Genomic DNA, 55448 nt, shown 5'->3' with positions numbered 1-55448 from the left:
GAACATCCCCAGTACGCTGACGACGTACTTGAGCGCGCCGCCGCCGGTGAACACCGGCGCGGAGATGGAGCGAAGACCGATCTTATACTCACCGTTTTCCACGGCGAAGCCCGCCTTGCGGCAGGCGGGGAGCGATGCGAGCAGCGCGTTTGCGTCCGTCTCCGTGTGGGGCGTGTAGGGCGTGAGCGGCACACGGGCAAGGAGAGTCGCCGCCTCGCTCTCACTCATGCAGGCAAGGACGATCTTGCCCTGCGAGGTGCAGTGCAGCGGCAGCCGCGCCCCCGGCGCGGAGACGATGCGAAGGCTGTCGCGCCCCTCGGCCTGGTCGAGGGCGACGATGTGCCCGTTTTCATAGGTGGAGAGCATGGCGGAGGCGCCGGTCGCTTCTGCCAGATGCTCGAGGTAAGGCCGCGCGAGGGACGAGATGTTCCAGAACGCGCTGGCGCGGCAGCCGTATTCAAAAAGGCGCAGGCCAAGGGCGTATTTGCCGTCTGCGTGCTGTGTGATGACGTCATAGTCGCGCATGGTGGTCAAAAGGCCGAACACTGTGCTCTTGGGCAGCCCTGCGCGCTCGCTGATGGCCGTGAGCGACATCGCCTCGCCCGCGTCGCTGAGGAACTGCAAAAGCTCCATCGCCTTCGCCACGGAGCGGATGGTGTTGCCGTCAGTCATAAATCGGCCCTCCCGGTCAAAAATCGTTGCTTGTATTCTAAAAAATACTGCGGAAAAAGTCAAGATTACGATAATATAAAAATACAGTTCGACATTATCGGACAACTGTGTTGCGTAAGAGCGTGATATTTGCTAAAATATCATGCTGTACCATGGAAGAAAGAGGCGTTTCAGATGCTGGACGGCTTTGCAAGATCAATTACATACCTGCGCATCAGCATCACGGACCGCTGCAATTATCGCTGCCGCTACTGCATGCCGGACGGTGGCATTGAAAAGTGCGCGCACGAGGACATCTGTTCTTTGGAAGAGCTGCGCGACATGGCCGCAGCGGCGGTCAGGTGCGGCGTCAAAAAGATCCGCGTCACCGGTGGCGAGCCGCTCGTGCGCCGCGGTGCGGTGGACTTCTGCCGCATGTTATCAGAAATTCCCGGCGTTGAAGAGCTCTGCGTCACGACGAATGGCAGCCTGCTCAAGGAGGTTGCCCAGCCGCTGCGCGATGCGGGCGTCACGCACCTCAACATCAGCCTCGACACGCTGAACGAGGAGCGCTTTCGCACCATCACGCGCCTTGGCACGCTGCAGGATACCTTGGACGGCATCAAGGCGGCGGAGCGCGCGGGCTTTGCGAAGATCAAGCTCAACTGTGTGCTGCTCGGCGGCGTCAACGACGACGAGATCGCCGATTTTGTGGACTTAACGCGCGAACATCCGTGGCAGGTGCGCTTCATTGAGCGCATGCCGATGGGCTGCGGAAAGAATTTCGGTACATACCTCCCCTCGCAGGCGGTTTTGGACCGCTGTCCGGAGTTGGAGGCCGTTTCGCACGACGGCGTGGCCGCATGCTACCGGCTGCCGGATGCAAAGGGGACCGTCGGCCTCATCGCGCCGATGAGTCATGCGTTCTGCGCAGAGTGCAGCCGCATCCGCATCACGGCGGACGGGAAATTGAAGCCGTGCCTGCATTCGGACGCAGAGATCACGCTGCGGGGCTTGTCCGGTGAGGAATTGGAGCAGGCCATCCGCCGCGGCATTCTGATGAAGCCGGAGCGCCACCACATGGACGAGACTGGCGTCACGGAGACGCACCGCGGCATGTTTGCGATCGGAGGCTGAGGATGGAACTGACGCATTTTAACGAACAGGGTCGCGCCCGCATGGTGGACGTGAGCGAAAAGGTGCAGACCTATCGCGTGGCGCGCGCCGCCGCGACGGTCTGCATGGCGAAAACGACGATGGACAAGATCAAAGAGGGCTCCATCGGCAAGGGCGATGTGCTGGCGGTCGCGCAGGTCGCGGGCATCATGGCCGCGAAGAAAAACAGTGAACTGATCCCGATGTGCCACCCGCTGCTGCTCACGAAGGTGGACATCTCATTTGAAATCGAAGAAACCGCCCTGCACATCCGCAGCGAGGTCCGCTGCCACGGCGAAACGGGCGTTGAAATGGAAGCGCTGACAGCCGTCAGCGTCGCCGCGCTCACGGTGTACGATATGTGCAAGGCCGTGCAGCGCGATATGCGCATCGACGGCATCCACCTTCTCTATAAAGAGGGCGGCAAGAGCGGCGTTTATGAAGCGGAGGAATGAAGAAATGGCACGGGTGACCGCTGTGAACATCAGCGAAAAAAAGGGCGTGCGCAAGCACGAGGTGCCCTATATCGACGTAAAATACCGCCACGGCATTGTGGGCGACGCCCACGCGGGTGACTGGCACCGCCAGATCAGCCTGCTGGCCGACGAGAGCGTGGACACGATGCGCGCTATTTGCCCGCTTGAGCTGGATGCGGGCATCTTTGCCGAAAACATCAACACCCGAGGCATCGAGCTCAAGACGCTCCCCGTCGGCACGCGCCTGCGCGTGGGCGAGACGGAGCTTGAGGTCACGCAGATCGGCAAGCAGTGCCACAACGACTGCGAGATCAAGCGCACGACGGGCAAATGCGTGATGCCGACCGAAGGCATCTTTGCCATTGTGATCAAAGAGGGCCGCATTCAGGCTGGAGACGAGATCGAGGTGCTGAAGAAATGAGACTTATCAAAACCGAGGACGCGGTGGGCCATGTGCTCTGCCACGACATGACGCAGATCATCAAGGACCAGTATAAGGACGCGCGCTTCCGCAAGGGCCATGTCGTGACGGAGGAGGACATCCCCGTGCTGCTCAGCATGGGCAAGGAGCACCTCTACGTCTGGGAGATGACGCCCGGCATGGTGCACGAAAACGACGCGGCGGAGCGGCTTCTGGCCCTCTGCGGGCAGGAGAATATGATCCGCAGCGGCGTGAAAGAGGGCAAGATCGAGCTCAAGGCCGCCTGTGACGGCGTGTTTCTGGTCGATTCCGCGCGCCTTGTCGCCGTGAATAGCCAGGACGAGGTGATGATCGCCACGCGCAAGGGCGGCACCGCCGTGCGCGAGGGCGACAAGCTTGCGGGCATGCGCGTCATTCCGCTGATCATCGAGGAAGAAAAGCTCCAAAAGGCCGAGCAGGCCGCGGGCGATAAGCCGCTGCTGTCTCTCAAGCCCTATGTTCGTAAGACCGCCTGCATTGTGGCCACCGGCGGCGAGGTCAAAAAGGGCCTCATCAAGGATACGTTCACGCCGGTCGTCATCGACAAGCTCAAGACCTACGGAATCGAAACGCTCGAGGTCGTCTACTCCGGCGACGGGGTGGAGAATGTGCGCGACGCGGTGCTCGCGATGCGCGAAAAGAAGCCCGACATGATCCTCTGTACCGGCGGCATGAGCGTCGACCCCGACGACAACACGCCGGGCGGCATCAAGGCCGCGGGCGCGAATATCATCGCCTACGGCGCGCCGGTCCTGCCGGGGGCTATGTTCCTGCTCGGCTATTTTGACGACGGTATGCCCGTCATGGGCCTGCCCGGCTGCGTGATGTACGCGGGCGCGACGGTCTTTGATCTGATGCTGCCGAAGATCGCGGCGGACGTGCCCGTGACGCGCGCGGATATCGCGGCGCTCGGTGAGGGCGGGCTGTGCCTTGGGTGCAAGCCGTGCCACTATCCGATCTGCCCGTTTGGAAAATAAAACTTTAAAACGATGGCGGAGCCATCGTTTTGAGGGGGTACAGCCTGCTGCGCGCACTCGCTTGCGCTCGCACACTTGCAGGCTGAGAGGTGTTTTTTGCCACGCGCATGGAAATTGGCGAAGCGCCGCCAGCGGCGGATGAAGTGAGCCAGTTTCGAGGAAGCGGCACGATTGGCACGTCCAACGGGCGCAGGAATCGTAATGCCGCGACGGTGACCGCGGCAAAAAACGGATCAAGATTATTTGCCGTCTGCGGACGGCTTGGGCAGCCGTTAGCGGCTTTGCCGCTTTACGGATGCCGCATCCCCCTTGCGGGGAAAAGTCTGCGACGCTTGTTTCGCGCCCAAGGAGCGCGGAGTTAGGGGGGGCAGGACTGATAGATTTTTGAACCGAATGAGTCGGTACTTTTTGACAACTTTAACGCTTCGCGCCTGCGGGCGCGAAATGTTGGGGGTGCGTTATCTATTTTGAGGATAGCGAAGTGATTTTGTCCAAGTTCCTCGCTGGGGATTGGAAATAAATTGCGTGCGGCGTGTTCTTGCCCGTTCCTGTATCGCCGCGCTTTTCAATGAATGCGCGAAAAAGAAAAAATTTGTAAGGAAGTATCCAAACATGAAAAAGCTTTTGTCTCTGCTCCTTGCGCTTGCGCTCGTGTTCTCTCTGGCCGCCTGCGGCAGCAAGACTGACGACACAACCACCGACGACACCCAAGGCGATGCGAACGCCGAGAGCGTTGATCTCGTCGTCTTCACCGCCGCCTCCATGACCGAAACTCTGACGGAGATCGCCGAGATGTACAAGGAAGTTGCCCCCAACGTCAACATCACCTACAACTTTGACTCCTCGGGCAAGCTCCTCACCCAGATCAGCGAGGGTGCTGACTGCGACCTGTTCATCTCCGCCGCCCCCAAGCAGATGAACGCCATGGACGGCAGCCTCATTGACGACAATGACAAGAACCCCGACGGTCTTGACCTCATCGTGACCGACAGCCGCATCAACCTGCTCGAGAACAAGGTCACGCTCGCCGTTCCCGAGGGCAACCCCAAGGACATCGAGAGCTTCGACCAGCTCGCTGAGCTCCTCAAGAGCGGCGACGTTATGCTCGCCATCGGCAACAGCGACGTGCCCGTCGGCCAGTACACCCAGAAGATCTTCGCCTACTATGGCCTTGACGAAGCGGCTCTCGCCGACTCTCTGACCTACGGCAACAACGTCAAGGAAGTTACCACTCAGGTGAGCGAGGCCAGCGCTGACTGCGGCATCATCTACGCCACCGACGCTTACTCCGCCAGCCTCACGGTCGTCGACAGCGCCACCGCCGAGATGTGCGGCCAGGTCATCTATCCCGCCGCCGTCCTGAAGGGCGAGAAGGAAGAAGCCGCCCAGGCCTTCCTCGACTACCTCCAGGCCGCTGACGCCATGTCCGTGTTCGAGAGCGTCGGCTTCAGCGCCGCTAACTAATTGCAAATAGTCTCGTAACACTATTGCAGGAGCGACGAGTACTCGTAGAGAGTATGCCGCGTCCGTAAGGCAGCAAGCTGCCAACGGCTGCGCAACGGAAATAGAAGAACGTCAAGTCGTTCAGAAGTAAAACGCTTACATATCGTTCCATCGATGTAGTTTGACCCTTGCAGTACGAGAGGTCAAGGGGCAGCGCCCCTTGCGCTTCTCTGGGGATTCCAAAAGGGGATATCTCTTTCGGAAGAGATATCCCCTTTTGTCCCGTTTCCTGCCGCAGGATGCGGCACGAACTTTCCGCCGCCACTGGCGGAAAACCCGCTTGTCTTGTGGCAAACTTTTTTCGCCGCATTTGCGGCGGCGTGGAGATCGCCTGAATCTCCCAAACTCCAGAAAATCGGAGGTCACTTATGGATTGGTACCCCTTATGGAACTCGCTGCGCATTGCGGCGATCTCCACGGTCGTTATTTTCTTTGTCGGCATTTTTGCCGCCTATTATATCGCAAAGCTTCCGCGCCTGGTCAAAGGTGTGCTCGATGTGCTTCTGACGCTGCCGCTCGTGCTGCCGCCGACGGTCGTGGGCTATCTGCTGCTGCGCGTGTTCGGCCCCAAGCGCGTCATCGGCGCGTGGGTGCTCGAAACGTTCGGCGTCAAGATGGTCATGACCTGGTGGTCGGCCATCTTTGCCACGGTGGTCGTCATCTTCCCGCTGATGTACCGCACGGTGCGCGGCGCGTTCGAGTCTTTTGACGAGACGCTGGCCTATTCGGGGCAGACGCTGGGCCTGTCGAATACCTACATTTTCTGGCGGATCCGCATGCCGTACTGCCGTCAGGGCGTGCTGGCCGGCACGGTGCTGGCCTTTGCACGCGCGCTCGGCGAATACGGCGCGACGAGCATGATCGCGGGCTATACGCCCGGCAAGACCGCGACGATCTCCACCACGGTCTATCAGCTCTGGCAGACGAACAACGACGCGCTCGCGATGAAGTGGGTCTTGGTCAATATTGCGATCTCCGCCGTCGTGCTGCTGGCGGTCAATATGCTCGAGCGGCGTGACTTCCTCACGGATGCGAGCAAGGCGAGGAGGGCGAGAAAATGAGTTTGTTCGTCGATATTGAAAAAAAGCTTGGCGTGTTTCATCTGCGCTCACAGTTTGAAGCGCCGGACGAGACGATAGCGCTGCTCGGCGCCTCGGGCTGCGGCAAGAGCATGACGCTAAAGTGCATCGCGGGCATCGTGACGCCCGACCGCGGGCGAATTGTGCTCGGCGACCGCGTGCTCTTTGACAGCGAAAAGAAGATCAACCTGCCGCCGCAGCAGCGCAAGGTCGGGTATCTTTTCCAGCAGTACGCGCTGTTCCCGAACATGAGCGTGGAGCAGAATATCCTCTGCGGCATCCGCAGCGGAGATAAGGCGGAAAAGCGGCGCGTGCTGGCGGAAAAAATTCGCATGTTCCGCCTTGAGGGCCTTGAGAAAAAGCACCCCGCGCAGCTCTCCGGCGGTCAGCAGCAGCGCGTGGCGCTCGCGCGCATTTTGTGTTCTGAGCCGGAGGCGATTTTGCTCGACGAGCCGTTCTCCGCGCTGGACAGCTACTTAAAGTGGAATCTTGAGATCGAGCTTGCCGACCTGCTCGCGACGTTCAACGGCCCCATCCTCTGGGTCAGCCACGACCGCGACGAGTGTTACCGCAACTGCCGCAGCGTTTGTGTGATGGAAAACGGACGGACCAGCGAGGTCACGCCGATGGACGAAATGATCCGCCACCCGGGCAGCGTCAGCGCGGCGCGCCTCGCGGGCTGCAAGAACTTCTTCGCCGCCGAGGCGAAAGACGGCAAAGTCTACCTGCCCGAGTGGAACGTGGCACTGCCGCTTGCCGTCACGGAAAAGCCCTTTACAATGCTTGGCATTCCGGACAATGCCGTTACCCTGAGTGAAAGCGGCGGAATGGCCTGCACCGTCTGCCGCATGATCCCCGGCGTGGAAGAGAACATCCTCTTGCTGCGTCCGGAGGGCAGCGCCGAAGGCGCGCCGATGCTGCGCATCACTGTTGCACATGAAAGTGATCTGCAAGCGGGCGCAGCCGTCCGCGTTGCACTGGACTACAGCAAACTGTTACTCCTGTGAATTAAAAAAGTGAGAGCAGGGCAATGCCCAGCTCTCTTTTTCTGTCAAAATATAAATACAATTCGTAATATTCTGCCAAAATATAACGAAACACGGCGGTTTTGGGCGTATGCCCAAAACCGCCGTGCCATATTTTCATTACAGGCGCCCGTAGATGCGGGTCGTCTCGTGGATGGACTTTGCGAGCTTTTTGCTCGCCTCGCCGCTCAGCATGCGCCACTGCCAGTTGCCGCTGCTCGTGCCGGGGGTGTTCATGCGGCAGCCCTTGCCAAGGCCCAGATAGTCCTGCATCTGTGCGACAAACAACCTGCTCTGGCAGCTCATGCCGCCGCGGATGATGCCGGCGTTGAAGCCCTCCTCGTCATTGAGACCGAGGTACTTCTTCGCGAACGCGATGTCCGCCTTATCCGCCTCCGTGCGCCAGAGGGCGAGGGGCGCGTTGTCGTGCGTGCCGGTGTAGCAAATGCTGTTGAAGTTGCAGCTATGCGGCAGGTAGTCGCTCGGGTCGCGCGAGTCGAACGCAAACTCGAGGACCTTCATGCCGGGAAGACCGGAATCGGAGAGCAGCTGCACGACCTCGGGCGAGGGATAGCCGAGGTCCTCGGCGATGAAATCGAGGTCGCGGAACCAGCCGGTCAGCACGCCGACGAGCGACATGCCGGGGCCCTTGACCCAACGGCCGTTTTTGGCGGTCGTCTCGCCGTAGGGAATGGCCCAGTAGCTCTCGAAGCCGCGGAAATGGTCGATGCGGATGACGTCGTAGAGCTTCTGCGCGCCGCCGATGCGGCGGATCCACCAGCCGAAGCCGTCCTTCGCCATGGCCTCGTAGTTGTAGAGCGGGTTGCCCCAGAGCTGCCCGTCCTCGCTGAAGCAGTCAGGCGGGACGCCGGAGACCTCGGTGGGCACGTTGTGCTCGTCGAGCTGGAACATTTCGGGTTCTGCCCACACGTCGGCGGAGTCCATCGCTACATAGATGGGCAGGTCGCCGATGATGCGGATGCCGAGCGAGTGGATGTACGCCTTGAGTGCCTCCCACTGGCGGAAGAAGAGAAACTGAATGTAAGTGAAAAGCTCCACATCCTCGCGCAGCTCGGCGCGGTAGCGCTCGATGACCTCGCTGCTTGTGCGGCAGCGGATGTCCTCGTCGTCCCATTCCGTCCAAGACTTCATGCCGAAGTGGCGCTTGAGCGCCATGAAGAGGGCGTAGTTCGGCAGCCAGCGCTCATTTTCGCGCTCAAATGCCGCGACGGCCTCGCGGTCGCGCGTAAAGCCGCGCGTCTTGGCCTTTTCGAGCAGCGTGAAGCGGCTCGCGTAGATTTTGCCGTAGTCGACATAGCGGGGATCGTCGCCCCAGTCGCAGGCGTTGACCTCCGCGCGCGTCAGAAGCTTATCTTTGACGAGCAAGTCCAAGTCGATGAAATACGGGTTACCCGCAAAGGACGAAAAGCTCTGATACGGCGAGTCGCCGTAGCTCGTCGGGCCGAGCGGCAAGAGCTGCCAGTATTTCTGCCCCGCGGCGGCGAGAAAGTCGGCAAAGTCATAGGCGGCCTTGCCCATCGTGCCGATGCCGTGGGGCGAGGGAAGGGACGAGATCGGCATCAGAATGCCGGAGGAACGTTCGATCAATGGAACCACTTCTTTCTGGAAAATGAAGGATGAAAGGCGTTAACCCTTTACCGCGCCTGCGGCCACGCCCTTGATGATGTACTTCTGGCACAGCAGGTAGAACACGATGACAGGGATGATGCTCAGCAGGATCAGCGCCATCGTCGCGCCGAGGTCGACGGTGCCGTAGCTGCCCTTGAGGTACTGGATGTGGATGGGGATGGTCAAGTACTTCGTGCGGTCGAGCACGAGATAGGGCAGCAGATAGTCGTTCCACACCCACATAATCTCGAGAATGCCGACAGAGATCATCGTGGGCCGCAGCATCGGCAGCACGACGGAGAAGTACGTGCGCAGCGGGCCGCAGCCGTCGATGGCGGCCGCCTCCTCAATTTCAAGCGGGATGGATTTGACAAAGCCGACGAACATGAAAATCGCAAGCCCCGCGCCAAAGCCGAGGTAGATGATGGGGATGGTCCAGGGGGTATTGAGCTTGAGGGTATCGGCCGTCTTCGACAGTGTGAACATCACCATCTGGAACGGCACGACCATCGAAAAGACGCAGAGATAATAGACCATGCGGCAGAATTTGCTGTCCACACGCGCGATGTACCACGCGGCCATCGACGTGCAGAGCAAAATCAGCGCGGTCGAGACGATGGTGATAAATAAGCTGTAGCCGGCGGATTTTAAGAACGGGTAGTTGCCGAACGTCAGGCCCTTGATGAAGTTCGCCCAGCCGGCAAAGCTCTCCGCGTTCGGGAGGGCGAACGTGTCGGTCTTGACATAGGTGTTGAGCTTGAAGGAGTTGATGACCACCGTGAGGACCGGCAGCACATAGATGACGCAGATGACGCCGAGCACGATGGAGAGGATCGTCTTGCGGCGGGCTTCTGCGGAAAGAGAGTGCTTGTTCATTACTGCTGCACCTCCTTTTTGCGGTTGGCACTGAGCTGGAGAAGACCGATGGTCGCGACGAGGATGAAGAACAGCACGGCCTTGGCCTGCGCGGTGCCGCGCGAGTTGGCATTCTGCCCGTAGAACGTGTTGAGAATGTTCAGCGCGAGCATTTCGGTCGTCTTGATCGAGCTGCCGTCGGACAGGATGGTATAGGGCTGGCCGCCCGTGAGGGCGAGGTTCTGGTCGAAGAGCTTGAAGCCATTCGTAAGAGAGAGGAACGTGCAGATGGTGATGGAGGGCATCACATTCGGGATCGTGACTTTCCAAAGCGTCTGCCAGCGGCTCGCGCCGTCGATCTTCGCGGCCTCGAGCATGTCCTCGGGCACGGCCTGCAGGCCCGCGATGTAAATGATCATCATGTAGCCGATCTGCTGCCAGCACATCAGGATGATGAGACCCCAGAAGCCGAGCTTCGTGTTGAGCAGGATCGACGTGCCGTAGCGCGAGAGGATGCCGTCGAAGATCATCGACCAAATGTAGCCGAGCACAATGCCGCCGATGAGGTTCGGCATGAAGAACACCGTGCGGTACAGGTTGCTGCCCTTGATGCCCTGCGTGAGCGCGTAGGCCACCGCAAAGGCCAGCACGTTGATGAGCACGAGCGATATGACGGCAAACAGCGCCGTGAACCAGAACGAATGCACAAAGCTCGCATCCTGGAACGCGCGGCGGTAGTTTTCAAGGCCGACAAAATGCGCGTCGCTCGTGACCTTGAATTTGCAGAAGGAGAGATAGATGCCCTTGCAGAACGGATAGACAAAGCCGATGATGAACGCGCAGACCATCGGCCCCATAAAGAGCGGGAACCAGCGGCGGATCGGGCGGCGGATCATCGAGCTGTTGACCGCAGCGTTGCTGTGCTTATGTTTCAATTCGATCAACTCCCAGCCAAAGATAGAATATTGCTTTTGTTTCTGCACGGCGGGCGCTTCATGCGGCGCTCGCCGTGATATGCAGGGAGGGACGGGCGAAATCGCCCGCCCCTCTCATTTGTGCTTTTCAGATGCGCTTGCTTTTTTAAAAGCGGCTTAGCCGTTGGCGGCAGCGTACTGCGTGGCCCAGCCGTCGACAAACGCGGTCTTGACGAGCTCCCAGTTGGCATCGCTCTGGTCGGCGTCGTACTGGTTCATCGCGGAGACGAGCGCAGCGCGGTAAGCATCAACGTTCGGCTGGAAGTTGGTGACCCAGGGCATGATGTAGTTGCCGTTGGTGGTGTAGTCGTTGGCGTCGGCGAGGAAGCCGTTGGTGGATTCGGCAGCCTGCTTATAGGGCATGGCGGCGAATTCATCGACCAGCATACGGGAGACCTCGGGATCGGTGACCATCCAGTTCATGAATTCGAGCGTGGCCTGAATGTCTTCCTCGGAAGCCTTGGCGTTGACAGCCCAGCAGTTCTCGGTGCCGCAGTTGAGACCCGCGTTCTCTTCGCCCGCAACACCGCAGTAGAACGGGATCATGGACAGGTTGTCAAGACCGTACTGACCGTCGCCGGTACCGGTGAGCTTGGCCCACTCCCAGGAGCCGTTCTGATAGAACACGGCCTGCTCCTTGCCGAACTCATCCGCCGCGTCAAAGCCGCCGGCAGCGAGATCAGCAGGATTCACGGCGCTGTTGTTGATGTACAGATCCCACAGGTTCTTGTAGTTCTGCATGTAGGTACCCTTGATGGAAGACGGGCATTCCTTCCAGGCGTCGGGATCGTCCACGGACTCGTAGTAATACTCGAGGTTCGCGAGGTGGCCGGTGAAGCGCCAGCTGGAATCGTCGCTCATGGAAGAGGAGGTGAAGGCGTCGAAGCCGAGCTCGGAAGCACGAGCGTGGATGTCCTCAGCGACGGCCTTGAGAGTCTCAAAGTTCGTGATGTCGCCAAGCGTGTAGCCGGCCTTTTCGAGCAGATCTTCGTTGACGATGATGCCGTAGCACTCATAGCAGTAGCCGATGGAGCAGAGCTTGCCGTCGGCGTCATAGAGGTTGTAGGCGTCGGTGTTGAGCTCGTTGGCAACGGCGGTGCCGCTCAGGTCATAGCAGTAGTCGCCCCAGGTGCCGACAGCGGCCTGGTTGCCCACGACGAACAGCGTCGGGGGAGCGGACTTGTCCATCTCGGCAGTCAGGGTCTCGTTGTAGGTGCCGGAAGCGGCGGTCACGACGGTGACGGGCACGCCGGTCTTCTCGGTGTACATGGCGGCGACCTTCTGCAGGGTCTCGTCGGCTTCGGGCTTGAAGTTCAGCCAGTAGACGCGGCCGGAGGCGGTATCGCCGTCGCTGTTGTCAGCGGAGTCATCCTTCTTATCGCCGCAGGCGACGAGAGAAAGCGCCATGACAAGAGCAAGGATCATTGCAAGATACTTTTTCATTTCATCAATACTCCTTTTCAAATTTATTTTCACGCGGTTCCCGCGGGAAAATCAGTGCTTGAGCTGCCGCACGGACGCGCCCTCGCGCAGCGCGGTCGGCAGAGTGACGTGGCGATGAACGCCGCGTCCCTCGATGATGTCGAGCAGAATCTCGACGCTCGCCTTTCCCATGGCGGTCATGGGCTGGCAGAGGGTGGTGAGCATGGGATGAATGTATTCCGAGACGCTGATGCCGTCGATGGCGATGACGGAGCAGTCCTCAGGGATGGAGCGGCCGCTTTCGCGCAGGGCGCGCATCGCGCCGATGGCCATGTCGTCCGCGATGGCGAACACGGCGGTAAAATCGGCGGGGGAGCGCAGACGCTTTTGCATGGCGGCATAGGCGTTGGCAATGGTGAAGTCTTCGGCACAGATCAGGTCCTCCGGATGCTCCGTGAGACCAAAATCGCGCAGCGCGCGCTGATAGCCAAGGTAACGGAGCTGGGAGATAGAGCTGTCGTCGGGATCGGCGGTCAGCACGGCGATGCGGCGGTGACCGTTTTTGTAGAGCTCGCTGACCGCGCGGTAGGCCTCCTGCTCGTCGGCGATGGAGACGGAGGAGTACGATTCCGGCGGAAGCGTGCCGTAGGAGTTGGTGTAGGAGCAGCAGACATAGGGCACGCCGAGAAGCGAAACCTCTTCGGGCGAATAATCGCTGCGCCCGCCGAGGAAGATAATGCCGCGCAGGCGCTTTTCCTTTTCCATCACCGCACCGCACTGAATCTCGTCGTCGCCCGATGGGATCTGGCGCATGACCATCGTGTAGCCCGAGGCGTCGAGCTTCTGCTCGATGGCGTGGATGATGTCGGTGTAGAAGGGGTTCTGCACACCGCGCACCACAAGGCCGACCGCGTCAGAACGAATTTTGACGAGGTCGCGCGCGCTGTTGTTCGGCACATACCGGTGCGCCTCGATGACGGCGCGGACCCGTCTGCGGGAATCCTCACTCACGTCCGGACGGTCGTTGAGCACACGGGAGACGGTGCTGACGCTCACGTCTGCGAGCTTTGCAATATCCTTGATGGTCATGCCGACGCGCCCCCTGCGATGATTCCGGAAACCTTACCGGTAACGTTTCCAATCCATGCTTACAGCATAGCCCCCACAGCGGACAAAGTCAAATGAAACTTGCTGTTTGTGGTAAAAATGGGGGAAACGCACAAGAAATGTGCACCGATCATTGACAAAACAGCCAAAGGATCAGAGAATAGCTCTCTTAACGTTCAGCTTATGACGTGCCTGTACCGCTTTATGAGCGGCTTATAGCAAAATGTGGGCCAAAATCGGCGTTTCTGTGCAGAAACGAAAAAATTTCCCGTTTTCCGCCGCTATGCGGCAGAAAACGGGAAACGATCTGTGGTTAAAAAAGCCTTACTTGAGCAGCAGCTCCGCGATCTGGATGGTGTTGGTGGCAGCGCCCTTGCGGACCTGGTCGCCGCAGCACCAGAGGTTCAGACCGCGCTCGTCGGTCAGGTCCTCACGAATGCGGCCGACATAGACGATGTCCTGATCGGACGTGTCGAGCGGCATGGGGTAGACCTTGTTCTTGAGGTCGTCGACGAGCTTGCAGCCCGGGGCGTTTGCGATGAGCTCCTTGGCACGCTCGACGCTGATCTTCTCCTTCGTGCGCAGCACGACGGAAACGCTGTGGCTGCGGATGACGGGCACGCGCGCGCAGGTACAGCTGACCTTCATCTCGGGCAGGTGGAGGATCTTGCGGCCCTCGTTCTGCATCTTCATCTCCTCGCTGGTGTAGCCCTCGAAGGCCTCGCCGCCGATCTGGGGGATGATGTTGTACGCGATCTGATACTGGAAGACCTTGGGCTCAAGGTGCTTGCCCTCGGAAAGTGCCTTGACCTCATTGTTGAGCTCGTCGATGCCGCCCTTGCCCGCGCCGCTGACGGCCTGGTAGGAAGAGGCGATGATCGTCTCGATGGGGCTCTCCTTGGCGAGGGCGTTAATGGCCACGAGGGTCACGATGGTGGTGCAGTTGGGGTTCGAGATGATGCCCTTGTGCCACTTCACGTCCTCGGGGTTGATCTCGGGGATGACAAGGGGGACGTTCGGGTCGAGACGGAACGCGCTCGAATTGTCGACGAACACCGCGCCCGCCTTGACGATCGAAGGGGCAAAACGCTCGGCGATGTCGTTCTCGGCCGCGCCGAGGACGATATCAAGGCCCTCAAACGCGTCGTCAGACGCCTCGACGATGGTGCACTCCTGACCGCGGAACATGATTTTGCTGCCCGCGCTTCTGGCGCTTGCGATGGGACGAAGGGACGCAACGGGGAAGTTGCGCTCTTCGAGAATTTTGATCATTTCCTGACCGACGGCGCCGGTGGCGCCGAGAATACCGACATTGACCTGTTTCATACTACATTCTCCTTCACAAAACTATTGTACAGGACACGGATGGCCTGTTCGAAATCTTTTTCTTCCACGCCCACGATGATGTTGAGCTCTTCAGGGCCCTGCGTGATCATGCGGATGTTCACGCCGTTTTCGCCGAGCTTGGCGAAAATCTTACCGGAAACGCCGGGACGGTACGCCATCTTGCGGCCAACGGCGGCGACAATGGCGATGTGCTCCGTTACGGTTATCTTATTCGGCTGTACCTCTTTTTGCAGCTCGCCCAGCATTTCGTAGAGTGAGCGGGACACCTTGTCGGACGAGACGACGAGCGAGACGTTGTCGATGCCGGACGGCAGATACTCGACGTTGACCTCATGCTTGGCGAGCACGTTGAGAATTTTCAGGAGAGAGCCCGGTTCGCTCGACATGCCGGTCTTGGCGATGGTGATGATGGAAAAGCCCTTCTTGCCGGCGATGCCGGTGATGAAGCCGCCCTCCTCCATCTCGTCGCCGATGGATTCCATAATCATTGTGCCGGGATGGTCGGGCGCGTTGGTGTTGCGGATGTTGAGCGGGATGTTCTTCTCGCGCACGGGGAAGATCGTGCCCTCGTGCAGGACCTGCGCGCCGATGTAGCTCAGCTCGCGCAGCTCGCTGTAGGTCACGCGGCGGATGGGCTCGGGATCGTCGACGATGCGCGGGTCGGCCATCAGGATGCCGGAGACGTCCGTCCAGTTCTCATATACGTCCGCGCCGAGCGCCGCCGCCGCGAGCGCGCCGGTGATGTCACTGCCGCCGCGGGAGAATGTGCGGATGTGCCCGTCGGGCATCACGCCGTAGAAGCCCGGGATGACGACCCTGCGGTCCTCAGCGAGGGAACGCAGCGCCTCGTAGGACGCATCCTGATCGACGGTGCCGTCGAACTTGAACTTGATCCAGCGGGCCGCGTCGACGAACTCATAGCCGAGGTATTCGGCCATCAGCCGTGCGGAGAAGTATTCGCCGCGCGAGGCGAGCTCATCCTGGCTGATGCCATTTTTCATCTTGTCCCACAGCGCGTCGAACTCTTTGTCGAGGCTGATGTGCAGGCCACATTCGGCGATGATCTCGTTGTAGCGGTCACGAATCATGGCGAAGATGTCCTCGCACGAAACGCCGTATTTGATGTGCGCGGCGCAGAGATAGAGAAGATCGGTGATCTTATGGTCGCCGGAGAAGCGCTTACCCGGCGCGGAGACGATGACCACGCGGCGGGCGGGGTCGGCTTCCACGATGGACTTGACCTTGGCGAACTGGCGGGCGTCAGCGAGCGACGAACCGCCGAATTTCAAAACTTTGAGCATGGAGTTTATTCCTCTTCGGCCGCGTAGCGCGCAAGCAGCGCGTGCGGGTCGTCCTTTCGGTAAGATTCATAGGCGTCGAACGCCTCGCGGGCGCTGCACTCGCGGGTAAAGTATTCGCCCATGCAGCGGAACAGCCACTTGCACTGCGTGCCGGATAGGTTCACCGAGCAGGGGGTGAAAGAGTCAGCATAGAAGCTGCGGCAGCCGTCGGCGACGTCGAGACAGTCGCGCAGCACGTTCGAGCCGGTCGGGTAGCCGCCTGCGCCCGCGCCGGAAAAGCTCTGCTTGCCAAAGCGCGATGCGAACAGCGTGACGAGGTTGCCGGTGCCGTCGGTATGCGCCTCGGGCGCGGAGGAGGGGAAAAGCGTCGGGCAGACGAACGCGGCCACGGCACGGCCGTTTTTCTCCGCTCGGGCAATGAGCTTGTAGGTCAGGCCCTCGTCCTTCGCCTTGGCGATGTCGCCCGCGGTGATGGACGAGATACCGACACAGGGGATGTCCTCTTCCCTGATGTTCACGCCGAAGGCAAGGTCAGCGGAGAGGACGATCTTGCGGCGCGCGTCCAGACCCTCGACATCTGCGGTGGGGTCGGCCTCGGCGTAGCCGAGCTCCTGCGCCTTTTGCAGCGCGGGCGCATAATCCGCGCCGGAATTCGTCATGGCGGAAAGCATGTAATTCGTTGTGCCGTTCAGAATGCCCTCGACGGCCTTGATCTCATCGAGCTCGGACGCGCGGGAGAGGGAGGTGAGCCAGGGGATGCCGCCGCCCGCGGCGGCGGTGCAGCGCAGCGCCACGCCCTTTTCCCTAGCAAGGGAGGTGAGCTCTTCGAAGTGGGCGCACATGAGCTGCTTGTTCGCGGTGACGACGTGCTTGCCCGCACGCATGGCCGCGCAGAGGTAGCTGTACGCCGGCTCGATGCCGCCCATGACTTCCACCACAATATCAATCGAGGGATCGCGCACGATCTCGTCGTAATCGGCGGTCACGGTGCATGTGAGCTCCGGGCGGGGACGGCGGGAGAGAACAGCTGCAACATGCAGATCGGTTCGCCCCTCGCACAGCTTATAAAAATGGGAACCGACGGTGCCGAAGCCCAGTAGCGCAATATTCACGGGGAATGACCTTCTTTCTTTTTTGGATACTCCGTCAAGTGCGGACGAATTTGTGACTTACGCCGAAACTGTCCGCCGAAGAAAAACACTTGACTTTTTGATGGAAACAATATAACATAGCGTTTGTGAAAATACAATAGGGAAAACAAAAAACTTTTCCCGTGAGATACAGGAGGAAACATCCATGCAGTATCAGAGCACCCGTGACAAAAATTTAAAGGCCAGCAGCGCGCAGGCCATCTTAAACGGCCTTGCCCCCGACGGCGGCCTCTACACGATGCCGTCGTTTGACGAGGTCAAGTTCGACTATACTACTGTATTAAATATGGACACGATGTCCATGTCGACGAAGATCTTATCCAAGCTCCTGCCCGACTTTTCGGAAGCGGAGATGGCAAAGCTCGTCCACGACGGCTATACCGGCAAGTTCGAGACCGACCACCTGACCCCGACCGTCCCCGTCGGTGAGAACTTCATCCTCGAGCTTTTCCGCGGGCCGACGAGCGCTTTTAAGGATGTGGCGCTCTCGATGCTGCCGCGCCTGATGACCGCGTCGAAGGAAAAGCTCGGCGTGGACGATGAGATCCTGATCCTGACCGCCACGTCCGGCGACACCGGCAAGGCGGCGATGGAGGGCTTCTGCGATGTGACGGGCACGAAGATCATCGTCTTCTACCCCCACGGCGGCGTGAGCGCCGTGCAGCAGGCGCAGATGGCGACGCAGGCGGGCGAAAACGTCTGCGTGTGCGCGGTACGCGGCAACTTCGACGATGCGCAGACCGGCGTGAAGAAAATTTTCTCCGCCGTCAGTAAGGATCAGCTGCTCGAGGGCAAGGGCGTTCGCCTATCCTCGGCCAACTCCATCAACATTGGCCGCCTCGCCCCGCAGGTCGTCTATTATTATAGAGCGTACGCCGACCTCGTGCAGGCGGGCCGCATCCAGCCGGGCGACAAGGTCGACTACGTCGTGCCGACCGGCAACTTCGGCGATATCCTCGCAGGCTACTTTGCCAAGGAGATGGGACTCCCCGTCGGCAAGCTCGTGTGCGCGTCCAACGCCAACAATGTGCTGACCGACTTCCTGCGCACGGGCCGCTATGACCGCCGCCGCCCCTTCTACAAGACCGTGTCCCCCTCGATGGACATTCTCGTCTCCAGTAACTTGGAGCGCCTGCTCTATCTCCTCTCCGGCGACGACAAGCTCATCGCGGATTTAATGAAGCAGCTCAGCGAAAACGGTGAGTACGAGGTGCCCGCGGACATGCTCGAAAAGCTGCACGAGCTCTTCTGGGCAGGCTTCTGCGGCGACGAGGGTGCGAAAACCGCCATCGGCAAGGTCTGGAAGGACGACCATTACCTCTGCGACACGCACACGGCGGTCGCCTGGGACGTGGCGCAGCAGTACAAGCAGGCGAACCCCGAGCACAACGCCGTCGTCGTGCTCTCCACTGCCTCTCCTTATAAATTCCCCGCCGCCGTGCTCGAGGGCATCGGCGAAAAGGCCGAGGGCGACGAGTTCGACGTGATGGAGCAGCTCCACAAGGTCACGGGCGTGCCCGTGCCGAAGAATCTTGCCGACCTACGCTCCCGCGCGGTGCGTCACCGCGACGTGATCGACCGCGGCGAGATGCTCGACTACGTGCTCGGCAAGGCCGCGGCGGAAAAGTGATAAAGGAGAATAAACATGTATATTACCTGCCTTGATATGGAGGGCGTGCTCGTCCCCGAAATTTGGATCGAATTTGCCCGCGAGAGCGGCATTCCCGAGCTGACGCGCACCACGCGCGACGAGCCGGACTACGACAAGCTGATGAAATGGCGCCTGGGTGCGCTCCGCGAGCACGGCCTGGGACTCAAGGAAATCCAGGAGACTATCGCGCGCATTGACCCGCTGCCGGGGGCGAAAGAATTCCTCGACAAGCTGAGATCTGAGACGCAGGCCATCATTTTGAGCGACACCTTTGAGGAATTTGCACAACCGCTGATGAAAAAACTCGGCTGGCCGACCATTTTCTGCAACTCTCTCGAGGTGGACACCGACGGATTCATCAGCGGCATCAAGATGAGATGCGAGCATTCCAAGCTTACGACCGTGCGCGGCCTTCAGTCCATCGGCTTTGAGACCATCGCCAGCGGCGACAGCTACAACGACCTCGAAATGATCGAAGCGTCCAAGGCGGGCTTCCTGTTCCGCACGACGGAAAAGATCAAGCACGACTACCCGCATCTGCCCGCTTTTGAGGGCTACGACGAGCTTTTAGCGGCCATCGAGCAGGTCATCCGCGCATAAGGGAAAAACAAATATCCAGCTCGAATGAAATAACATTCATTCAAAATTTGTTCATTTTGACGATTGACTTTTTTCTCCAAAAAATTATTATAATCAGGCGAAACGCAGGGGAAATTCTCCTGCAAGGCAAACATTTGTAATAAAATAGGAGGAGAAAAATGTTTAGCTTTCTGATCTGCCTCGCATTGCTGATCGGCGGCTACTTCGTTTACGGTGGCATCGTCGAAAAGACCTTCGGCCCTGACGACCGTGAAACGCCGGCTGTCAAGATCAACGATGGCGTGGACTACATGGTTCTGCCGCAGTGGAAGCTGTTTATGATCCAGCTTCTGAACATCGCGGGTCTCGGCCCTATCTTCGGCGCTTTGAGCGGCGCTCTGTGGGGCCCTGTGGTTTTCCTGTGGATCACTTTCGGTACGATTTTTGCCGGTGCGGTTCACGACTATTTCTCCGGTATGATGAGCGAGCGTAACGAAGGCGCTTCCATCTCCGAGATCTCCGGTATCTACCTCGGCGGCGCGATGAAGAACGTCATGCGTGTGTTCAGCGTGGTGCTGCTCGTCATGGTCGGTACGGTCTTTGCGGTCGGCCCTGCCGGTCTGATCCAGCTGCTGTTCACCAACGGCGGCAGCACCGGCATTGTGGCCAGCAAGCTGTTCTGGCTGGCCCTGATCCTGATCTATTACTTCATCGCAACGTTCCTGTCCATCGACAAGATCATCGGTAAGATTTACCCCCTGTTCGGTATCTGCCTGATCATTATGGCGCTCGGCGTGGCTCTGGGTATCTTCACCAAGGGCTATGAGATCCCCGAGATCTGGAACAACTTTGCCAACCTCCACCCGCAGGGTACTCCGATCTGGAGCTTCATGTTCATCACCGTCGCCTGCGGCGCGATCTCCGGCTTCCATGCCACGCAGAGCCCCCTGATGGCTCGCTGCATGAAGAGCGAGAAGCAGGGCCACTTCGTCTTCTACGGCGCAATGGTCTCTGAGGGTATCATCGCTCTGATCTGGGCTGCTGCCGGCTGCGCTCTCTACACCGGCGAAGAGCTCCTCGCTCTCGGCGGCGGCGGTTCCACCGCTGTTTACGATGTCTGCTCCAAGACCATGGGCGGCGTGGGCATCGCGCTCGCCATGCTCGGCGTTATCGCCTGCCCCATCACCTCCGGTGATACGGCGTTCCGTTCTGCCCGTCTTGTTCTGGCCGACTGGTTCCACATGGAGCAGAAGAGTTGGAAGAACCGTCTGATCCTCTGCGTGCCCGTCCTCGGCGTCGGCGCAATCCTCGGCATCGGCAACGCCCTCGGCAAGATCGACTACACCATCATTTGGCGTTACTTCAGCTGGACGAACCAGACCCTCGCCATGATCGTTCTGTGGGCCGCTTCCATGTACCTCTTCTATGATAAGAAAAACTACTGGATCACCGCTGTTCCCGCTACCTTCATGAGCGCTGTGTCCGTGACGTACTTCCTGCTGGGCAACGAGTGCCTCGGCCAGTTCCTGAATACCAAGACTGCTGACGGCGCTACCATTTACAACACTGCGGTCGCTTACCCCGTCGGTATCATCGCCGCTATCTTGTTCCTTGGCATCTTCCTGTACACCATCAAGAAGCGCCACACCCAGCCTCACTACGAGACGCTGCACAAGTAAACTATTCGTAGAGCGGTGGGAGAATGCTCTCCCACCGCTTTTTTCAAATTTTGGAGGAGCTTTATGATTTTTGCACCTGTGTGCCTTGGCGAAACGAGTCTCAACGCCGAAGCTGTCGCCGCGGACAAGAAGTCCTGCAAGCGTTTCGGCCCCTGCGGCGTGGGGAAAGAGGCGCTGTTTTTGAATAGCTATTTTATCGACCGGCGCTACTATGTCGCCTTTTCGTCGGTGCGCCGCGTCTTCAAGCGCGTGGCGATGAGCCAGGGCGGCTTTTCGGGCAAGGGCGTGTTCGGCGCGATCCCATACCTTGTGGTGCAGTATGACGGCGGGAGGGAAAAGCAGTGTACCTTCAAGCGCGAGGAAGACGTGGACGCGATGCTCGCCTATATCGGGGAAGTGCATCCCGAGATCCCGACGCTGAGCGTCGGCGGCGAGCAGCGCTTGGAGCAGAAGGCAAAGGAAGAGGCTGCGCGCTATCTTTCCGAGCTGACGAGCGACGCGCAGAGCGCGAAAGAAGAGCTGGAAAAGGCGCAGAAGTTCCTCTCCGGTTACCCTGAGCTGACAGGGCAGCTCTCCAAGGCGGCCAGAGCCAAGCGAGTGAACCAGCATACGAACCCCGCCTACCGCTGGGTCGCGCTGGCCATCGTGCTGGCGGGCGCAGCGGCGCTGGTGTACGGCATCATCTCATGGCGCAACGGCGGAGATTTCGGCATGTATTTTGCCCTCTTCGGCTTTGCTGCGATCTTTTTCTTCTCGGGCGCGCACGTGCTGCCCACGGCGAAGAACAACAAAAAGGCCGTCGCCCGCGCCTGGGAAGAGGCACAGGCCAACCTTGCCCACGTCCTGCCGGACGATTTTCCGCTGCCGGCGCGCTATGCGCACCCTGTTGTTCTCACGCGCATGATCCGCATCCTGCGCGAGGGCCGCGCCCAGAGCGCAGATGAGGCGCTCGAGGTGCTCAAGACCGACCTCAAGGCGCTCAACGCCGACGTGCAGGTCTCGCAGGAGGAATACGACGAGGTCGTCGCTATCAAGTCGATGTTCCTGCTGAGCGATTATCAGTGAGCGTATATCGATTCATTTCGTCAAAAAGCCCGTGGATTTTGCAAACCCATGGGCTTTTTTCTGTCGCCTGGCAAGTGAATATAAGAGCGGTAAAAGAAAAATGCTTGCAAAGTGATTGCTTTGCAAGCATTTTTTATCTCTTTTTGCTCTTTGCCGTGGGCTTTGGCTTGGCCCAGCCGGATTTGCGCTTAAAGTTTTTCGGCTTGTCAGTGCCGCTGCTCTTCGGGCTCTGCCCGCCGCGGGGCGCGGCGGAGGGCTTTTTGCCGCCGCCGGATTTGCCGTGCGGCATCGCGCGGTCATCGCCGTACGGGCGGACAAGGCACTTCGGCCCGTAGCCGATGAGATCCTCGCGTCCGGCCTTTTTGAGCGCCTCGATGACGAGCTTTTTCTTGTCGGGGCGGAACCACTGGAGCAGCGCGCGCTGCAATTCCTTGCCGTGCGGCGTCGTCTCGGCGAAGACAGGTGTCATATCGCGCGGGTCGATGCCGGTGTAGTACATGCAGGTCGAGAGCGTACCGGGCGTGGGGTAGAAGTCCTGCACCTGCTCGGGCTTATGCCCCGTGGAGTGCAGGAATTCCGCGAGCTGCACGGCGTCCTCGAGCGTGCAGCCGGGGTGGGACGACATGAGGTAGGGAACGAGATACTGCTCGCGCCCGTTCTTTTCGTTCACGGAGCGGTACTTGTCCCAGAATTTTTCAAACACGTCGAAGTGCGGCTTTCCCATGTAGTCGAGCACGCCCGCCACGCAGTGCTCGGGCGCGACCTTGAGTTGGCCGGAGATGTGGTACTTGACGAGCTCGGACAGAAAGGGACTTCCCTTGTCCTCAAGCAGATAGTCATACCGGATGCCCGAGCGGACGAAGACCTTCTTCACGCCGGGGATCGCGCGAAGACGACGCAGCAGCTCGACATATTCCGAGTGGTCGGGATCGAGATTTTTGCAGGGGTAGGGGGCGAGGCAGTTTTTGTTGCGGCACATGCCGCGCTTCAGCTGATCCTTGCACGACGGATGGCGGAAGTTGGCGCTCGGACCGCCGACGTCGTGGACGTATCCTTTGAACTTCGGGTCGCGGGTAAAGCCCTCGACCTCGCGCACGCAGGATTCAATCGAGCGCGAGGTGATCATGCGCCCCTGATGGAACGCCAGCGAGCAGAAGTTGCATCCGCCGAAGCACCCGCGGTTGTGCGCGACGGAAAAGCGCACCTCCTCGATGGCGGCGACGCCGCCGAGAGCGTCGTACATCGGGTGCACCTCGCGCATGTAGGGGAGCTCAGCGACCTCGTCGAGCTCTTCGCGCGAAAGCGGCATCGCGGGCGGATTGACGACGAGCGTGTCACGCCCGTGCGCCTGCCAGAGCGCTTTGCCGCGAATGGGGTCGTGCTCCTCGTATTCGAGCTTTGTCGCGAGCGCGTAGGCGTGCTTGTCCCCGCACACCTCTTCATATGACGGGCACTCGACATGGTCGAAGGCGCAGACTTCGGGCGTGCGCGTCACAAACGCCGTGCCGCGAATATCTGTCAAGGCATCTGCCTTTTCGCCCTTGGAGAGCCGGCGCGCAATCTCGCGTGTGGCGTATTCGCCCATGCCGTAGACGAGCAGGTCTGCCTGTGCGTCGAAAATGAGCGCGCGGCGGACCTTGTCATCCCAGTAGTCGTAGTGCGCAAAGCGGCGCAGGCTTGCCTCCAGTCCGCCGACGACGATGGGGATATTGCCGAAGGCCTCGCGGCAGCGGTTGGCGTACACGATGGTCGGGCGGTCGGGCCGCAGGCCCATCCGGTTGCCGGGGGAGTAGAGGTCCTGCGTGCGGCGCTTTTTCGCCGCCGTGTAGTGCGCGACCATCGAGTCGATGTTGCCGCCGCCGATCATCACGCCGTAGCGCGGACGGCCCATCGCGCGGAAAGCGTCCGCGCTGTGCCAGTCCGGCTGGGCGAGCACGGCCACGCGGTAGCCCTCGGCCTCCAGAACACGCGCGATGATCGCTGTGCCGAAGCTCGGATGGTCGATATACGCGTCCGCCGTGACAACAAGGAAATCATAGTAGTACCAGCCGCGCTCGACCATCTCGTCCTTCGAGACCGGCAGAAAAGCCTTTTCGATCTTTTTTTTCTTCATTGTTCGATAACTTCCTGCAATCTCTTCCAGCAGGATTCCTCATCGTATTCATAATTCTTCTCAAAAGTGACGCTTTCCGCATCCTCGCAGACGGGGTGGAAGCCCCACTTTTCCGCGCAGTGGAGGCCGACCAAATTGCTCTTAGCGATGCGGCCGGTCGAGAGGATGGAGCAGCCATGCGAGCGCGCGTAAGAGAGTGCCTGACCGACGAGCTTTTCGCCGAGGTCGCGCTTCTGCGCGTCCTCTTCGAGCCAGAATTCGCCGATCGTGCCCACACCGCTGCGGCAGGAGACAACGCTGACCGCGCCGATGACATCGCCGCCGTGCATCACGTCGAAGTGTCCGCTTTCGCCCGAGGAGCGGTAGTAGATGCCGCCCTCAAAGCCCTTCGGGTCGTTGACCCACGGCTGCTTGCGGATGGTGGCGATGTCATCGCCGAGGTGGGACGCGTCGTCGCGGAAGACGACATTAAAACTCCCGTTTTCGTATTCGAGCTTGGCGACGGCAGTATTTTCCGCGTGGCCGGTCCTGTCGATCTCGTGCAGCGTCATGCCCTGAAGTGTGCCGACAATGATGCGCATTGCCATGCCGTGGGAGAAAACGGCGACGGTCTCGTTGGGATGCGCCTTGGCGATATCGGTGAGGACCTTGCGCATGCGGTCGCGGACCTCGGCAAAGCTCTCGCAGCCGTCGACGTGCCATTTCTGCGAATCGTTGCTGAAATAGGCGAGCTGCTCGGGATCGGTGCGCTCAAGCTCGGCCCAGGGCGTATCCTCCCAATAGCCGACGTCGATCTCGCGCAGGGCACGGACAGTGCGCAGCGGCAGGCCGTGCGTTTTATAGATGGCAAGCGCCGTGATCATCGTGCGGAAGCGGTCGCTTGAGTAAACGGCGTCGAATTTTGTATCGGCAAAGCGCTTTGCGAGCGCGGCGATCTGGCGGTAGCCGCGGTCGGTGATGATGCTGTTGTACCAGCCGTGCGCGCGGCGATAGAGGTTGCCTTCTGCCTCGGCGTGGCGGATGAGATAAATCGTGGTCATATGGTTCTCCTTCATGCTTACTTTTTCTCATTTTCATTATAGGCCGAAAAGAGGCATTCAGCAAGGGCGATTTGCGGCAAAAATTGCCGCGTATGACGCGATCTTGTGTGGACAGACTAAGCGCGTGAGCAAAGGAGTGATCGATATGTGTGATACCGCATTCTGGCGCGGTATGGCTGCCGGCATGGCCGCCGGCGCGATCATCGGCATGACCGTCGCAGAAAAGCGCAAAGCCATGAAGACCTGCGTGGGCCGCACCATGCAGCAGATGGGTACCGCCGTGGACGGCGCGCTGAGCGACTTAATGCACCGGTGAAATAGACGCGAGAGCGCAAAGAAAGGGCGGGAGCTTTAGCTCCCGCCCTTTCTCATTATTTCCTTGCCATCCTGCTTGTTTTTATCCTTAGATGACGCCGTACTCCTTGAGGAGCTTTTCGATGTCGGTGCCTTCGATCTTGCCGAGGGCCTTCTTGACGGCCATCTTTTCCATGAAACCCATGTCCATGTCGGTGGCCTTCTTGCCGTCGCGCAGCTTGACGGTGGCGTTGAGCAGATCGCGCACATCATACACGCTGCCCCAGACCTCAGGCACGCCGCGGTCGACGTTCAGCAGCGTATAGACGGCCTCCATGCCGGTGCGCATGGAATACTCGGTGGTGAAGATCGTGTCGCGCGGGGTCTCGGCAAACTGACCGAGGAAGGCGAAGTTGACGCTGCCCTCGGGCACGACGTTCGGGCGGTCGCCATAGGCGCGCGGCATGAAGAACGCGTCGATATACGGCATCATGACGGGCACGGTGTTGGCACTGTTCGTCGCGAGCTCTTCGATCTGGTCCTCGGGCACGCCGATGTGGTACAGCCACTCCATGCAGATCTCCTTGCCGGTGCACTCGCGCATGGGCTTTTTGATATAATCGCCCGGCTTGTCGGTGAAGAGGGAGTAGACCCAGACGAGGCAGTGGTCCTTGGGCTGCGTGCGGAACTGCGGCTGGCGGTTGATGGTCCAGCTCATCAGCCAGGAGGAATCCTTCACGGTGACGATGCCGCCGGTGACGACGTGGCCGGTGAACGGGTCGCGCTTGCAGATGTTCTTGATATAGGGGATGATCTTCTGGTCGAGGGTCTCGACGGTCGCGCTCATCCAGTTGGTCTGCTCGGGGTCATGGCAGAACTTGTCGGGATGACCGAAGGACGGGTCCTGCGCGGCGATCTTGCGCCACATATCCCAGCCGCCGCCCTCTTTGAGCTCGGTGTTGAACTGGGCGGGGGTGTTCTGGCTGCCCATGGAGGAATTCTCGACGCAGCCGCCGTTGGTGATGAAAACGAGGTCGTTCTCGGTGAGGTCGATGGCCTCCTTCTTGCCCTCACGGATCACGTCGATGCGCTTAGCCAGCTTGTGCTTGGGGTCAGAGCAGTCGAATTCGACATTTGCGACCTGCACGCCGTAGTGGAACTGAACGTTGTGGCTCTCAAGGTACTTGACCATCGGGAGGATCATGGACTCGTACTGGTTATACTTCGTGAAGCGCAGCGCTGTGAAGTCGGGCAGGCCACCGATGTGGTGGATATATCGCTGGATATAGAGCTTCATCTCGAGCGCGCTGTGCCAGTTTTCAAAGGCGAACATCGTGCGCCAATAGAGCCAGAAATTGGAATTCAGGACCTCGTCATCGAAGAAGTCGGTGATCTTCTTGTCCTGCAGCTGCTCGTTGGGGGTGAAGAAGAGCTTCATGATCTCCATCGCGCCCTTGTCGGAGATGTCGAACTTGCCGTCGGTGTGCGCGTCCTGACCGCGGTTGACGGTCGCGCGGCAGAGGGAATAGTTGGGGTCTTCCTTGTTGAGCCAGTAGTACTCGTCGAGCACGCTCACGCCCTCCGTCTCGATGGAGGGGATGGAGCGGAACAGGTCCCACATGACCTCGAAATGGTTGTCCATCTCGCGGCCACCGCGCATCACGTAGCCGAGGTTTTCGAACTTGTAGCCGTCGCACGCGCCGCCGGGCAGATCACCCTTTTCGAGCACGTGCACGTGCTCACCCTTCATCTGGCCGTCACGCACGAGGTAGCAGGCGGCAGTCAGCGCGGCGAGGCCGCTGCCGACGATATAGGCGGACTTGTTGTCCACGCCTTCGGGCTTCTTAGGACGGGCGAACGCTTCATAGTTACCGCTGGAATAATACATAAATCATTTCTCCTTTCAAACTGTCTGTGAAACCGCTGATCCACGAAACACATTCAACCTTGGGAATCAACGGTATGTTTTCCTTTCGATGGTGAAAGCATACCGCGGTTTTGCGAAAAGAACAATCAGCAGAAATCGGGCGATGATAAGAAACTTATCACCGCCCGAAAAGCTGTAAAAATTTTTATCATTCTGCCGCTTTTGATGAAAGCAGGGAAACCGTCACGCCTTATCGATGCGCAGCCGCTCGAGCGCGGCACGGACATTGCCGTGGATGACGAGCTCAAGCCGGTCGACAAGCTGCTGCGGGTCGCCCTTCATGTCGTTTTTGATCCAGTCGAGCATCAAACCAACGAAAGCGTACTTGTAGACCGTCGCGATGAAGGCCTTGTCCTCGTCACGCACGCTCATGCCCTGCGCCTGCTCCTCGACCACGCCCTCGAGCAGATCGTAGGTGACCTTGTAGAGGTAATTTTCCACCTGCTCGCGGCTGAAGGAGTGGTAGACATTCATAATGAAGGGCTTGTTGTCCTGCACGGCCTTAAAGAGCTGCAAAAAGCCCTGCTGCCACGTCTCATAGGTCTTGTTGCCTGCGAGCGCCTTGCTGGCGTCCTCCTGACACGACCATTCGACAAGGTCGTAAATGTCCTTGAAGTGGTAGTAAAACGTCATGCGGTTGATGCCGCAGTCCTCCGTGATATCGCTGATGGTGATCTTGCTCAGGGGCTTTTGCAGCAGCAGATTTTTGAGCGACGCCTCGAGCGCGCGTTTGGTCACCTGTGACATGGCGGTCTCCTCTTTCTATCAGGAATAATCGGTTATTTTCATCATACCATGGAAAGCGGCGGAAATGGGAGAAGTTTTTGTAAATTCTCCACTGAATCAAAAAAGAGGACGCTTATCGTCCTCTTTTTCAATTCAGTTTATGCTGTCCTGGACCGCTTCTTCAAACCGCATGGTGAGATTCGGATTCTCCTCTGCGCTGTCATTGAGCACGCGGCGGAAGGCGTTGGCGCGGCGACCGAGCAGCTCGTCAAGCGCCGAAGTGCCGCGGACGATCAGCTCCGTCGGCTCATTCAGGTCCGTCAGGCAGTCGTGCAGGGCGTCGAGATTGCCGCCGTACCACGCGGGAAAGTGAAGACCCTCCGCGAGCGCGCGGTGCAGGTCTTCAGCGGTCTCGCAGGCGGAGACATCTAATACAAAGCGCATGGCCGTCACTCCTCTCCGTACAGCAGTTCAAAGGTCTCGTAGTGGTCTTCGGTGTAGTAAATGAGGCCGTCGTTTGAGAAGACGATGCGTTTGCCCCCGCGCGAATCCGCGCCCAGCGTGTCGATGTCGCATTCGGTGTAGGTGCGTCCGTCCGCCTCGGGCAAGAGACCTTCGTAGTTGCCGAACCGGCTGCCGCCAATGCACTTGCCCGGCGCGTAGGGCTCGAGCGATCCGCCCGGCCAGCCGAGGGCCTGGGCATCTTTCTTGGTGATGAAGTTGTCCGGTAAATGTCCGTAGGTGTGGATATAGAGCGCGACGTCGTCCTTGGTTGTGTAGGCACCGTCCTCGTCGATCTGAGGGGCGGATGCATCGTCGTCGCTTAGCGTATCGGCGTCTTCGGACGGTGCGTTCTGCGCATCCTGCTGCTCCTGCTGCGGCAAGTTGGTTTCGTCCTGCACCGGCGCACCCGCGCCGCAGCCGACGAGCGAGAAGAGCATCACGAGCGCGAGCAGCCATGCGGTCAGTTGTTTCTTCATTGGGAATCCTCCTGTGGTGATTTTCTCCATCATAGCACGGCTGCGGGCAAAAATCCAGCACGCGCGGCGGTTGACTTCGCGCGCCGTTGTGAGTACGATAGGGGGAACGACCGGCAAGTCGGAATGGATCAAAAAGCAAAGGAGATAGAAACAATGACGATTGAAGAGCGCGCCGAGCTGGCGGTGGAAACATTTGCCGCGGGAAAGGGCAACTGCACCCAGTCGGTGCTGTGCGCGTGGGAGGATAAAATTCCAGTCAACCACGATACGTTGATGAAGCTCGGCGCGGGTTACGGCGCGGGCATGGGCTGCATGCAGGCCACCTGCGGCGCGCTGATCGGCGCGGTGATGGCCGCGGGCAGCGTGACGGACGGCAAGGGCACGCCGCGCACGGCCCGCAGCATCCTTACGAGCTTTCAGGAAAAGAGCGGCGCGACGATCTGCAAGGACTTAAAGGGCGTGGAGACCGGCAAGGCCCTCTGTCCATGCGCGCAGTGCGTCCGCAACGCCGTCCTCGCCGCAGGAGAGATGCTGGGGGAGTAAAGGGAGAAAAGCCCAGTTCACTGAGAGCGCTGAGTAAAAAATAAAACCACCATCGAAAGATGGTGGTTTTATTTGGCGCAGCAGGAGAGATTCGCTCGCGGTGTTACCACACCGCGACACGGAAAGCGGCGAAACGCTGCCAGTGGCAGAGAAAGTGAGCCGCTTTCGAGGAAGTGGCACGATCGACGGGACTGGACAAGTCGCGTCGATCGTGATGCCACGACGGTGTAGGCGGGCACTAAACGCCCCACTGGGGCGTTTTTTCGCTTCGCTCATGCCCTGTTCGAATCTCTGGATACAAAAAAGAACACCACCCTGTTGGGTGGTGTTCTTTTTGGCGCAGCAGGAGAGATTCGAACTCTCGGTACGCTTTTGACGTACACACGATTTCCAGTCGTGCTCGTTATGACCGCTTCGATACTGCTGCGTATCGGTGCGCTCAACAGCAAAAATGATTATACCAAAAATCACAGCAAAGTCAAGCACAAATTCGAAAAATGCGCGATTTTCTGAACGGCGCCTTCACTTGCAATTTTTGCCGCCATCTTTTATACTGACAAAAAGACCCTTTGGGGAGGGAGTATCATGAGCAGTAGCATCTATCGCGCCGTGAACACGACGCTCATTTATATCGAATGCGGCGGCGAATACCTGATGCTGCACCGCACGAAAAAGGAGAACGACTGCAATCGCGACAAGTGGATCGGCATCGGCGGCAAGTTTGAAGAGGGCGAGAGCCCGGAGGAGTGCGCTCTGCGCGAAACGAAGGAGGAGACCGGCCTCGCCCTGACCTCTTACCGCTATCGCGGCATCGTGACATTCGTGTCGGACAAGTGGGAGAGCGAGTACATGCACCTTTTCACTGCCGACGGCTTTGAGGGAACGCTCAAGGACTGCGATGAGGGCGAGCTTGCGTGGATCAAAAAGAAAGATCTGCTGGCGCTGCCCGCGTGGGAGGGCGACAAGATCTTTTTGCGCCTGCTCGACGAAAACGTACCGTTTTTCTCGCTCAAGCTGCGTTACGAGGGCGAAACGCTCGCGGAGGCGAAGCTCAACGGGAAAGCGTTGGAGGTGCGGCATGGATAAGCTGCTCGTGTCGGCCTGTCTTCTCGGCACGCCCTGCCGCTACGACGGAAAAAGTAAAGCGGACGCGCGCGTGCAGGCGTTGGTGGGAAAATATGAAATTGTTCCTGTCTGCCCCGAACAGCTCGGCGGTCTCCCGACGCCGCGTGTGCCCAGCGAACGGCGGGGCGAGCGTGTCGTCACAGCGGGTGGCCGCGATGTGACAGAAGCGTACCGCCGCGGTGCGGAGGCAGCTCTCGCGCTGTGCCAGCAAAACGGCTGCGAGGCTGCCGTGCTCAAGGAAAAGAGCCCGAGCTGCGGCTGCGGGCAGATTTACGACGGAACTTTTTCCCGCCGCCTGATCGCGGGCGACGGCGTGACAGCGGAGGCGCTCAAGGCACACGGTATCACCATATATGGCGAGAGCGACTCGGAAAAGCTGTGAGTGTTGACAATTTCTGCCCGTGATATTTTATGCAGTTTACCGGCAAAATTTCAGTTGTCTTTGAAAAGTGCAGCCGTTATACTATATAACCAGCATTGGACTGATATCATACGTGTATTGAATATGACCGGCGGATGACCGGCGGTCATCATAATAAAAAAGGAGGAGCACAACATGAAATTTTCCAGCAAAGTTGAAAAATGCGGCCTGTCTCCGATGCGCAAGTTCCACCCGTACGCAGTGGCGGCGAAGGCACGCGGCATCAACATCTATCACCTCAACATCGGCCAGCCCGACGTACAGACTCCTCCCGCGTTTTTCGAGGCGGTCCGTCACTTCGAGCAGCCGGTGCTGGCCTACGCGCCCTCGCCCGGCATCCCCGAGCTGATCGACGCGATCCAGAACTACTACGACAAGCTCGACATGCACTTCGACAAGAGCGAGATCTACGTCACCGTCGGCGGCAGCGAAGCGCTTCAGATCGCGCTGCAGTGCATTCTCGACGACGGCGACGAAATTCTCATTCCCGAGCCGTTCTACCCCAACTACAACACGATGACCCGCACCTGCGGTGCATCGATTCGCCCGATCCCGACCTGCCCGGAGGAGGGGTATCGCTACGCTGAGCGCGAGAAGATTGAGTCACTCATCAACGAGCGCACGCGCGCCATCATGGTCACGAACCCCGGCAACCCGACCGGCGTTGTGCTGAGCCACGAGGAGATGGAGATGCTCGTCGATGTCGCACAGAAGCATGATCTGTTCCTCATCGGCGACGAGGCGTACCGCGAATTCGTCTACGGCGGGGAGAAGCTCCAGTCGTTTGGCGAGTTTGCCGACAGGGCGGGTGACAACATCATCGTCATCGACACGGTCTCCAAGCGCTTTTCCGCCTGCGGCGCGCGTATCGGCTGCCTGATCTCCAAGAATAAGGAGTTCATGAACCACGCGATGAAATACTGCCAAGCAAGACTTTCGGTCGCGACGCTCGACCAGATCGCGTCTGCCGCGCTCTACACCGTCGGCCCCGAGTATTTTGCCGCCGTGCGCGACGAGTATAAGAAGCGCCGCGACACGCTCTGCCGCAAGCTCGGCGAGATCCCCGGCGTGGTGTTCGACGTGCCGGGCGGCGCGTTCTATGTGATGGCGGCGCTGCCGGTGGACGACGCCGACAAGTTCCAGCAGTGGCTGCTCGAGGAGTTTGACGACGCGGGCGAGACGGTGATGTTTGCACCCGGCGCATCGATGTATGCAACGCCCGGCAAGGGCAAAAACGAGGTCCGCATGGCTTACGTCATCGAAAGCGACAAGCTCGAGCGTGCCATGGATATCCTCAAAAAGGCCATCGAGGTCTACAACGCAAGATAAAAAGGAGAAGATACCTATGATCCGTCATATCGTAATGTGGAAGTTCCGCGAGGGCACCGAGGAAAAGGCCAACGAGTTTCTGACGAAGCTCGCCGCGCTCGACGGCGTGATCCCGCAGCTCAAAAAGTGCGAAGTCGCAAAGAATATCGGCAAGGACAACTACGACGCCGTGCTCGTTTCCGAGTTTGAGACGATGGATGACCTGAACGCCTACAAGGTCGATCCCCGCCACGTCGCCGTGAGCGATATCTGCAAGTCCATCCGCGCCGACCGCGTGGCCGTAGACTACGAATTTTAATCAAAAACAAAGAGCGCCGAAAGGCGCTCTTTGTTTTTGAAAAGGATCGCGCTCCGCGGCAGCGCACGCACCGCAGGCGCGCACGTTTGCGGAGCGAGAGGAGTTTTTTCTGACGCGCATGTCGTCAGAAAAAACGATCTCAATTTTTTCGCGCCCGCGGGCGCAAAATGGTTTTGATTATTTTTTGTCGCGACCTGCGCGTGACAAAAAATACTTTGCGCGAAGCGTGTGTCACAGCCTCCCTACGGGTGGCAAGGCACAAAGCGCAGCGAAACTTTTTCAAAAAAGAGGCCATTTATGGCCTCTTTTTTGAGCTGCAACCGCTGGTTGCTAACTTTTCAACCCCGCTTGGTGGACTTTTTGCGCGCCTTTTGGTAAGCTGAACGCAGAAAATCTGCAAAGGAGAACCCCATCACATGACACTTGGAGAGAACATCGTGCGCCTGCGCACACAGAAAAACTGGTCGCAGGGCGACCTTGCCGACGCGCTGGACATCTCGCGCCAGAGCGTATCCAAATGGGAGACCGACGCCTCCATCCCCGAACTTGACAAGCTATTAAAGCTCTCCGAGCTCTTCGGTGTGACGCTTGACGAGCTGGTGCGCGGCGAGGACGCGCCGAAGGCGGAAACAGCCGCGCCCGCGGCACAGGCAGTACCAGCCTCTTTCACGCCGCAGACTTCGTCCGAGCAGGAAAAGCGTCACACCATTGCGGGTACGATTTTAATGTGTATCGGCGCGGTTCTTCTGCTCACCTGCCTGATACTCGCCGGCGATCTGCTGGCGGGGCTGATTTACGGACTGCCGTTTTTCCTCTGCGGCATCATCTGCTTTACGGTGAAGCATCGCACGGGCCTGTGGTGCGGCTGGGCGGCCTATCTCTGTATTGATCTCTACCTCCGCTTTGCGACCGGCCTCTCGTGGACGACCATCTTCATGACGCACCTCTGGACGCCGCAGATGAACTATATGCGCCTTGCGATCGCATGGGTGCAGTTCGCCGCCATGGTCCTGATGACCGTCTGGACGGTGCTCGCTTACCGAAAAATGAAGCTGTCCGCGACAAAAAAGGAACTCAAATGGCTCGCTGCCGGCTGGCTTGCCGCGCTTGTCGCGCTGCCGCTTCTGATGAGCTACGGCGTTATGCCGCTGCTGCTCGACGATCTCGGCAATTACAGCAACATTTCGCCGTACTTCCTTCTGAATGTCGTCTACAGCTACGCGCGCCTTGCGCTCATCAATGTTCTTCTGGTGCGTTCACTCGCCGTATGGCGCTTGAAGCGGGAAGAGAAGAAAGCGGAAAAGTGAATCGAAATGAGAAAAAGCGGACCGCACTGCGGTCCGCTTTTTTGATGCAGATATGACTTACTTCTTGCTCTTCTCCAGCGCGGCAAGCTTGAGGCAGCAGCAGAAGACGGCCATCGCCTGTTCAAGCTCCTCGACAGGGGGCAGCGATGGGGCGACGCGGATGTTGCTGTCAAGAGGGTCGTGTCCGTACGGATAGGTCGCGCCCGCGCTCGTCATCACGACGCCCGCCTCCTTGGCCAGCGCCAGCGTGCGCTTGGCAAGGCCAGGGGCCGTGTTTACGGAGACGAAATAGCCGCCCTTGGGCGTGTGCCAGCTCGCAATGCCGAGCGGCTTGATCTCACGCTCGAGCGTTTCGACGACCATGTCGAACTTCGGCTTCATGATCTTGGCGTGCTCTTTCATCAGCGCGAGGGTGTGTTCTTTGTTCTGGAGATACTTGACGTGACGCAGCTGGTTCATCTTGTCGAAGCTGATGGCCTGAATGCCGATGAGCTTGGTCATGTACTCCATGTTGGCTTCGCTGCACGCAAAGCACGCAATGCCCGCGCCGGGGAGCGTCACCTTGCTCGTGGAAGCGAACTCGAAGACCATGTCGGCGTTGCCGTACTTCTCGCACTCGCTCAGAATATCCTTGAACGGGACGAACTCGCCGTCAAACTCGTGGATGCAGTAGGCGTTGTCCCACATGAGCAGGAAGTCGGGAGCCGCGGGCTTCATCTTCGCAATGCGCTCGATGGTCTCGTCGGAGTAGATGATGCCGTCGGGGTTCGAGTACTTCGGCACGTTCCACATGCCCTTGACGCTCGGGTCCTTGATGAGGTTTTCGACAATGTCCATGTCGGGGCCGTTTTCGGTCATCGGGATGGTGATGAGCTCAAAGCCGAAGCTCTCGGTCACCTTGAAGTGGCGGTCATAGCCCGGCGCGGGGCAGAGCCATTTGACGCTCTCTTCCTTGCACCACGGCTTTTCGCTGTGCAGCAGGCCGTGGGTGTAGGCCTTGGAGACCGTGTCGTACATGAGCTGGAGGCTCGAATTGCCGCCGGCGAAGACCTGAGAGGTCTTGCAGCCGAGGATATCGGCGAACAGCTTACGCGCGCTCTCAAGACCCTTGAGCTCGCCGTAGTTGCGGGCGTCCACGCCGCTGTCCACGCACTCCTCGGCGCTGGTCAGCGCGGTCAGGATGCCGCTGACAAGGTCGAGCTGCTGCTTGCTCGGCTTGCCGCGTGCCATGTTGAGCTTGAGGCCCTTGGCCTTCCAGCTCTCGTATTCGGCGGACACCTTGTCGTATTCCTGCTGCCACTCGGCAGCGGAAAGAGCCATATAATCCATGATGATTCTCCTTTACAGGTAATTTATCCGATTAAAGTAACTGCATTATAGCACAGGGAAAAATCAGGCGCAAGTGTCCACATGTAACAATCATTTGTTTTGCCTGCGGCAACAAGTTGACTCATTGAACAGATTGTACCGTCCCTCGCCGCAATAGAGAGGGGCGCTGCTTTTTGGCGAAAGCGGGAAAGAAAACGCGTCAGCGCTAAACATAGTGCTGACAGTGCGTCCAAATCAGGCAAAAAGTAAGGCCGCGGAAAGCACATCGCTTTCCGCAGCCTTGATCGTTTTTATAGAATTGGTCCTGTCACAGCTCGGTAAAGGTGCGAATTTCGTCGAGCTGGGCGTAACGCCGCGCGTGTGTTGTGCTCACCTTTCCGGCGCAGACGGGGCAGCCGCACTGCTGCGCGCCGGTGCGCGGATAGATGACGGATTTCCACACGTGTCCCATGGAGCACTGCCACCAGACCTTTTTGTTGCTGCCGGGCGTGACCATCTCCGGCGTCAGCGCGCCGTTGAGCGACGGATGCCACTGCGAAGCAATGTCGGGGCAGAGCGTCTTGAGATCATTGAAGCCTTTGAGCACCTTGCGTCCCGCGCAGTAGGGACATCCGGTCTTGCGCTGCGTGCGCGACGAGACTGTGGCGCGGTAGGAATGCCCCAGCTCGCAGCGCCACCAAGCGGGACGGTTGGAACTGACGGCGACATCGCTGGGCTTCAATCGCCCGTTTTTGCGCTTGTCCCACTGTGCGGCAATCTCGGGCTGGAGGTGGGCGAGGTCATTTTCACCCGTGACGATCGTCTTGCCCGCGCACACGGGGCATCCGTGCCCCCACGCCGTGCGCGAGGCGACGGGCGACTGCCACGAGTGCCCCTCTGGACAGCGTCACCAGATGCGGATCTTCGAGCCCGTGGAGACGTCGCGCGGCGAGAGCGAGCCGTTTTTCTCGCGGTCCCACTGCGCGGCCACGTCGGGATAGAGTGTGCCAAGATCGTTGAAACCCGGCAGGACCTTTCGCCCCGTGCAGTACGGACAGCCGCTCCCCTCGGAGCGCACATGCACCGTCGTCTGCCACGAATGGCCGTTTTCACACGTCCACCAGACTTTTTTCTTGCTGCCGTAGGAAACGGTGTCCGGCGTGAGAGGAAAATTGCGCGATTCGTCCCATTCTTTCAGTAAGTTTGTCCTTTCGTGCAGCATGCAGAACTCATAAAATGTTTGCCGCATGTTCATTCCCCCTCTTTTCGGCAAAAAAGGTTTCCCGCCTGTACCTTGCTTTCAGAGAGGGCCGGGCGGTGCAGGAAGGGCGCTGCCCTTCCGAATGATTTGCAACCGGCTGTCATAACCACACACGGCGGCCTTAGACCCCTCTGGCTTTGCGTCCCTGCTTTTCAGCAGGTTTGCCAAACATTGCTTGATTTGCTTGTCAGATCAGTACAGGCGCTTTCGCGCCGGAAACGGGGAAGAAAAAACTTCCGTTTTGACAGAATCAATGAAAAAAGATCCGCCGATCCTGTCGTATCTGTATTCTATCACGAACTTTCCGTAAAAACAAGGCAGGTGACAAGACAGAATTCGAAAAAGGTATGTAAAATTTGAAAAAATTCGAAAGAAATTAGCGGAATGTTAGCATTTTCATACCGCTTCTCTATGTTTTCGACGTGATGGAGAGGACTGAAACCGCGCGCGGCGATGCGACCGCAACCGCGCTTTCTTGACATCTTCCGCCGTTTCGGTATGATAGAGCCATCCCGTTTTTTGGAGGCGACTATGCATTCAGTGACAACTAAGAAGGCCGCGCTCGCGGCGCTTCTCGTTTTGGCGGCGCTCCTTTCCATCTTCGCGGTAGGGAAGAGAGCGTCCGACCCCGCGTACCATCAAGCGTCCATCGACGCGCTCGCGGAAAAGCAGGAGACGGTGCTCGAGCTGACAGCGGCGTCCACCGCCGCGAGCGCAGCCATCACGCTCCTGCCGGGCGACACCGCGACGCCCATCGCCGAAAAGCTCGCCGACCTGAGCGGCTATTTCCTCATCGTGCTCTGCGCCATCTTTTTGGAAAAGTATCTGCTGACGATCACATCCTACGTGTCGTTCACGATCCTGATCCCCGCAGCCTGCGCGCTTGGCATCGCTGCGCTCTTTTCCAAAAAGCTGCGTGCCGCGCTGGGGAAGCTCGCATGGCACGTGCTGCTATTCGCGCTCGCCATCGCGTTTGCCATTCCGGCGGGCGTCAAGGTTTCGAGCATGATCGAGGACACATACCGCGCCTCAATCGAAGAGACCATCGCAAACGCCGAGCAGACGACCGAGGATATCCAGTCCGCCACCTCGGGCGAGGCGGACGAGAGCGAAAAAAGCGGCCTTTCCGGCCTCTTTTCCAAGGTGACTGAGGGAATCACCGGAGCGGCGACCGCCGCGGTCGGGCAGCTCAAAACCGTCCTGAACCGCTTTATCGAGGCCCTCGCCGTCATGCTCGTCACGTCGTGCCTGATTCCGATTTTAGTGCTACTGTTTTTTGCCTGGCTCGTCAAGCTGATGCTCGGCATCGACTTACCGCCGCTGCGCGCAAAGCTCGGCGTCGGTAAGGTGCACAGCACGAGCGGCGCGCCGCGGATATGACCACATGGCTATCGTAAAAAATATACGATAACTTAAAAGTGCGGCGAGCGCAGCGATGCCGCTTTGGGGGGACAGCAAGGTTGGCAAAATCTAGCGACGGCAGGGGATTCTACCAAGACTGCATTCAGATCAGGGAGCGACAGCGAAGATAGAAAAAAGTCAAATCGTTTAGAACCATCACCCGGCAGGTACCCGATTCCGCAGGCTGAGCAGCTCTTCAAGCCTCAAAACCGCAATGCCGGGGGGCGAGGGGGTTCCCCCCTCATCCTTCCCTTGGGATTCAAAAGGGGACATTCTCTTCGAGAAGAGAATGTCCCCTTTATTCGCTCCCGCCTGCGGGTTAGCAGGAGAAAACTCCGCAGCGCTGCGCGCGCTGCTGATTCACCTTACCTCCGCAAATCGCGTCGTCAGAACGACACGACTTCCTGCGCGGGCTTCGACGTGGTGGTGATGCGCTCGACGTACAGCACGGGGCCCTCGCCCTCATAGGCGTCGAGGTGCTCCTTTTTGACCGTGGCAGTGATATCGACCCAGTCGCGATTCTTGTAGGCCTTCAGGCTGTCGCCCTTGGCGACGATGCCGACGAACTGGATGTCGTTTTCGCAGCAGGTCATCACGAAGCGGCCGGGGCAGTGGATGCCCGGGAACTTCTTCGAGTGGCACATGATGAGCTTCATGTGGACCTTTTTGCCATCCCAGCGGTCGGGATGGTCCATCGCGTCGACGTACCACACGCCGTAGTCGTCGTCGGGAATGTCGATGAGGTCGGGCGTCATGTCGAACGGGCACTCGTCGCCGGTCAGGTAATCCTCGCTGTTGCCGTCGTTGTCCTCAAGGTAGATGTCCGCGCGGCGGTTGACCATGCGCAGATTGCGCGCGCGCAGGCTCTCTTTGAGCTTGTCGTCGCAGCGGTTGAAGACGATCATGTCCGCGTTCGTGATCTTTTCCATCATGAGCTGCCCCATGTTCTTGACGAACAGCTCGAACGTCGGCGCCTGCACGAACGTCATGATCTGATAGAGCACCCAGTTGGCGGGCAGCACCTCGCGATAGAGCTTTTCCATCTGCCACATGCCGTTGTACTCGATGAGCACCTGCTTGGGGTGGTGTTTCTTTTCGAGCTCCTTGCAGAAGGCGAGCGTCAGTTCCTCTTCGTCGTCCACCGTGACGACGGTGACGTTGTCGAGTGCCTTCTTCTCGTATTCTTCGTCGCCCTCTTCGCAGCAAATGAGAAGCGTCTTGTCCTCGCGGGCAAAGCCGTCCTCCAAAATGCCGTTGATAAAGCTCGTTTTGCCGGAATCGAGAAATCCGGCGACCAGATAAACAGGAATATCCATGCCTTACACTCCAAACAGTTCTGCAAGGCCGTCTTCCTTGAGCTCCGCGCCGATAACGCACAGACGGCCCGTGTAGTCGGGATGGCCCGCGCGGACCTCATGCTCTTCGGGCACGTAGTCGAATTCGAGCCAGCCGTCCTCGCCGTTCACGATGCCCTTGGCACGCAGGATGTGGCCGTAGTCGCCGCTGTCCAGCTTGTGGAGCATGTCCTCAAGAGCTTCCTTGCTGAACTTCTTCGGCGTCTCCTTGCCCCAGGAGGAGAAGACGTCGTCGGCGTGGTGATGATGGTGATGGTGGCACTCGCACTCGGGATCGTCGCACTCCTCGCCGTCGTGGTGATGGTGGTGATGATGCTCGTGCTCGTCGTGCTCGTCATGGTCATGGTCGTGATGATGCTCGTGCTCGTGGTCATGCTCATCCTCATCGTGGTCATGATGGTGCTCGTGTTCATGGTCGTGCTCGTCATGCTCATCGTGATGATGGTGATGCTCATGCTCGTGCTCGGCCTCTTCGATCTCGTGCTCGCGGCGCATCTTTTCAAGAAGCTCGTCGCTGAGCGACACCCTTTCGATGGCAGAGAGGATGGTCTTGCCGTCCAGCTCGTCCCACGGAGTCGTCAGGATGGCGGCGTCGGGGTTCTTTTCGCGCAGAATCGCGGCGGCAGCCTCGAGCTTTTCCTGCGAGAGCTTCTGCGTGCGGGAAAGAATGATCGTGCCGGCGGCCTCGATCTGGTTGTTGTAGAACTCGCCGAAGTTCTTCATATAGACCTTGACCTTGCTGGCGTCGGCCACGGTGACATAGCTGTTGAGCTTGAGCTCACCCGGGCACTCGTCGACGGTGCGCTCGACGGCGACGATGACGTCAGAGAGCTTGCCGACGCCGCTCGGCTCAATGAGGATGCGGTCGGGGTGGAACTGCGCCACGACCTCTTTGAGCGCCTTGTTGAAGTCACCGACGAGGGAGCAGCAGATGCAGCCCGCGGACATCTCGGAGATCTCGATGCCGGACTCCTTGAGAAAGCCGCCGTCGATGTTGATCTCGCCGAATTCGTTCTCGATCAGCACGAGCTTTTCGCCGCTGTAGGCTTCCGCGATCAGCTTTTTGATGAGCGTGGTCTTGCCGGCGCCCAGAAAGCCGGAGAAAATGTCAATTTTCGTCATAAGAAATACGCTTCCTTCTTTTTTATTGATTTCCAAACCTATATTATAAGCAGAATTTGTGAACGATTCAAGTCTTTTCCACGCAAAATGCGCCTTTTTCCCGCTCATAGGCCTATGCCTGGCAGCGGCACACGATGATCTAAGATCACGTGTCCGAAGCAGATAAAGCGCTTTCCGCTCTCAGGGCCGCAGACGATGTCCGCGCCGCTGCGGTCCCGCCCCAGAGAGAAGAGGTACGAAACGCCGAGCGGGTCGCGGTAATACTGCTTGCAGAGCATGTCGCCCCCGACGCAGAAGATGCCCACGTCGCCCGCATGCAGCGGGTCGTGATTGAGGTAGGCGACGCTGCCGCCGTGCAGCACGGGTTCTAAACTGTCGTCGCGGATGCGCACGGCGAATTCCGCTCCCGGCGGCACGTCGCCGCGGTCGACGATGTAGTCAAAATCCTCGCCTGGCACGGGGGCGGCGTAGCCCGCCGCCTCGATCGAGTGATAGAGCGGGATGCGGCGCGGCGCGCCCGCACCGTCTTGTCTCGCGTGCATCGTGCACAGGGCGCTGACGAGGCTGCCCACCGTCTCGCGCTCGAGCGGCGAGAGCGAGCGGCACTTTTCGATCAAATCCTGCTCCGCGCGCGAGCAGACGAAGCTGCCTGAGCGGAACGAATCGCGGTAAAGGTAGTTCGGGTCGATCTCAAGCGCATCGAACAGCCGGAGCAGCACCTCCTCCTTCGGCGAGCTGACGCCGTTTTCATAGTTGCTGATGGCAGAGGGCGAAACGCCAAGCTCCTCCGCCAGCGCCGCGCGCGAGAGATGAAGCTCCTCACGCCGCAGACGCATTTGTTTGCCAAAACTCATCAAAATTCCCCCAGAAAACGCAGGCTGCGACAAGATTTGATTGTATTCTATCGCAGAAGCTTGTATCTGTCAATCAATTATAACAAGAATCTTGTAAATTTATTCTTGATATAGCAAGATTATTGTGATATCTTGATTTTGCTAACAAGTTCTTTGTACTTGATGGCTTGCCGCGGTGAGCGTTCTCCTCAGTTTGCCCGCGGCGCACACCGCCGATACCGGTACGGCGGCTGATCCCCGCAGCAGAAAAAGAAAACGCGCCGCCCTGAAAAGGACGGACGCGAAAAAAATAGAGAGAAAGAAAATATCGAGCCAGCCTAAGGGCAGCTCGATATTTTTGCTTTTGTGGTAAAACGACGAAAGTGTGATCTCGACGCAGGCCGCAGAGCGGCTCTGATACGCCACTGGCGTATCGCTTACATTTTCCAAACCACTACAAAACAAAAAGAACGAGCTGACTTTCATCAACTCGTTCTTGGTGGGGGAAGGTGGATTCGAACCACCGAAGTCACTGACAACAGATTTACAGTCTGCCCCCTTTGGCCACTCGGGAATTCCCCCATCTGAAATGTTTGCTTGTCGGTGGAGCTGGTAGACGGATTCGAACCCCCGACCTGCTGATTACAAATCAGCTGCTCTACCAGCTGAGCTATACCAGCATCTCAGCAACGAACAGGTTGTATATTACCAGACTTCGATTCGTTTGTCAACAGGGAATTTGAAAAAAGGAGGAATTTTGTTGTACGCAGGAAAAAGACACCATGATTCGGTGCACGCGGTCTGCTCACTCTGCGCGCAGGACATTTACGCGGGAGAAACGCTGTGGTACCGAAACGGCGTGACCGTCTGCGCGGACTGCTTTCCGCGCTTTGCGCGCGAAGCGCTCCGGTCGTTTGAATACATATTAGGGGAGGCGAGCACGCTATGACGCTGTATCAGATGTCGTTTGTCTACCGCGAGGACGCGCTGCGCTTCCGCATGCGCATCACGGTCCTGCGCGAGCAGGCCAAGGCCGCGCCGACGAAGGAGGAGCGCGAGCGACTCAAGCGGCGCATTTTGGAGCTCCAGCAGCTTCAGCGCCAGTCGCGCGAGCTGGCCGAGCTGACGCGGCACTATTACGAAAGGGGCTATTACCGCAATGAAAAGTACACCTTATAGTATGCGCAACAATGAAGTTTACGGCGATATGACCGCCTGGATCGCCGCGCACGCGGGCGACAACGAGAGCGACCTCATGCGCCTCAAGCGCAATCTGCGCCTTGCCCGCGAGGAGGAGCTTACCGCCCGCCAGCGCGAGCTGCTGCGCCTGCGGTACGAGGAAAACATGACCGTCACGGAGATCGCCGCGGCCATCGGGCGGGACAAGTCCACGGTGTCGCGCACGCTCTCCCGCGCGCGGAGAAGGCTTTACAAGTGCCTCCGCTATGGGCTATAATTAAAAAGTAACAAGCGAATAAGACCCGCACGGGTACATAGAATAATGGTCAGTGCGGAGAAAAGTGAGGGCAAGAGCTATGCTGCACAAAGCGCTGCAAAACAAATGGGCGCGCGTCCTGATCGCGGTTTTCGCAACATTCCTCTACGCGCTGGGCGTGAACCTTTTCGTCGTACCGATGGGCCTCTATTCTGGCGGCGTGGTCGGACTGAGCCAGATCATCCGAACACTGCTCGCGCAGGCTGTCGAGCTGCCCGCAGGGGTGGACATCGCCGGTATCTTGTATTTTCTCATCAATATTCCGGTGCTGTATCTCGCGTGGCGCGACCTCGGGCGCGCGTTTTTGATCCGCACGCTGATTTGCGTGGGCGCGTCGTCGCTCTTTTTGAGCGTGATACAATCTCCCGCTGTGCCGATCTTGGACGATCCTCTCGCCTCGTGCCTCGTCGGCGGCATTCTGTGCGGCTTTGCCCTCGGCTTGGCTCTGACCTGCGGCTGCTCGACCGGCGGGCTCGACGTTGTCGGCCTGTGCCTCACGAAGCGCGGCAGCCGCTTCACCGTCGGACGTTTTTCGCTGGGCTTCAACATCGTGCTCTATGTCGCCTGCGCACTGCTCTTCGACATCCAGACGGCCATCTACTCTGTCATCTACACGGTGTTCTGCTCGCTCTTCATCGACCGCGGGCACCAGCAGAACATCAATGTGCAGGTGCTCATCTTCACAAGGGACGCAGACCCCGAGCTCCCGCGCAGCATCATGTCGCGCCTTGGTCGCGGCGTGACGTACTGGGAGGGCAAGGGCGCATATACGGAGAGCGACATGCGCGTGCTGTGCGTCTGCGTCTCGAAATTCGAGGTCGCGGAGCTGCAGGAGACTGTGCGTGAGCTCGATCCCCACGCCTTTTTCATCGTGCAGGAGGGCGTGCGCATCGGCGGTAATTTTCTCAGAAAGATCTCGTAAATCCTTTCGGTTTTCCCGCGAAGACGCTTTGCGCAGCAGAGCGTCTTCTTTTTGTTTATTTAACTATTTTGAAAAATCATCCATGTTTTCTAAAACATTCAAGGATGTTTTATTGCGTTTTTCTATCAATCGTGATAGCATTGCCTCAATCTTTTATTATGCCGCAGCAGTGTTCTTCCCCCGAAGACATGCGGCATGAAAAAGTCCCGCAGCGAATAAACAATCATCAAACCCCAATGAGATGTGGAGGGATCTTTTCATGTTTGACCAGTATTTTGAAAAATTTGATTTAGCCCCCGAGGTCACCGCGGCACTCAAAAAGTGCAAGTGCATCGCCTACGCCGAAACGAAGGCGGAGCTCGAGGAGATGGCCTACGGCCCCACGCATACCTCCCGCTATGACGTGGTCTACCCCATCGAGGGCAAGGGCACGGTCAAGGAAGCGGAGGTCGTGCGCTGCAAGAACGGCTGCGTCGTCAACTTCATGGAAGACTACATGCGCCGCCGCGACCCGAACAGCATGGCCATCGGCGACGATCTGCCCTCCGACAAGCCGCGTTTCAAGGACCGCTTCGGCTATGAGTTTTCGTCGCTCCGCCAGGAGACGCTCGACTGGCTCTCCACGCAGCAGGTCATCATGCTGCCGTTTTCCGCCGGTCCGCGCGGCCACGGCTATCCGAGCCTGATGATCTGCCCGCTCAATGCCGCGTTCTTCGCGCTGTCGCTGGCGAACATGCAGGGCTTTACGAGCATTGTCGATGTGCCTGAGCACTATAAGCCCCGCGCCATCATCTTCGTCGCGCCGCCGTTCCGACACACGCACTTTGACGGCAAGCAGGTCGTCGTGCACAACCGCTCCAAGGAGATGCACGAGGTCTGGGCCTACAACCTCTATCCCGGCCCCAGCGCCAAGAAGGGCGTTTTCTCGCTGCTGCTCGACATCGGCGAGCAGGAGGGCTGGGTCTGCTGCCACACAAGCGCGGCCATGGTCGAGACGCCGTATGAGTGCGAGGTCGTGTTCATGCACGAGGGTGCGTCCGGCGGCGGCAAGAGCGAAATGCTCGAGGACTTCCACCGCGAAGAGGACGACCGCCTGCTCATCGGTACGCATACGGTCACGGGCGAAAAATATTACATGACGCTTGGCGAGAGCTGCAAGATTCACCCCATTGCCGATGATATGGCCTGCGCGCTCAAGAGCTTCCAGGATCCCGAGAGCGGCAAGCTGCGCATCCTCGATGCCGAGGACGGCTGGTTCCTGCGTATGGACGGCATGAATGCCTACGGTAACAGCCCGCTTTATGAGCGCATCTGTATCCATCCGAGCGAGCCGCTGGTCTTCTTCAACATGGACGGCACGCCCGGTGCGACCTGCCTCATCTGGGAGCATGTGATCGAGTCGAACGGCAAGCCCTGCTCCAACCCGCGCGTCATCTTGCCGCGCAAGATGGTTGACAACATCGTGCCTGATACCGAGCCCGTCGAGGTCGACGTGCGCAGCTTCGGTGTGCGCATGCCGCCCTCTACTGCGAAGGACCCGAACTACGGCGTCATGGGCATGCTGCAGGTCGTCCCCCAGTCCATTGCCTGGCTGTGGAGACTCGTCTCCCCGCGCGGCTTCAAGAACCCGTCCATCGCCGATACGAACGCCGGCAGCGGCCTGAAGGCCGAGGGCGTCGGCTCCTACTGGCCGTTCGCCACGGGCCTCAAAGTCACGCAGGCGAATCTGCTGCTCGAGCAGATCATGTCTGCGCCTAAGACGACGAACGTGCTGATCCCGAACCAGCACATCGGCGCTTATCATGTTGGATTCATGGGCGAGTGGCTCTCGCGCGAATACCTCGCGCGCCACAACGGTTTTGTGCGCGAAAAGCATCTGGTCCCCGCGCGCTGCTCACTGTTCGGCTACGCGCTCGATGAAATGAAGCTCGACGGCCAGTTCATCCGTCAGACGTTCCTGCGCCCCGAGACGCAGTCCAAGCTCGGCAACGCGGGCTACGACGCCGGCGCCAAGATCCTGACCGACTTCTTCAAAGAGCAGCTCCAGCAGTTCATCTCCGACGATCTCGACCCGCTGGGCCGCGAGATCATCGATTGCTGCCTGCATGACGGCACGCTGGACGATTATCTCCAGCTCACGCCGATGAAGCTGAAGTAATTTCAGAATTTTTTTCAGAAAATTCCCCCACCTGACGTGGGGAACGCGGGAAGGGGAACATTCTCTCACGTGAGAGAATGCTCCCTTTCTTCGCACAAGTGCGAGGGGGTATGCTGCCTGCGGGCGGCGGGGGCAAAGGGACCATTCTCTTTCGCAAAAGAGAATGGCCCCTTTGGAACCCCAAGAGAAAGGCTTTTGATTGGCAGTCTCGGGCTCGAATGACTTTTGCGCCTCCGGAATGAGAGTGCCTGCGCGCGGCGTTGCCGCGTTGGGCGTTGCTATACGACTTGATGTGCTCCTATCATCCGCTGTTGCGCAGCCGTTGGCGGCTCTGCTGCCTTACGGATGCGGCACACCCCTTGCGGGTGCCGCTCTGCCCATCTTATAGAAGTACAGCCTAATTCCCGTCTACCGCCAGTCTCCACAATGCGGCGAGCGAAGCAATGCCGCATTCGGCACGCAGTCTGCCGCCGTTCTACCGTCACTCGCGCCTCACGACAGTAAGGCGCGGTTGATAGTGGTAACGATTCGCAGGGATTCATGGCGAAGCCATGTACACCGCATCCACACTGCGCAGCGCGTGCAGTCATTCAAGCGCCCGACTGCCAATGTAGGGGGACGAGGGGGGCGCCCCTCGTCCTTCTCTGGGGGATTTAAAGGGGGTATTCTCTTCGAGAAGAGAATACCCCCTTTGCCCCGCGTCCCACGGCAGGTGGGGACCCCCATACAGCGCCCGCGGCGCTGCAAAACTCACGCACCTCTGTTAGGTGCGAAAAAAGGAGCATTCTATGGAACATACAATGAAAGTCATTGCCAGAATCCACTCTGACTTTCCGGAAAAATTCGGCATCCCGCGCCAGAGCGGGCTCGTCCCCGCGCTTCGTGCGAAGATCGTCTTCGAACCGGAGTACCGGAATCCCGACGCGCTGCGCGGCATCGAGGGCTTTTCGCACCTGTGGCTCATCTGGCAGTTCTCTGCCGCCGTGCGCGACACATGGTCGCCGACGGTGCGCCCGCCGCGCCTTGGCGGCAACGAGCGCGTGGGCGTTTTTGCGACGCGCTCGCCGTTCCGGCCGAACGCCATCGGACTTTCCTGCGTGAAGCTCGAAAGCGTGCAGCATGAGGATGGCTTCGGTGACGTTTTGATCGTCTCGGGCGCAGATTTGATGGACGGCACGCCGATCTATGACATCAAGCCCTACCTTCCGTATGCCGATGCGCATCCCGAGGCGCTGGGCGGCTTTGCCCCGTCGCCGAAAGAGACGATCGAAGTCAAAAGCCCGCCGGAGCTCCTGCAAAAGCTGCCGGAGGGGCGGCGCGAGGCGCTGCTCGGCGTGCTCGCGCAGGACCCGCGCCCGCAGTACCAGAACGACCCCGAGCGCGTGTACGGCATGAACTTTGGCGGCTGGGACGTTAAGTTCCGCGTAAAGGACGGCGTGCTGACTGTTTTATCTTTAGCGGAAACTGAACATCAATAAAAACGCTGTTAAGGGAAAAACTCTTCGCGTTAAGCCAATGCTAAGAGGGCTTCCAAACGGTTGATATGCAAATTCTGCGCGCTATAATAGCGCCAGAATACATAAAAGGAGCGTATCCGCCGATGCAAGTTTCCAGCGCATTTGTTGTTATCATGGGTATGGGCGTCACATTCGTGGGCCTTACCTGCATCATCTTCCTGACGATCCTGATGGGCAAGATCCTCTCGAAGCCCGAGGCTCCCAAGCCCGCCGCAGCAGCTGCCGCGCCGGCAGCGCCCGCCGTTCCTGCCGACGGTCTGACCGACGAGGTCAAGGTCGCCATCATGGCGGCGATCGCCCAGCAGCCCGGCTTCAACATGGCGAATGTGACGAATGTCAGCATCCGCAAGATTTAATTTTGAATTCCACTTCTTCCTTTATCAGCGAAAGGGACGGCATCGCGCCGTCCTTTTTGCTACCATGAAAAAAATATTCGATTTAGCACAAAATTAGCAGGCTGTATGCTATAATGGGGACGGAAAGCATGCGGAGTCTTTCTCCGCGCCAACGATCAAGCGAGAGAAGGCGGCGACATGGCAAAAATCCCCGAAAAAATGCGTTGGATCTACGACCTTTTGCTGACGGCGGCGATCCTGGCTATGGCGACGGTGCTCTGCACGCTGCTGCGAAGGATCGACGACGGCAGTGGCTACGTGAACCTCATCTTCGTGCTGGCGGTCGCGACCATCTCGCGCTGGACGGAGGGCTATTTCTGGGGGATATTCAGCGCTGTCTCCGGTGTGCTGTTCGTCAACTATGTGTTTACATATCCCTACTGGGAATTCAACTTCACGATCACCGGCTACCCGTTCACCTTCCTTGCGATGCTGACGGTGTCCATGATGATCAGCGCGATGAACACGCAGATCAAAAAGCAGGAGCGGCTGCGCATCGAAACAGAAAAGGAAGCCGTGCGCGCCAATCTCCTGCGCGCGATGTCGCACGATATCCGCACGCCGCTGACGAGCATCGTCGGCAACACCGCCGCGATCCTCGAAAATGAGGATTCGTTTTCTTCCGAGCAGAAGCGCCGCCTTTTGGAAGACGTGAATGAGGATGCGCAGTGGCTCATCCGCATGGTCGAAAATCTCCTGTCCATTACGCGCATGAGCGGCGGACAGGCAAAGATCGAAAAGGACTGTGAGGCGGCCGAGGAGATCGTCGGCGTCTCGGTCAGCAAGTTCACCAAGCGCTTCCCCGCGATCAAGGTTTCGATCGAGGTACCGGACGAGGTGCTGATGGTGCCGATGGACGCGACGCTCATCCGTCAGGTCATTATGAATCTGCTGGAAAACGCCGCCATCCACGGCGGAAACGTCACGCAGATCCGTGTCTGCCTCTCACGCGAGGGGACGAACGCCTGCTTTTCCGTCAGCGACAACGGCGTCGGCATCCCGAAGGAGAGGCTCTCGACGATTTTTAACGGCGGGCTTTCCGGCGTGTCGCACAACAACTTTGATATGAAGAAAAACATGGGCATCGGCCTTTCCGTGTGCTACACCATCGTCAAGGCGCATGACGGCACGATGACCGCAGAAAATTTAGATTCGGGCGGAGCGTGCTTCCGCTTCTATCTGCCGCTGGAGGAGGGCATCAACAGTGAAATTGAAGGATAAAGTGCTCGTGGTGGAAGACGAGCAGAACATCAGCAACTTTATTTCGACGGTTCTCACCGCGAACGACTTCGACGTGCTGGTGGCGCAGACGGGTGCCGAGGCGGTCTCGATGATCACCTCGCACTGCCCCGATCTCATCATTCTCGACCTGGGGCTTCCCGACATGGACGGGATAAACATCCTCAAGGAGGTTCGTTCGTGGTCGAGCCTGCCGATCATCGTCGTTTCGGCGCGCACGCACGAGCATGACAAGGTCATGGCGCTCGACCTCGGCGCGGACGACTACATCGAAAAGCCGTTCGGCACGAGCGAGCTGCTCGCGCGCATCCGCACGGCCATCCGTCACACGCGCACGCCGCTCGACAACAACGAGATCGCGCAGTCGGGCAAGTTCACCGTCAAGAACCTGACCATCGACTATGACAAGCACCACGTGCTCATCGGCGATCAGGATGTGCACCTGACGCTCAACGAGTTCAAAATCGTGGCGCTGCTCGGCAAGTACGCTGGCAAGGTGCTGACGTATGACTATCTCATCAAGCAGATCTGGGGGCCGAAGGCCAAGGCCGACAATCAGATTTTGCGCGTGAATATGGCGAACATCCGCCGCAAGATCGAGAAGAATCCCGCCTCGCCCGAGTATATCTTCACCGAGATCGGCGTGGGCTACCGGATGCTCGAAAACGACGCATGATGATAGAGCCGCTCGCGGCTTTATGATACCAGGGCGCGTGCGCGCCCCACACGATCACGCAGACGGCTCCTGCCATTTGGGGATGGCAGGGGTCATTTGCGCACTTTTGCACTTTTATGAAAAAGGTGTCGGACTGAAACAGTGAACGTTTCAGCCCGGTACCTTTCTTTTTTGCGTGTTTTCATGCAGCAAAATCTTTTTGCTTGCTTATAAACACGCCGTATTGTGCCGCAGCGGATGTTCGGCCGTGATAGTTATGCTGACTTTTGTGTATATTGTTACCAAATCGTTTTCCACTCTATTTCGCCTCTTTATTCAGTGCTACAATCTTGATATGAATTGTTATTCTTGTTATTGGCATTTTACGAACATAAATATACAATCGGCATCACAGTCAGTCCTACGAAGGAGGAAACCACAGCACATGAACATTTGGGAAATTGCAACGAATTATTATCAATACTTCCTGCGAGGGACGCGAACGACCATCCTCATCTCTCTGCTCACCGTGTTCTGCGGCTCGATCCTCGGCTGCCTGATCGCTTTCATGCGGCTATCCAAGTTTAAGCCGCTGGAAAAGTTCGCCAGCATCTATATCACCGTCATCCGCGGTACGCCGATGCTCGTGCAGCTCTACATCGTTTACTACCAGCTCGACTTTATCAGCTATCCCACCGGAACCCTCTTCGGCGTCGATCTGGAGCGGGCGCTGCCGTGTATCATCGCGCTTTCGATCAACTCCTCCGCCTACGTCGCCGAGATCATCCGCGCGGGCATTCAGGCGGTGGACAAGGGCCAGATGGAAGGCGCGCGCTCGTGCGGCATGACGAATGCGCAGGCCATGCGCTACGTGGTGATGCCGCAGGCGGTCAAAAATATTCTCCCCGCCATCGGCAATGAATTTGTCACGATGGTCAAGGAGACCTCGATCATCCAGTACCTCGGCATCGGCGATCTGATGTACAACAACGGCATCGTGGTCACCTCTACCTATAACCCGCTTCCTTGCTACTACATCTCCGCCATCATCTATCTGGCGCTGAATATCATCCTCGGCAAGGGCCTGAACATCTTTGAAGGGAGGCTGAGAAAGAGTGAACGGTAACGTATTGTTCGAGATCAAGGACTTACAGAAAAAGTTCGGCAGCCTGACCGTCTTCGACGGGCTGAACGAGACCATCTGCAAGGGCGACGTGGTCGTCATCATCGGTCCCTCGGGCGGCGGTAAGTCCACCTTTATCCGAAGCCTGAACCTTCTGGAGCAGCCCACCGCCGGCAAAATTTACTTCGAGGGCGAGGAGATCACGGCCAAGGGCTTTGATGTGAACAGGCACCGACAGAAGGTCGGCATGGTGTTCCAGCAGTTCAACCTCTTCAACAACCTGACGGTGCTTGAAAACATCACGATCTCGCTCACGAAGGTCAAAAAGCAGTCGGAAGAGGAGAGCAAGGAAAAGGCTCTCAAGCTTCTAAAGCGCGTGGGACTTGAGGACAAGGCGAACGCCTATCCCTCCCAGCTCTCCGGCGGGCAGAAACAGCGAATCGCCATCGTGCGGGCGCTGGCGATGGAGCCCGATGTGCTGCTCTTCGATGAGCCGACCTCCGCGCTCGACCCCGAGATGGTCGGCGAGGTGCTGCAGGTCATCTCCGACCTCGCCCACGACGGCATCACGGTGGTCGTCGTCACGCACGAGATGGGCTTTGCCCGAAAGGTCGGCACGCGCGTGCTCTTCATGGACGGCGGACAGATCGCCGAGCAGGGCACGCCCGAGGAGATCTTCGAGCACCCGCAGAACGCGCGAACCAAAGAGTTCTTATCCAAAGTCATCAACGTCATTTAACAAACAAAAAATAAAATTTACGATATTATTGGAGGAAACAAAAATGCTTCACACAATCAATCCCGAAATTCTGTTCCTTAAGCAGGAAGATGTCATCAAGGCCGGCCTTCTCGATATGAAACAGATCTTGGCCGTTACGGAAAAGACCTACGCGATGCTCGGTCAGGGCCTCATCAAGAACCCGCCCAAGACCAACACCAGCATCCCTGACAAGGAAAACTGGCAGTCGTTCTTCAACGCCATGCCTTGCTACATCGGCGGCGACGTCAACATTGGCGGCATCAAGTGGGCGGCGGAGTCCAAGAAGAACGCCGCGATCCCTGGCATCCCCTACGGCATCGACATTTCCATTCTGAGTGACCCCGAGACGGTGCTGCCGTTCTGCATTCTGGACGGCACGCTCATCACCGCGATGCGCACCTCCGCCGTCGGCGGCCTGATGGCCAAGTATGCCGCCCCCTCCAATGCGGACACCGCGTGCCTTGTCGGCGCGGGCGTTATCGGCCGCACGATGATCTCCGCCGTGCACGAGGCGTTGCCCCAGATCAAGACCATGTACCTCTGCGACATTGATGTCGCCAAGGCCGAGGGCATCACGAAGGAGTACGGCGACAGCCTCGGCGTTGAGATCATCCCGACGAGCGACAGCAAGGCCGCGGCGCTCAAGTCCCAGCTCATTGTCGGCGAGACCACCGCACCCAAGCCGTTCATGGACACCTCTTGGCTCACGCCCGGCTGCGGCCTCGTCTCCATGCACTCCAACGAGGTGATGGAGGACGTCTTCCTCAAGGCCGACGGCATCGTCGCCGACTACTGGACACAGCTCAAGCAGCACACGAACCCGCTGTCCAAGCTCACGAAGGAGGGCAAGCTCGATGAGAGCCAGATCATGGACCTGAGCGAGTTGGTGCTCGGCACGAAGAAGCTGCGCACCTCGGACGATCAGTTCGTCGCCGCCGCGTCCATGGGCCTCGGCGCGCTGGACATCATGATCGCCTATCAGCTCTACCTGAACGCGACGGAAATGGGCATCGGCACCAAGGTGAACCTTTGGGACAAGCCCCTGTGGGAATAAGACACGCAGGAGGGAACAAAGATGAACGCATTCAAGAAATTTGCGGCGCTGCTTTTAGCGCTTATGATGATCCTGTCTCTTGCCGCCTGCGGCAGCAAGAGCGACGACAGTGCGCAGGGCAGCTCGGACGGCGAGGCGTCGTCCGATGACACCGCCAAGTCCAAGATCGAGCAGATCAAGGAGGCGGGCGTGCTCGTGATGGGAACCTCTGCCGACTATCCCCCGAACGAATTCCACACGGAAGTGGACGGCAAGGACACCATCGTCGGTTTTGACGTTGCTATCGCGCAGTACATCGCCGATGACCTCGGCGTCGAACTCAAGGTCGTCGACATGTCGTTCGACAACCTGTGCATCAACCTCGCCAAGGGTGATTTTGACATTGTCATCGCCGGTATGGCTTCGACCGAGGAGCGCTTGAAGTCCGTCGATTTCTCCGACCCGTACTTTAAGCAGCAGGCCATTCTGATCCGCGCGGAGGATGACGCGCTCTACAACAAGCCCGAAGACCTGAGTGGTCACAAGGTCGGCGTGCAGAACGGTACCATTCAGGTGCCCATCGCCAACGAGCTGGTGGGCGAAGAGAACGTCGTCGGCCTCGTCAAGGCGCAGGATCTCATCATGGAGCTCAAGAGCGGCAAGCTCGATGTTGTGTACATCGACTACACCGCAGCTCTCGCATTCGCCGCGGTGAACGATGACCTGACGGTCAAGGACATCGGCATCGAAAGCGACAGCGAGGGCCAGTGCATCGGCGTGCAGAAGGGCAACGAGGACTTTGTCGCCTACCTGAACGAAAAGATCGCTGAAATGCAGGAGCAGGGCCTCATCGACCAGTACGTCGCCGAAGCCCAAACGCTGGCGGGCATCGAGTAAAGCCCGTCCCCCTTGCATGATATGAACAGCACCAGCATACCCTCTACCAAGAGAATTGGGGAGGATATGCTGATGCTGTTTCATTTTGACCGCAGGAAGAAGTCTGAAAAGGAGAAGAAGCCGCCGCACTTTCTGGTGCTCCGGCGCAAATGGCTGACGCTGGGCGCGGCGGTGTTGGCCGCCGCGGCGATCTTTGCCGCCGTCAATTATCCCGCCGCCGTCAGCGCGTCGGCCGCCACGCGCCAACTGCCAATCTACTGTGTCCAGCGCGACCAGAAGGTGTGCTCCATCTCGTTCGACGCGGCGTGGGGGGCGGACAACACACAGAAGATCCTCGACGTGCTCAAGGAGTACGGTGTCACCTGTACCTTTTTTGTCGTGGGCAACTGGGCGGATCAGTATCCCGAACAGGCCAAGGCCATCGTGGACAGCGGCAATGAGCTCATGAACCACTCCAACGCGCATGATCATTATAATTCCCTCACCGCCGACCAGATCATCGCAGACGTGAACACCTGCAACGATAAGATCGAGGCGTTGACCGGCGTCCGCCCGACGCTCATCCGCTGCCCGTTCGGCGAGTATGACGACCATGTCATCTCCACCATCCGCTCGATAGGCATGGAGCCGATCCAGTGGGACGTGGAAGCGCTGGCAGCAGTTGGAAGAAGGAGATCAATGAAAAAATGAGCGGTGTTGATGAAGGACATCAAGCCATCGGGCTCATTCCACACAACACACATATCATGAGAGATCAAGCTAAAAGGCACAGCACCGTCGTGGTGCTATGCCTTTCTGACAAATGATTTTCAGCAGAAGAACCGGGCTTCTCCAAAAAAGTCGGTCCATTTTGCTATAACTTCTGAACTTCTCGCTTCGATCACATCCATGATATTACGGAGAATGCGAGCAGGAATCCTTGAATTGTTATTACAGAGAATGCATCCGCCAGCCTTTGTAATCCATATCTTTGTAGCGTTCCCGTTGGGAGCGCCTTAGCATACATGGACATGAACCGGCTCTAAGGAATCATTTTCATTCGCCCAGAAAAAGATCCAATAGGAACCAACCTTAAAAACCTGCGGCATTTTCCAAGCCCCCTTCTGCGGCAAAGCGGATAATCAGGTGCGCAGTGGATTCAATAATCTTCTGATATTTCTGAATATCCGTGTCAGAGAATCCAAAGATATCTATCCACCGATATTCCGGCAGGAAGCAGGTCGCATGGTGGAACCCGTCTTTTTCATCGGGCTTTTCGATATAGACCTTTACATTCCCATCCTGCAAAGTCTGAGAATGAACGATTTCCGTACTGTCATCAAGGGTGAGGAATGGATACATCATTGTAGTTACCTCCTGTCGATGCAATCTACTTTATTATTGTATCAGCAATTTCGCTGTTATGCAATTAGTACCCACCAAGCTTTTTGGCATTACGCCGCCTGCGCAGTGATTGCTGCATCATATCAGCTGAGACCGAAAGACAGCTGTTACTGTTAGCAGAGATAACCTACATATACAAAAGAATTCAACACAAGATGCAAAGGTGTTCGAAAACTATTCTGTGATACGTTACAATACCCCTATCACGAGAGATAGGAGTATTTTTATTATGGAATACTATATGACCGACGAGAGAATTGCTGAGTATTTGAAAGCCCTCGAAAATGAAGAGCGCGCCGCGGCGACGGTTGAGAAGTACCGCCGTGCTTTACTGAGCTTTGCTGCATTCCTGAGCGGCGCGGCGGTCACACCGGAGATGATCCGCCTTTGGAAAGACGATCT

56 protein-coding genes, 3 tRNA genes, 1 pseudogene and 1 riboswitch (1 of these 61 running past the window's edge) are annotated in these 55448 nt (G+C 58.5%); of the genes and pseudogenes, 33 read left to right on the top strand and 27 right to left on the bottom strand.

Annotated features, from left to right (window positions below; translation table 11 throughout):
* Nucleotides 1-672, bottom strand: partial view of an IclR family transcriptional regulator gene (locus NI20_RS0102480; RefSeq protein ID WP_052084373.1) — the 5' portion only. Its footprint begins 96 nt before the window's first position; the window shows 672 of its 768 coding nt (coding positions 1-672); its start codon is at nt 670-672; the stop codon falls past the left edge of the window.
* A gap of 174 nt (nt 673-846) precedes the next feature.
* On the opposite strand from NI20_RS0102480, the gene moaA reads away from it, so the two are divergent.
* The 7 genes from moaA to NI20_RS0102445 all read left to right on the top strand — a co-directional run bounded on the left by moaA (nt 847) and on the right by NI20_RS0102445 (nt 7308).
* Complete coding sequence (gene moaA, locus NI20_RS0102475; protein ID WP_033119861.1) at nt 847-1788, top strand: GTP 3',8-cyclase MoaA; 942 nt, start codon at nt 847-849, stop codon at nt 1786-1788.
* A 2-nt stretch (nt 1789-1790) separates the two neighbouring features.
* Nucleotides 1791-2261, top strand: a complete 471-nt coding sequence (gene moaC, locus NI20_RS0102470) for a cyclic pyranopterin monophosphate synthase MoaC (protein ID WP_033119860.1) — start codon at nt 1791-1793, stop codon at nt 2259-2261.
* A gap of 4 nt (nt 2262-2265) precedes the next feature.
* The gene (locus NI20_RS0102465) at nt 2266-2703 is read left to right on the top strand and encodes an MOSC domain-containing protein (RefSeq protein WP_033119859.1); all 438 of its coding nucleotides are present in this window, start codon (nt 2266-2268) and stop codon (nt 2701-2703) included.
* The gene (locus tag NI20_RS0102460) at nt 2700-3719 is read left to right on the top strand and encodes a molybdopterin-binding protein (protein WP_033119858.1); all 1020 of its coding nucleotides are present in this window, start codon (nt 2700-2702) and stop codon (nt 3717-3719) included. The genes NI20_RS0102465 and NI20_RS0102460 overlap by 4 nt, the downstream gene beginning before the upstream one ends.
* A 612-nt stretch (nt 3720-4331) precedes the next feature.
* Nucleotides 4332-5183: a molybdate ABC transporter substrate-binding protein gene (modA, locus tag NI20_RS0102455; RefSeq protein WP_033119857.1), complete on the top strand. Its 852-nt coding sequence runs from the start codon at nt 4332-4334 to the stop codon at nt 5181-5183.
* A 407-nt stretch (nt 5184-5590) separates the two neighbouring features.
* On the top strand, nt 5591-6283 hold the full coding sequence (gene modB, locus NI20_RS0102450; protein ID WP_033119856.1) for a molybdate ABC transporter permease subunit: 693 nt from the start codon (nt 5591-5593) through the stop codon (nt 6281-6283).
* Nucleotides 6280-7308 carry a sulfate/molybdate ABC transporter ATP-binding protein gene (locus NI20_RS0102445; protein ID WP_033119855.1) on the top strand — a complete coding sequence of 343 codons (1029 nt, stop codon included), beginning with the start codon at nt 6280-6282 and terminating at the stop codon, nt 7306-7308. The genes modB and NI20_RS0102445 overlap by 4 nt, the downstream gene beginning before the upstream one ends.
* A gap of 138 nt (nt 7309-7446) precedes the next feature.
* Here NI20_RS0102445 and malQ read toward each other — a convergent pair whose 3' ends face one another.
* The 8 genes from malQ to NI20_RS0102405 form a co-directional block, all read right to left on the bottom strand.
* Entirely contained in the window at nt 7447-8958 is a 1512-nt protein-coding gene (gene malQ, locus NI20_RS0102440) for a 4-alpha-glucanotransferase (protein ID WP_255357996.1), read from the bottom strand.
* Nucleotides 8959-8973: 15 nt separating this feature from the next.
* Entirely contained in the window at nt 8974-9831 is an 858-nt protein-coding gene (locus NI20_RS0102435; protein ID WP_033119854.1) for a carbohydrate ABC transporter permease, read from the bottom strand.
* On the bottom strand, nt 9831-10706 hold the full coding sequence (locus NI20_RS0102430) for an ABC transporter permease subunit (protein WP_177612432.1): 876 nt from the start codon (nt 10704-10706) through the stop codon (nt 9831-9833). Before NI20_RS0102430 ends, NI20_RS0102435 begins: the two co-directional genes overlap by 1 nt.
* A 195-nt stretch (nt 10707-10901) precedes the next feature.
* Complete coding sequence (locus NI20_RS0102425; protein WP_033119853.1) at nt 10902-12227, bottom strand: ABC transporter substrate-binding protein; 1326 nt, start codon at nt 12225-12227, stop codon at nt 10902-10904.
* Between the two features lie 51 nt (nt 12228-12278).
* Entirely contained in the window at nt 12279-13295 is a 1017-nt protein-coding gene (locus tag NI20_RS0102420) for a LacI family DNA-binding transcriptional regulator (RefSeq protein ID WP_033119852.1), read from the bottom strand.
* A 342-nt stretch (nt 13296-13637) separates the two neighbouring features.
* The gene (locus NI20_RS0102415) at nt 13638-14639 is read right to left on the bottom strand and encodes an aspartate-semialdehyde dehydrogenase (RefSeq protein WP_033119851.1); all 1002 of its coding nucleotides are present in this window, start codon (nt 14637-14639) and stop codon (nt 13638-13640) included.
* Nucleotides 14636-15961, bottom strand: coding sequence for an aspartate kinase (locus tag NI20_RS0102410; RefSeq protein WP_033119850.1), 1326 nt, complete (start codon nt 15959-15961; stop codon nt 14636-14638). The genes NI20_RS0102415 and NI20_RS0102410 overlap by 4 nt, the downstream gene beginning before the upstream one ends.
* Before the next feature lie 5 nt (nt 15962-15966).
* Nucleotides 15967-17073: a homoserine dehydrogenase gene (locus NI20_RS0102405; protein ID WP_052084371.1), complete on the bottom strand. Its 1107-nt coding sequence runs from the start codon at nt 17071-17073 to the stop codon at nt 15967-15969.
* Nucleotides 17074-17257: 184 nt separating this feature from the next.
* Here NI20_RS0102405 and thrC point away from each other — a divergent pair, with 184 nt between their 5' ends.
* From thrC to NI20_RS0102385, 4 genes are all read left to right on the top strand, one after another.
* Nucleotides 17258-18742, top strand: a complete 1485-nt coding sequence (thrC, locus tag NI20_RS0102400; RefSeq protein ID WP_033119849.1) for a threonine synthase — start codon at nt 17258-17260, stop codon at nt 18740-18742.
* 15 nt (nt 18743-18757) lie between these two features.
* A complete protein-coding gene (gene thrH, locus NI20_RS0102395) occupies nt 18758-19363 on the top strand; it encodes a bifunctional phosphoserine phosphatase/homoserine phosphotransferase ThrH (RefSeq protein WP_033119848.1) in 606 nt (201 codons plus the stop codon).
* A gap of 158 nt (nt 19364-19521) precedes the next feature.
* Nucleotides 19522-21021 carry a carbon starvation protein A gene (locus NI20_RS0102390; protein ID WP_033119847.1) on the top strand — a complete coding sequence of 500 codons (1500 nt, stop codon included), beginning with the start codon at nt 19522-19524 and terminating at the stop codon, nt 21019-21021.
* A gap of 63 nt (nt 21022-21084) precedes the next feature.
* Complete coding sequence (locus tag NI20_RS0102385) at nt 21085-22086, top strand: ATPase P (RefSeq protein WP_033119846.1); 1002 nt, start codon at nt 21085-21087, stop codon at nt 22084-22086.
* A gap of 133 nt (nt 22087-22219) precedes the next feature.
* On the opposite strand, the gene NI20_RS0102380 is transcribed toward NI20_RS0102385, so the two are convergent.
* The gene (locus NI20_RS0102380; protein ID WP_033119845.1) at nt 22220-24199 is read right to left on the bottom strand and encodes a YgiQ family radical SAM protein; all 1980 of its coding nucleotides are present in this window, start codon (nt 24197-24199) and stop codon (nt 22220-22222) included.
* Nucleotides 24196-25239 (bottom strand): bifunctional histidine phosphatase family protein/GNAT family N-acetyltransferase, encoded by a 1044-nt coding sequence (locus tag NI20_RS13980; protein ID WP_052084370.1) that lies wholly within the window; start codon nt 25237-25239, stop codon nt 24196-24198. The genes NI20_RS0102380 and NI20_RS13980 overlap by 4 nt, the downstream gene beginning before the upstream one ends.
* A 145-nt stretch (nt 25240-25384) precedes the next feature.
* Here NI20_RS13980 and NI20_RS15305 point away from each other — a divergent pair, with 145 nt between their 5' ends.
* Entirely contained in the window at nt 25385-25555 is a 171-nt protein-coding gene (locus NI20_RS15305) for a hypothetical protein (RefSeq protein WP_177610585.1), read from the top strand.
* An 87-nt stretch (nt 25556-25642) separates the two neighbouring features.
* Here NI20_RS15305 and NI20_RS0102370 read toward each other — a convergent pair whose 3' ends face one another.
* The 4 genes from NI20_RS0102370 to NI20_RS0102355 all read right to left on the bottom strand — a co-directional run bounded on the left by NI20_RS0102370 (nt 25643) and on the right by NI20_RS0102355 (nt 29166).
* Nucleotides 25643-27421 (bottom strand): oleate hydratase, encoded by a 1779-nt coding sequence (locus NI20_RS0102370; RefSeq protein ID WP_033119844.1) that lies wholly within the window; start codon nt 27419-27421, stop codon nt 25643-25645.
* Nucleotides 27422-27643: 222 nt separating this feature from the next.
* Nucleotides 27644-28207 (bottom strand): TetR/AcrR family transcriptional regulator, encoded by a 564-nt coding sequence (locus tag NI20_RS0102365; RefSeq protein ID WP_033119843.1) that lies wholly within the window; start codon nt 28205-28207, stop codon nt 27644-27646.
* A gap of 132 nt (nt 28208-28339) precedes the next feature.
* The gene (locus NI20_RS0102360; protein ID WP_052084369.1) at nt 28340-28630 is read right to left on the bottom strand and encodes a barstar family protein; all 291 of its coding nucleotides are present in this window, start codon (nt 28628-28630) and stop codon (nt 28340-28342) included.
* Nucleotides 28631-28635: 5 nt separating this feature from the next.
* On the bottom strand, nt 28636-29166 hold the full coding sequence (locus NI20_RS0102355; protein ID WP_033119842.1) for a ribonuclease domain-containing protein: 531 nt from the start codon (nt 29164-29166) through the stop codon (nt 28636-28638).
* A 153-nt stretch (nt 29167-29319) separates the two neighbouring features.
* Between NI20_RS0102355 and NI20_RS0102350 the strand changes: the two genes are divergently transcribed.
* Complete coding sequence (locus NI20_RS0102350) at nt 29320-29709, top strand: C-GCAxxG-C-C family protein (RefSeq protein WP_033119841.1); 390 nt, start codon at nt 29320-29322, stop codon at nt 29707-29709.
* Between the two features lie 335 nt (nt 29710-30044).
* Here the strand turns inward: NI20_RS0102350 and NI20_RS0102345 are convergent.
* Nucleotides 30045-30136 (bottom strand) — tRNA-Ser (locus tag NI20_RS0102345).
* A 158-nt stretch (nt 30137-30294) separates the two neighbouring features.
* Here NI20_RS0102345 and NI20_RS0102340 point away from each other — a divergent pair.
* The 6 genes from NI20_RS0102340 to NI20_RS0102320 all read left to right on the top strand — a co-directional run bounded on the left by NI20_RS0102340 (nt 30295) and on the right by NI20_RS0102320 (nt 34189).
* Nucleotides 30295-30795: an 8-oxo-dGTP diphosphatase gene (locus NI20_RS0102340; RefSeq protein WP_033119840.1), complete on the top strand. Its 501-nt coding sequence runs from the start codon at nt 30295-30297 to the stop codon at nt 30793-30795.
* Entirely contained in the window at nt 30788-31216 is a 429-nt protein-coding gene (locus NI20_RS0102335; RefSeq protein WP_033119839.1) for a DUF523 domain-containing protein, read from the top strand. Before NI20_RS0102340 ends, NI20_RS0102335 begins: the two co-directional genes overlap by 8 nt.
* A gap of 174 nt (nt 31217-31390) precedes the next feature.
* Nucleotides 31391-32584 carry a pyridoxal phosphate-dependent aminotransferase gene (locus NI20_RS0102330; protein ID WP_033119838.1) on the top strand — a complete coding sequence of 398 codons (1194 nt, stop codon included), beginning with the start codon at nt 31391-31393 and terminating at the stop codon, nt 32582-32584.
* 16 nt (nt 32585-32600) lie between these two features.
* Nucleotides 32601-32882 (top strand): Dabb family protein, encoded by a 282-nt coding sequence (locus NI20_RS0102325; RefSeq protein WP_033119837.1) that lies wholly within the window; start codon nt 32601-32603, stop codon nt 32880-32882.
* 167 nt (nt 32883-33049) lie between these two features.
* Nucleotides 33050-33265 carry a hypothetical protein gene (locus tag NI20_RS14950; RefSeq protein WP_156108539.1) on the top strand — a complete coding sequence of 72 codons (216 nt, stop codon included), beginning with the start codon at nt 33050-33052 and terminating at the stop codon, nt 33263-33265.
* 33 nt (nt 33266-33298) lie between these two features.
* Nucleotides 33299-34189 (top strand): helix-turn-helix domain-containing protein, encoded by an 891-nt coding sequence (locus tag NI20_RS0102320; RefSeq protein WP_052084368.1) that lies wholly within the window; start codon nt 33299-33301, stop codon nt 34187-34189.
* Nucleotides 34190-34246: 57 nt separating this feature from the next.
* On the opposite strand, the gene NI20_RS0102315 is transcribed toward NI20_RS0102320, so the two are convergent.
* The 3 genes from NI20_RS0102315 to NI20_RS14940 form a co-directional block, all read right to left on the bottom strand.
* The gene (locus NI20_RS0102315) at nt 34247-35518 is read right to left on the bottom strand and encodes an aminotransferase class I/II-fold pyridoxal phosphate-dependent enzyme (RefSeq protein WP_033119836.1); all 1272 of its coding nucleotides are present in this window, start codon (nt 35516-35518) and stop codon (nt 34247-34249) included.
* Between the two features lie 307 nt (nt 35519-35825).
* Complete coding sequence (locus NI20_RS14945; RefSeq protein WP_052084367.1) at nt 35826-36335, bottom strand: zinc-ribbon domain-containing protein; 510 nt, start codon at nt 36333-36335, stop codon at nt 35826-35828.
* A 69-nt stretch (nt 36336-36404) separates the two neighbouring features.
* The gene (locus NI20_RS14940; RefSeq protein ID WP_197055343.1) at nt 36405-36746 is read right to left on the bottom strand and encodes a zinc-ribbon domain-containing protein; all 342 of its coding nucleotides are present in this window, start codon (nt 36744-36746) and stop codon (nt 36405-36407) included.
* A gap of 97 nt (nt 36747-36843) precedes the next feature.
* Nucleotides 36844-36934: riboswitch (cyclic di-GMP riboswitch) on the bottom strand.
* 364 nt (nt 36935-37298) lie between these two features.
* Between NI20_RS14940 and NI20_RS0102305 the strand changes: the two genes are divergently transcribed.
* Nucleotides 37299-38138, top strand: coding sequence for a hypothetical protein (locus tag NI20_RS0102305; RefSeq protein ID WP_197055342.1), 840 nt, complete (start codon nt 37299-37301; stop codon nt 38136-38138).
* Nucleotides 38139-38545: 407 nt separating this feature from the next.
* Here the strand turns inward: NI20_RS0102305 and NI20_RS0102300 are convergent, their stop codons facing one another.
* The 6 genes from NI20_RS0102300 to NI20_RS0102280 all read right to left on the bottom strand — a co-directional run bounded on the left by NI20_RS0102300 (nt 38546) and on the right by NI20_RS0102280 (nt 42149).
* Nucleotides 38546-39475 (bottom strand): GTP-binding protein, encoded by a 930-nt coding sequence (locus NI20_RS0102300; protein ID WP_033119835.1) that lies wholly within the window; start codon nt 39473-39475, stop codon nt 38546-38548.
* 3 nt (nt 39476-39478) lie between these two features.
* On the bottom strand, nt 39479-40636 hold the full coding sequence (locus NI20_RS0102295; RefSeq protein WP_033119834.1) for a CobW family GTP-binding protein: 1158 nt from the start codon (nt 40634-40636) through the stop codon (nt 39479-39481).
* A 104-nt stretch (nt 40637-40740) separates the two neighbouring features.
* Nucleotides 40741-41490, bottom strand: coding sequence for a LexA family transcriptional regulator (locus NI20_RS0102290; RefSeq protein WP_033119833.1), 750 nt, complete (start codon nt 41488-41490; stop codon nt 40741-40743).
* A gap of 141 nt (nt 41491-41631) precedes the next feature.
* Nucleotides 41632-41955, bottom strand: coding sequence for a hypothetical protein (locus NI20_RS14935; protein WP_156108538.1), 324 nt, complete (start codon nt 41953-41955; stop codon nt 41632-41634).
* 11 nt (nt 41956-41966) lie between these two features.
* Nucleotides 41967-42051 (bottom strand) — tRNA-Tyr (locus tag NI20_RS0102285).
* Between the two features lie 22 nt (nt 42052-42073).
* A tRNA-Thr gene (locus NI20_RS0102280) sits at nt 42074-42149 on the bottom strand.
* 265 nt (nt 42150-42414) lie between these two features.
* On the opposite strand from NI20_RS0102280, the gene NI20_RS0102270 reads away from it, so the two are divergent.
* The 13 genes from NI20_RS0102270 to NI20_RS0102210 all read left to right on the top strand — a co-directional run bounded on the left by NI20_RS0102270 (nt 42415) and on the right by NI20_RS0102210 (nt 54353).
* The gene (locus NI20_RS0102270; protein WP_033119831.1) at nt 42415-42648 is read left to right on the top strand and encodes a hypothetical protein; all 234 of its coding nucleotides are present in this window, start codon (nt 42415-42417) and stop codon (nt 42646-42648) included.
* Nucleotides 42629-42925 (top strand): RNA polymerase sigma factor, encoded by a 297-nt coding sequence (locus NI20_RS0102265; RefSeq protein ID WP_033119830.1) that lies wholly within the window; start codon nt 42629-42631, stop codon nt 42923-42925. Before NI20_RS0102270 ends, NI20_RS0102265 begins: the two co-directional genes overlap by 20 nt.
* Nucleotides 42926-43004: 79 nt before the next feature.
* Nucleotides 43005-43886 carry a YitT family protein gene (locus NI20_RS0102260; protein WP_033119829.1) on the top strand — a complete coding sequence of 294 codons (882 nt, stop codon included), beginning with the start codon at nt 43005-43007 and terminating at the stop codon, nt 43884-43886.
* 259 nt (nt 43887-44145) lie between these two features.
* Nucleotides 44146-46044 carry a DUF4914 family protein gene (locus NI20_RS0102255; RefSeq protein ID WP_033119828.1) on the top strand — a complete coding sequence of 633 codons (1899 nt, stop codon included), beginning with the start codon at nt 44146-44148 and terminating at the stop codon, nt 46042-46044.
* 788 nt (nt 46045-46832) lie between these two features.
* Nucleotides 46833-47522, top strand: coding sequence for a tRNA (N6-threonylcarbamoyladenosine(37)-N6)-methyltransferase TrmO (tsaA, locus tag NI20_RS0102250; RefSeq protein ID WP_033119827.1), 690 nt, complete (start codon nt 46833-46835; stop codon nt 47520-47522).
* A 122-nt stretch (nt 47523-47644) separates the two neighbouring features.
* A complete protein-coding gene (locus tag NI20_RS0102245) occupies nt 47645-47917 on the top strand; it encodes an OadG family protein (RefSeq protein WP_033119826.1) in 273 nt (90 codons plus the stop codon).
* 177 nt (nt 47918-48094) lie between these two features.
* The gene (locus tag NI20_RS0102240) at nt 48095-49177 is read left to right on the top strand and encodes a DUF4118 domain-containing protein (protein WP_242842900.1); all 1083 of its coding nucleotides are present in this window, start codon (nt 48095-48097) and stop codon (nt 49175-49177) included.
* The gene (locus tag NI20_RS0102235; RefSeq protein WP_033119825.1) at nt 49161-49871 is read left to right on the top strand and encodes a response regulator; all 711 of its coding nucleotides are present in this window, start codon (nt 49161-49163) and stop codon (nt 49869-49871) included. Before NI20_RS0102240 ends, NI20_RS0102235 begins: the two co-directional genes overlap by 17 nt.
* A gap of 424 nt (nt 49872-50295) precedes the next feature.
* Entirely contained in the window at nt 50296-50976 is a 681-nt protein-coding gene (locus NI20_RS0102230; RefSeq protein WP_033119824.1) for an amino acid ABC transporter permease, read from the top strand.
* A gap of 4 nt (nt 50977-50980) precedes the next feature.
* A complete protein-coding gene (locus tag NI20_RS0102225) occupies nt 50981-51712 on the top strand; it encodes an amino acid ABC transporter ATP-binding protein (RefSeq protein ID WP_033119907.1) in 732 nt (243 codons plus the stop codon).
* 43 nt (nt 51713-51755) lie between these two features.
* A complete protein-coding gene (locus tag NI20_RS0102220; protein ID WP_033119823.1) occupies nt 51756-52787 on the top strand; it encodes an ornithine cyclodeaminase family protein in 1032 nt (343 codons plus the stop codon).
* A 21-nt stretch (nt 52788-52808) separates the two neighbouring features.
* Nucleotides 52809-53663, top strand: a complete 855-nt coding sequence (locus NI20_RS0102215) for a transporter substrate-binding domain-containing protein (RefSeq protein WP_033119822.1) — start codon at nt 52809-52811, stop codon at nt 53661-53663.
* 72 nt (nt 53664-53735) lie between these two features.
* A complete protein-coding gene (locus NI20_RS0102210) occupies nt 53736-54353 on the top strand; it encodes a polysaccharide deacetylase family protein (protein ID WP_081958338.1) in 618 nt (205 codons plus the stop codon).
* 119 nt (nt 54354-54472) lie between these two features.
* Here NI20_RS0102210 and NI20_RS15940 read toward each other — a convergent pair.
* Nucleotides 54473-54637, bottom strand: a pseudogene (locus tag NI20_RS15940) (DUF4160 domain-containing protein); the annotation flags it as partial.
* Nucleotides 54638-54734: 97 nt separating this feature from the next.
* The gene (locus tag NI20_RS0102205; RefSeq protein ID WP_033119821.1) at nt 54735-55007 is read right to left on the bottom strand and encodes a hypothetical protein; all 273 of its coding nucleotides are present in this window, start codon (nt 55005-55007) and stop codon (nt 54735-54737) included.
* Between the last annotated feature and the right edge of the window lie 441 nt (nt 55008-55448).

Origin of the sequence: Oscillibacter sp. ER4 (assembly GCF_000765235.1) — a bacterium.
In the GTDB taxonomy this organism is placed as follows: domain Bacteria; phylum Bacillota; class Clostridia; order Oscillospirales; family Oscillospiraceae; genus Hominicoprocola; species Hominicoprocola fusiformis.
This window is presented reverse-complemented; position numbering and strand designations above follow the sequence as displayed.

Bases quoted from the DNA above. Each gene is read 5' to 3' on its own strand.
- moaA (WP_033119861.1), top strand. From the start codon at position 847: ATGCTGGACGGCTTTGCAAGATCAATTACATACCTGCGCATCAGCATC.
- moaC (WP_033119860.1), top strand. From the start codon at position 1,791: ATGGAACTGACGCATTTTAACGAACAGGGTCGCGCCCGCATGGTGGAC.
- NI20_RS0102465 (WP_033119859.1), top strand. From the start codon at position 2,266: ATGGCACGGGTGACCGCTGTGAACATCAGCGAAAAAAAGGGCGTGCGC.
- NI20_RS0102460 (WP_033119858.1), top strand. From the start codon at position 2,700: ATGAGACTTATCAAAACCGAGGACGCGGTGGGCCATGTGCTCTGCCAC.
- modA (WP_033119857.1), top strand. From the start codon at position 4,332: ATGAAAAAGCTTTTGTCTCTGCTCCTTGCGCTTGCGCTCGTGTTCTCT.
- modB (WP_033119856.1), top strand. From the start codon at position 5,591: ATGGATTGGTACCCCTTATGGAACTCGCTGCGCATTGCGGCGATCTCC.
- NI20_RS0102445 (WP_033119855.1), top strand. From the start codon at position 6,280: ATGAGTTTGTTCGTCGATATTGAAAAAAAGCTTGGCGTGTTTCATCTG.
- NI20_RS0102435 (WP_033119854.1), bottom strand. From the start codon at position 9,831: ATGAACAAGCACTCTCTTTCCGCAGAAGCCCGCCGCAAGACGATCCTC.
- NI20_RS0102430 (WP_177612432.1), bottom strand. From the start codon at position 10,706: ATGATCCGCCGCCCGATCCGCCGCTGGTTCCCGCTCTTTATGGGGCCG.
- NI20_RS0102425 (WP_033119853.1), bottom strand. From the start codon at position 12,227: ATGAAAAAGTATCTTGCAATGATCCTTGCTCTTGTCATGGCGCTTTCT.
- NI20_RS0102420 (WP_033119852.1), bottom strand. From the start codon at position 13,295: ATGACCATCAAGGATATTGCAAAGCTCGCAGACGTGAGCGTCAGCACC.
- NI20_RS0102415 (WP_033119851.1), bottom strand. From the start codon at position 14,639: ATGAAACAGGTCAATGTCGGTATTCTCGGCGCCACCGGCGCCGTCGGT.
- NI20_RS0102410 (WP_033119850.1), bottom strand. From the start codon at position 15,961: ATGCTCAAAGTTTTGAAATTCGGCGGTTCGTCGCTCGCTGACGCCCGC.
- thrC (WP_033119849.1), top strand. From the start codon at position 17,258: ATGCAGTATCAGAGCACCCGTGACAAAAATTTAAAGGCCAGCAGCGCG.
- thrH (WP_033119848.1), top strand. From the start codon at position 18,758: ATGTATATTACCTGCCTTGATATGGAGGGCGTGCTCGTCCCCGAAATT.
- NI20_RS0102390 (WP_033119847.1), top strand. From the start codon at position 19,522: ATGTTTAGCTTTCTGATCTGCCTCGCATTGCTGATCGGCGGCTACTTC.
- NI20_RS0102385 (WP_033119846.1), top strand. From the start codon at position 21,085: ATGATTTTTGCACCTGTGTGCCTTGGCGAAACGAGTCTCAACGCCGAA.
- NI20_RS0102380 (WP_033119845.1), bottom strand. From the start codon at position 24,199: ATGAAGAAAAAAAAGATCGAAAAGGCTTTTCTGCCGGTCTCGAAGGAC.
- NI20_RS13980 (WP_052084370.1), bottom strand. From the start codon at position 25,239: ATGACCACGATTTATCTCATCCGCCACGCCGAGGCAGAAGGCAACCTC.
- NI20_RS15305 (WP_177610585.1), top strand. From the start codon at position 25,385: ATGTGTGATACCGCATTCTGGCGCGGTATGGCTGCCGGCATGGCCGCC.
- NI20_RS0102370 (WP_033119844.1), bottom strand. From the start codon at position 27,421: ATGTATTATTCCAGCGGTAACTATGAAGCGTTCGCCCGTCCTAAGAAG.
- NI20_RS0102365 (WP_033119843.1), bottom strand. From the start codon at position 28,207: ATGTCACAGGTGACCAAACGCGCGCTCGAGGCGTCGCTCAAAAATCTG.
- NI20_RS0102360 (WP_052084369.1), bottom strand. From the start codon at position 28,630: ATGCGCTTTGTATTAGATGTCTCCGCCTGCGAGACCGCTGAAGACCTG.
- NI20_RS0102355 (WP_033119842.1), bottom strand. From the start codon at position 29,166: ATGAAGAAACAACTGACCGCATGGCTGCTCGCGCTCGTGATGCTCTTC.
- NI20_RS0102350 (WP_033119841.1), top strand. From the start codon at position 29,320: ATGACGATTGAAGAGCGCGCCGAGCTGGCGGTGGAAACATTTGCCGCG.
- NI20_RS0102340 (WP_033119840.1), top strand. From the start codon at position 30,295: ATGAGCAGTAGCATCTATCGCGCCGTGAACACGACGCTCATTTATATC.
- NI20_RS0102335 (WP_033119839.1), top strand. From the start codon at position 30,788: ATGGATAAGCTGCTCGTGTCGGCCTGTCTTCTCGGCACGCCCTGCCGC.
- NI20_RS0102330 (WP_033119838.1), top strand. From the start codon at position 31,391: ATGAAATTTTCCAGCAAAGTTGAAAAATGCGGCCTGTCTCCGATGCGC.
- NI20_RS0102325 (WP_033119837.1), top strand. From the start codon at position 32,601: ATGATCCGTCATATCGTAATGTGGAAGTTCCGCGAGGGCACCGAGGAA.
- NI20_RS14950 (WP_156108539.1), top strand. From the start codon at position 33,050: ATGGTTTTGATTATTTTTTGTCGCGACCTGCGCGTGACAAAAAATACT.
- NI20_RS0102320 (WP_052084368.1), top strand. From the start codon at position 33,299: ATGACACTTGGAGAGAACATCGTGCGCCTGCGCACACAGAAAAACTGG.
- NI20_RS0102315 (WP_033119836.1), bottom strand. From the start codon at position 35,518: ATGGATTATATGGCTCTTTCCGCTGCCGAGTGGCAGCAGGAATACGAC.
- NI20_RS14940 (WP_197055343.1), bottom strand. From the start codon at position 36,746: ATGCGGCAAACATTTTATGAGTTCTGCATGCTGCACGAAAGGACAAAC.
- NI20_RS0102300 (WP_033119835.1), bottom strand. From the start codon at position 39,475: ATGGATATTCCTGTTTATCTGGTCGCCGGATTTCTCGATTCCGGCAAA.
- NI20_RS0102295 (WP_033119834.1), bottom strand. From the start codon at position 40,636: ATGACGAAAATTGACATTTTCTCCGGCTTTCTGGGCGCCGGCAAGACC.
- NI20_RS0102290 (WP_033119833.1), bottom strand. From the start codon at position 41,490: ATGAGTTTTGGCAAACAAATGCGTCTGCGGCGTGAGGAGCTTCATCTC.
- NI20_RS14935 (WP_156108538.1), bottom strand. From the start codon at position 41,955: ATGAAAGTCAGCTCGTTCTTTTTGTTTTGTAGTGGTTTGGAAAATGTA.
- NI20_RS0102270 (WP_033119831.1), top strand. From the start codon at position 42,415: ATGACGCTGTATCAGATGTCGTTTGTCTACCGCGAGGACGCGCTGCGC.
- NI20_RS0102265 (WP_033119830.1), top strand. From the start codon at position 42,629: ATGAAAAGTACACCTTATAGTATGCGCAACAATGAAGTTTACGGCGAT.
- NI20_RS0102260 (WP_033119829.1), top strand. From the start codon at position 43,005: ATGCTGCACAAAGCGCTGCAAAACAAATGGGCGCGCGTCCTGATCGCG.
- NI20_RS0102255 (WP_033119828.1), top strand. From the start codon at position 44,146: ATGTTTGACCAGTATTTTGAAAAATTTGATTTAGCCCCCGAGGTCACC.
- tsaA (WP_033119827.1), top strand. From the start codon at position 46,833: ATGGAACATACAATGAAAGTCATTGCCAGAATCCACTCTGACTTTCCG.
- NI20_RS0102245 (WP_033119826.1), top strand. From the start codon at position 47,645: ATGCAAGTTTCCAGCGCATTTGTTGTTATCATGGGTATGGGCGTCACA.
- NI20_RS0102240 (WP_242842900.1), top strand. From the start codon at position 48,095: ATGGCAAAAATCCCCGAAAAAATGCGTTGGATCTACGACCTTTTGCTG.
- NI20_RS0102230 (WP_033119824.1), top strand. From the start codon at position 50,296: ATGAACATTTGGGAAATTGCAACGAATTATTATCAATACTTCCTGCGA.
- NI20_RS0102220 (WP_033119823.1), top strand. From the start codon at position 51,756: ATGCTTCACACAATCAATCCCGAAATTCTGTTCCTTAAGCAGGAAGAT.
- NI20_RS0102215 (WP_033119822.1), top strand. From the start codon at position 52,809: ATGAACGCATTCAAGAAATTTGCGGCGCTGCTTTTAGCGCTTATGATG.
- NI20_RS0102210 (WP_081958338.1), top strand. From the start codon at position 53,736: ATGCTGTTTCATTTTGACCGCAGGAAGAAGTCTGAAAAGGAGAAGAAG.
- NI20_RS0102205 (WP_033119821.1), bottom strand. From the start codon at position 55,007: ATGATGTATCCATTCCTCACCCTTGATGACAGTACGGAAATCGTTCAT.